Consider the following 42,102-nt stretch of genomic DNA (forward strand, 5'->3'; position numbering starts at 1 on the left):
TCGCTCGCGATGAAGCTGATGTCCGAGGCCGCGGACGAGCAGAAGAAGAAGCTCGACGAGCTCTCCGGCAAAGCGCAGCAGGGCACTCAGGACATCGATGGCCTCGCCGACGCGATCAAGAACTTCGGCAAGGGGCAGCTCGACGTCAACGACGCCGAGCGGCAGTTCCAGCAGGCGATCGACGACGCGTCCGACTCGGTCAAGGAGAACACGAACGCCCTCGATGCAGCGAAGACCAGCTTCGACCTCGGGTCCGAGGCTGGCCGGAACGCGTCGTCCGCGATCGACGGAATCGCGTCGGCGGCGAAGAGCTCGGCCGCGGCGCTGTTCGAGCAGTCCGGCTCGCAGGACGTCGCGACGGGGAAGCTCGCCGAGGGGCGTCAGGCGCTCATCAACGCGCTCGGGGCGTACGGGATCACCGGACAGGCCGCCGAAGACTACGCGAACAAGGTGATGGGCACCCCGCAGTCCTGGGCAACCCTGTTCACGAACAACGCGGGCCAGGCCGGCGCGCAGGCCGACGATCTCAAGAACCGCGTCCTCGCGATCCCGAACGGGAAGACCATCACGATGGTCGCGGAGACCGCCGCCGCGCAGGGCCAGCTCGACGCGTTCATCGCGCGGAACGACGGCCGGGTGATCTCGGTCCGTCAGGTGCTCGTCCAGCAGGCGATCGATGCCGGCGCTGCACCCGGCGTCGCCAAGGCCGCCTATGCCTCCGGTGGCGCTGTCCACGGGCCCGGGACGGGGACCTCCGACTCGATCCACGCTCTGCTCTCGAACGGCGAGCACGTGCTCACCGCGAGCGACGTTGCGCGCCTCGGCGGGCAGGCAGCGGTGTACGGGCTGCGCCAGGCGATCCAGCAGGGCAAGGTCCCCCGGTACGCCAACGGCGGGGCGGTGTCCTACGTGCCCCAGGAACGAGTCGTCGTCCGATCGGTCGTCGACGCCGGCGCGCGCGGCGCTGCGGTGTTCGCGCCGACCTTCCAGTCGTCGGGGAACACCCGACGCGACATGGAGGAGGCCCGCTGGGCCTTCGACCGCTACGAGAGCAAGAGGAACGGTGGACGCTGATGCCTGAACCGTGGGGTCTCCGATACCCGGGCGTCGACGTCAAGTTCACCGACGCCTCTGGCATCTACCTCCGAGTGACGCCGGACATCGCCGACTACGACATCGCCGACGGCGACGTCGACAGCGCTCGAGCGGACGGCACGCAAGTCGGCATGGACTTCCACCACGGCCGCACGATCGGAGTGACGTTCGGCATCCTCGGCAGCAGCGAAGCCGAGATGTGGGACCGGTTCAACCAGCTCGCCTCCTACTGGAACGCCGCCGCGGTGCGATCGGCCCCCGGCGCGCTCGCAGAGCTCGTGTCGCCCCGGGGCCGCTCCGCGTTCGGGCGGCCCCGGAAGATCTCCCCGTCGGACGTCTCGCCCGAGGCGAAGATGATGACGGTCCAGACCACCTTCCGGCAGGTCGACAAGCTCTGGTACGGAGCACCCGACCAGCTGACGGTCCCGTTCGCGATCTCCCAGGGCGGCGGCCTCGTCGCCCCGCTCAAGGAACCGCTGGTCGCCCGCGGGTACACGACCCGCGCGAACACGTTCACCGTCGCCGGCTCCGAGCCGACCCCGTTCGTCGCGACGATCCGCGGCGCGATCCTCAACCCCGGGATCGAGATCGCCGGCGTCGCCAAGTACGCCGCGCAGACCTCGCTCGCCTATGACGAGACGCTCACGATCGACACCCGTCCGGGCCGCATGTCGGTGCTGCGCAACGGCACGAAGATCGCCTCCCTCACCCGCAACTCGGATCTCCTCACCGACGGGGTCCTGTCCCCGGGCCCGGGATCGCTCACCCTCACCGGATCGTCCTCGACCGGCAACCCGACCGCGACGCTCATGTGGCGCTCGGCGACTCTCGCACCCTGACGAAAGGCACTGCTCATGGCCCTCGACGGCGTTCCCTGGTTCATCGGCGGCCAGGCCGAGCACGGCGGCGACGTCGCCCGGCAGCTCGCCTACCTCGCCTGCGGCGGCAGCGAAGGCGTCACCACCTCCGGTGACCTCAAGGTCGTCCCGCTCGACCAGGCAGGCCCGGGCGCGAAGGTGCTCTCCGGCAGCGCGTCGATCCTCAACCGGATCAGCCCGCAGCAGGCGTACACGGTGCGGAACCCGACGGCGGACTCGGACTCGGTGAAGATCGCCGGCACCGGATCCTCCGCGGGCCGCTCCGACCTGGTCGCGTGCCTGGTGGACAACCCCAACGTGGACTCGAACGCGCAGACCCCCACCGACCTCGTCAAGGGCCCGTACACGCGGTTCGTCGTGATCCCGGGCGTCCCCGCCGGCACGAAGCGGCTGCAGGACATCGCCCAGTACGCCGGCACGACCGGGTACGCGCTCGCCCGCATCGACCAGCCCGCGAACAACGCAGTCGTCACGTCCGCGATGATCGTCGACCTCCGCAGCGTCGCCCGGCCTCGCAGCCGCCGCCGCGTCCAGCAGGCCCAGGTGTCCGCAGCGTTCAGCATCGCTTCGTCGTCGGCCGCCCCCGCCCCTGACGACGGCAAGGTCTCTGCGCTCTCGGTCGACGTACCCGACTGGGCCACCGCGGTCAATATCCGCATGACGATCGTCGGTCTGACGAACAACTCAGCGAACGTCGCTGGCGACCTCACCGCCCGCATCGGCGACACCCTCGCGACCGCCTCGACGTACTACCAGGAGCAGGCACCAGGCAGCACCCGCCTGCTCTACATCGTCGAGGACACCCTCGCCGTGCCCGCGTCGATGCGGGGTACGAGCCAGCGTCTCCGCGCGTACGGCAACCGTCGCCCCGCTTCCTCCACCGGCGGCCTGCAGTTCAACCTCACGACGCAGATCTTCTGGGACGTGGAGTTCCTCGAAGCCGCCGCCTGAGCCGAAGGAGACCCGCAGTGACCGAACGGTTCATCATCCAGCGGGCAACAACGAAGGAAGTCCTCTCCTACGACTTCCCCGGCATCAGCCGCGGCCCCGTCGGCAGCCCCCTGTCCGCGGTCGGCTCCCTCACCCTCACCCTCGGCCCGTCCGCGGCGATGCAGGTCGCCGCGGACGGGAACCCGGTGTTCTGGGAGCAGGGCACGATCGTCACGCTCGACGACGAGGGCACGATCCGCTTCCGCGGCATCGTCGACTCGATCACCTACCCCGACCAGTCCGCGCAGATCGTCGTGAAGTCGATGGCCCGGTACCTGTTCGGCAAGCCCTACGAGGGTGCCCCGTACTACGGCGCGCAGGTCGACCCAGCCGACATCGTCCGACTCCTCGTCGCGCACGTGCAGTCATTCCCCGACTCCAACATCGGACTCACCGTCACCGGGAAGACCAGCGTCCGCACCGGCAGCTTCTCCACGCAGAACAAGGCCGACACCCTCGAGGCGTACACGGCCGCGGTGAACGCCTACAACGCCGAGAACGCCAAGCTCAAGACGCTCCGCGACGCGGTCAGCGACGCGCGGTCCGGGTACTCCGCGCTCGTGCGGCAGTCCGAAGCGGCGAACGCCGAACTGTCCGCCGCGAAGAAGGCGAAGGACCAGGCCCGTATCGCGGCTGCTCAGACCGCCGTCAACCAGGTCACGAACGCCAAGGCAGCACAGCAGGGCATCATCACCCAGCGCTCCGACGCCGTCGACGCGCAGGCCGGCGTCGTCGCCCGCAAGAAGGCCGACAAGGACGCCGCGTACGCCGCGAAGGTGGCAGCGTCCAAGGCGGCGAAGGACGACGGCGGCGCGTACACGCTCCTGCCGTGGGAAGCCCCGGACTGCGGCAGCAAGCTCAACGACCTCGCCTCGAGCACCCCGTTCGACTGGTACGAGCGATCCACCTGGGACCGGAACGACCTCCCCCAGACCGAGCTCGTCATCGCCTACCCGCGCCTGGGCCGCCGTCTCTCCGGCGACGGCGACCCATCGTTCGTGCAGGGCGTCAACATCGTCACCGAGCTCGAGCCCGAGTCCAACGAGAACGCCACGAACTCGGTCTTCGGCGTCGGGGCCGGCGAAGGCGTCGGCGCGATCCGCCGCACCATCACCATCCGCAACGGCAAGCTTCGCCAGGTCGCGACCTTCACCTCGAAGGACGTCAAGAGCGCCACCGACATGGACGCCCGGCTCCGCGTCGAACTGGCAGCGCGCACCCCCACGCTCGCCGTCTCACGGATCACCGTCCTCGACCACCCGAACTCGCCCCGCGGTTCCTACAACCGCGGCGACGACATCTTCGTGCAGGGCGACGTGCCCCGGTACGGCCGCTTCGGCCTCTGGCACCGCATCGTCGACCTCGCGGACAACCCCGACGGCACCACAGAGTGCGACCTCGAACTGACCGACTCGTTCACCTACGGGACAGGAGTGCCGCAATGACCGACCTCGACCCGCGCGTCCCCGCGCTCTGGGCCGACTTCGAACGACGCCTTCGCGCGATCGAAGCGACCCAGCAGCTCTCGACCTCCACGGTCGGCGAGACGGACGACGCAGTCACGGTCGACCAGGTCATCGCCGACGCCGCCATCGCGAACGACGCCGTCAGCGACCTGCAGGACGGTATCGCCGACGCGAACGCCGGCGTCTCCCAGCTCGGCGACCTCATCGACGCGAGCATGTCCGAACTCGACGCCCGCCTCGAGCTCGCCGACACGAACCTCGACGTCGCCCGCGCCGCGCTCGCGGACGCGCAGCAGCAGATCTCCGACGCGTTCGACCAGCAGATCGACGGTCTGTCCGCAGACGTCGACACCGCGATCACCCGCGCCGGCGACGCAGCCTCCGCCGCGTCCACGGCGCAGAGCTCCGCAACCTCAGCCGGACAGGCCGCGTCCGCCGCGGACACGAAGGCCGCGAACGCACAGACGGCCGCTAACGCCGCCCAGACCACGGCGAACAACGCCGGGCAGGCCGCGGCCGCCGCGCAGACGACCGCGGACACGGCGAAGGCCAACGCCGCCACCGCTCAGGCGCAGGCCGACACGGCCCGCTCGAACGCCACCGCGGCGCAGGCCCGGGCCGATCTCGCCGCATTCGCCACGTTCTCGAGCGACCGCGACACCGCGCAGGCGAGCACCTGGCTGCGCGCCCTCTATCCGGTGAGTTCCGTCGCGGGGACGATCCCGTCTTACGCGATGATCCTCGCCGCGGCTCCGACCGCGAGCTCGTACGTCGCCGACGGCGCGACCCTCGCGTCGGGCCTCGGGGACCAGTACATCGGGCTGCTCCGCACCATGGTGCAGGTCCCCTCGGCGAAGACGTTCACGGTCAACCTGCAGCACGACGACGGAGCACAGTTCTACGTCGACGGCGTCAGCGTGTACTCGCGCGGCACGTCCTCGGGTTCCGTCATCGCCGTGTCATTCACGCTTTCCGCGGGCTGGCACGTGCTGGACCTGCTGTGGGCGGAACAGGCCGGCGGCGACGGGATCTTCAACGTCTCCCCGACGTTCTCCTCTCAGGTCACCGCGATGTACGCACCCGTCTCCCTGCAGTCCCGAGCCGCGGACGCCGCGCAGGCGCTCACCAACGCCCAGACCGCGCAGACCGCGGCGAATACCGCGAAGAGCGCCGCGGACGCCGCCCAGGCCTCCGCGAACACGGCGAAGTCCGCCGCCGACGCTGCGCAGGCCACCGCCAACAACGCGGGACAGGCGGCCGCCGCGGCACAGACCACAGCTGACCAGGCGAAGACAAACGCCGCGACCGCGCAGAGCGCGGCGGACACCGCGAAGGCAGCGGCCGACACCGCCGCGGCGAAGGCAGTCGCGATCGCCGGCGGCGTCCTCACCAACGGCGGAGCCGAGTTCGACTTCGATTCCTGGGACGCCTCGAGCAAGGGCACCATCGCCGTTCAGACGACGAAGGTTCGCAGCGGCTCGAAGGCATGGCAGGCGACCACCTCCGGCGAGATCCGCCAGGGCATGTTCCCCGTCAAGCCCGGCGACACCTGGCGGTACCGCTGGTGGGCGCAGGCGGTGAACACCGGCACCGGATCGGTGACCGGCGGGCTCCGTCTGCAGAAGTACGACGCCTCCGCATCGTCGCCGGCGTGGTCGGACGCGGGCAGCTCGACGGCCCCGACCTCCAGCGCCTTCACCATGCAGGAGATCACCTACACGGTGCCGGCTTCGGGCGTGACGCATCTGCGCGCCCGGATCGCGTTCGCCAACGCCGCGGGCGTGACGGTCTACTTCGACGACGTCGAGCTGGTGAACATCACCGACGCGACGGCCGCCGCGCAGGCCGCCGCGACCGCCTCGGCGGCAGCCGCGACCGCACAGTCGACGGCCGATACCGCGAAGACGAACGCAGCGACCGCCCAGTCCGCGGCGGACGCTGCGAAGACCGCGGCAGCGGCCGCACAGTCGACGGCAGACACGGCCAAGGCGAACGCGGCGACGGCGCAGACCGCGGCCGATAACGCGAACTCGCAGGCGCTGTCCGCCGCTGGCATCGCGAACGGCAAGGGCCGTGTGATCTACCAGGCGTCGGCCCCCACCGGGGCGAACGCGAACGCGCAGAACCTCTGGATCCGGACCACGGACAACACCCCGTGGACCTACGACGCCACGAACGCGAAGTGGGTGCAGGTCACCGACCAGACTGCGAAGGACGCGGCCACCGCAGCCGCGACCGCACAGCAGGCCGCGACCGCAGCGTCGAACGCGGCCGCGGCCGCGCAGGCGACCGCTGACGGGCGGCCGCAGATCCTGTTCTCCTCGTCGGCCGGGCCGTCCGGGACCGCGCCGACGGGAACCATCTGGTTCCTGTGGGACTCGGCGAAGAACGTCGCGGGGCAGTGGCTGCAGTCGGGCACCCTCGCATCGCCGGTGTGGACACCGCAGCAGATCAAGTCCGAGGTGATCGCAAACCTCGACGTCGCGAAGCTCACCGCGGGCTCCGCGGCGATTGCGACTCTCGTCGCGCAGAAGATCGCGGCGTCGACGGCGAACTTCCAGACCGCGAACGTGTCGAACCTGTTCGTCACGTCCGGCGCGACGCTCTCGCAGGCGGTCATCGACTTCCTCTTCACGAACGTCGTGCAGGCGAAGAAGATCACCGCCGGCATGATCGACGTCGACAGCCTCAACGGCATCACGATCACCGGCGCGATCGTGCAGACCGGCTCATCCGGCAAGCGAGCGGTGCTCGGCGGGAACCTGGTCCGCTTCTTCGCGGACAACGAGGCGCAGGCAGGGCAGATCGAAGGCCTGGCGAATGGTGCGAACGGCGGCATGCTCCGCATCGCGCCCGACTCCTCGTCATCGAGCGCGCTCCTCGTCGGTTCACAGTCCCTCCCACAGGGCGGCACCGTCGCGGCGACCGTGGACTCGGCCTACGTCAACACGCTCTACGTCAACTCGATCCTCAACTACGCCGACGGGCAGCTCTACAACGCACCCCGCACGGTGGCGCAGTGGAGCGATCTCGACGGTGGCGCTGTCTGGAAGTCGGGCAGTCAGGACCTCCTGACTTCGACCGTGACCGTGCCGGCTGGTCGGACAGCAACGCTGCGTGCCTTCGTGCAGTTCATCGGGTACCTGAGCGGCGGCTCGTACGCCGGGACGCTGAACATCAACGTCGACGGCACCAACATCGCGTCGATCCGCGTGCACAACCAAGGCAAGTTCACGCAGATGCTGTGGCACGTCGCCCACCCGGGGTACGCGCTGGCGTCTGGCTCTCACACGATCAAGCTCACCCGAACCACCGACGGCGCTTCCGCTTCCCACGAGGCATGGAACGGGCGCGGCGCGATCTCCGTCGTCTGGTGACCGAAAGGGAAGGACCCGCAAGTGGCCCCTTGGATTGCAACGCAAGGCTGGGAGGCACCACTCGGTGCCGCAGCGACCATCGATGTGCTCCTCGAGCACCCGGGCGGCGGCGAGTACCTCGTCGAGGGCGTGACTGACGTCGGCGGGCTGCTCGCGACGGCTGCCGCCGTAGAGGCGGAACGAGGCGACGGCTCGACGTGGGTCGACGCCTGGCTCCACGGGTCACGCAGCTGGTCGGACGTCGACCCCAACGTGATCGTCGTCCCGCCCGGCCCCGACCCGGATCCCATACGAGACCCGGGCAGCCCGGATGTAGCCGACCTCAGCGAGGTTCCCTCGTGAGCGGCAACGGCCAGCTGACCCCGTCCGAGCTCGCGCTCATCCCCGCGAACGACGACATCTCGACCGCGGGGAAGCAGTACGTCGCGATCGAGGTGCTGCCGTACCTCCTCGCCGCCGCCGCCGAGTTCCGGCAGCGGACCGGGCAGAAGGTCTACGTCGCCGAGGGGTATCGGACGCTCGAGACGCAGGTCGCCTACTTCCTCGACCGGTACTTCGTCGGCAAGACCGGCATCTTCTGGCGCGGTCAGCGGTGGCTCAAGAAGGCCGGCAAGGCGGCCGCCGCTGTCCCCGGCACGTCGATCCACGGCGACGGCAAGGCGATCGACATCTGGTCCGGCATCGACACCTCGTTCACGTCGACGAATCACCGCATCTGGGTGGAGGTCGCGACGAGGTACGGGTGGAAGAACACCGGCACCGCGTTCGGGGAGCCGTGGCACCAGGAGTGGTCCCGGGCCCGCGTCACCCGCCTCGTCGCAGCGCTCGTCAACGTCACCAACCCGCCGACCGGTCCCGCCGGCGCGGCGCTCGTCATCACCCCCACCAGCCCCGAGCACCAGGAACAGGAAGAGCCCATGACCGTCCTCGTCACAAGCCCCCAGGGGCAGTCTCTCGTCGTACCCGGCATCGGCCACGTGGCGATGTCCCCGAGCGACGTCGCGACCATCAAGGGCCTTGGCGGTCCGCAGATCCAGACCATCTCGGTCAGTGCCGCACTGCACAACCGGATCCAGCTCGCCTCGGCACTCCGCAACGACGGGCGGGTGCTGTTCCTCGTCCGCGGCGACAACGGCGGCGGGTACGCGCTGCTCGAGGACCGGCAGTTCACCATCGTCGGCTCGATGGACACCGTCAACGCCCTCACCCGCGCCGGCGTCGCGACCGTCACCATCAACGGCGCAGAGTTCGCCGCCATCATCCGCGACTTCGGAGCCTCCCGCTCCGTCGTCGTCGCCAACGCAAAGGACCTCCGATGAACCTGCTCTCCTCCCGATACGCCTCCGCGCTGCTGCCGCTGCTCGTCAGCGTCTTCGGCATCCTGCAGGCCGCCCAGGCCGCCGGCACCGGGACGCTCCTCGGCTGGCAGACGATCACCCAGATCGTGCTCGCCATCGTCGGCACCGGCGTCATCTACTGGCTGCCGCTGGTCGACAAGCGCTGGCAGGGTGCAGCGAAGACCGGAGCTGCCCTGATGTTCGCCGTGCTCTCCGCGGTCGTCGCGGTCGCGCCGGACGGGCACTTCACGAAGGCGAACGCGATCCTCGTCCTCACCGCGATCGTGAAGGCCGCCGCCACCGAGCTCGGCGTGCAGATCCGCACCGACGCAACGAAGGTCATCGACGCCCGCGAGACCGCCGCCGACCAGGTTCCCGTCGTCACCGCGGTTCCCGTGCACGACACCGCTAGCCTCCTGGCTGCGCTCACCCCGCCGGCCCCGGCGACCTCGAGCACTCCCGGCGAGCCGTCCACGTTCGAAGAGGCCCAGGCGCAGGCAGAAGCGGCAGCCGACGAGCCGTCCGACGCGAAGCACCTCGCGACGTCCTGACCGACCTGACCCATGGAAGGGGTACCTGTGCCTGAGCCGCAGGGGCCTGAGCCCACCGGGTGGGAACTCATGCGCGGACTCGAACGAGTCCAACAGTCCATCGACTCGCTCGGTGGGAAGGTCGTCACGCAGGCCGCCTACGACTCCGACAAGCGGGCCATGGAGGAGCGCATGAAGGTGATGCGGGACGAGATCGACGACTTCCACACGAAGTCATCCGACCGCGACCGCGCCGAGGCCGCACAGCGGGAGGAGAACACCCGGTTCCGGAAGAACATGAACCTCTCGATCGCCCTCGCCGTCGCGTCGCCGATCATCGCGGCCGTCGTCGGCTTCCTGCAGTTCAAGGGAGGTGCCTGATGACGCGCGCACGCATCGTGAGCCGCTTCTTCCGGGCGCTCTTCGCGAACGCCTGGCAGTCGGTCATCACCTGGGTCGTGGTCCTCACCGCGATCGGGGCCGTCATCGCGCTCGTCGCGTCGCAGTTCGCGACCATCGACGCGCTCCGAACCCGGAACTTCCAGCTCGGGCAGAACACGTCCGAGGCCGCGGCCCGGTACGACCGCCTGTTCGACGAGTACTCCAAGCTGTACGACGAGTCGGAGCAGCAGGGCGTCAAGCCGTCCACCACGAACCCCGACGACGTCCCCACGAAGGCGACGTCCGGACCGACGGGTGCCACGGGCGCGGCCGGTCAGAACGGATCCGACGGCGACGACGGGACGCCCGGTGCCGACGGTCGGGACGGGCGCGACGGGAAGGACGGCGCGCAGGGCGCTCCCGGGGCCACAGGAGCCACGGGAGCGACCGGCGCAGCCGGAGAGACCGGAGCGTCCGGAACGGCAGGCACAGACGGCGCGACTGGCCCGCAGGGCCCGCAGGGACCCACGGGTGCTGCCGGAGCGAACGGCACCGACGGCAAGGACGGTCGAGGCGTCGCGTCGATCGACTGCGTCGCGACCGATGCCGGCACCGTCTTCCGGTTCACCTACACCGACGGCACCACCGCCGACGTCCCCGGCACCTGTACGCCGGCACCGACGGACACGCCCTCCGGCTGACCCGCGGCGAGCGCCGCCTGAACGACGAGACCCCCTCGAGCATCCGTGCCCGAGGGGGTCTTTCGTCGTTGGGCTCAGACGAGGGAGAGGGCTACGCCTGCGGTGAGGTCGCTCTTCGAGTAGGACTGCTCGCCGCGGTTGTCGTTGCCGATCCGGACGGAGTAGATCTTGCTGCCGTCGGGGACTGCTGCGACGGTGAAGTCGAGTTGGCAGACGGACTGGAAGAACGCGGTGCCTGATGGGCCGTTGGCGAGGGTCGGGGCGCGCAGCTTGCCGAGGGCGACCTTCTTGCCGTTCTCGTCGAGGACGACGACCTGGCTGCCCTCGGCGATGTCGCTGAACCCGCTCTTCGGGATGCAGGGGTTGCCGATGGTCGGGGCGTCGTGCTGCAGAGGAAGTGTGGCGTTCAGGTCCATCGGCACTTGGATGGTCCCCGTCGCCCTGAACGAGGTCTCCGTCGGAGTGGGCTTGGCGCTGGACGACGCTGCAGCGCAACCGGTCAGCGACAGCGCAGCGAGGCCGGCAGCGGCGAGGACGAGGAGCTTCACGACGTCGAGCGTAGGGCGCGTCGCGGATCGTGACCAGCCCTCATCCGCGGGGCGCTCGCCGGCGGAGCTCACGAGGCTCAGTGTGCGACGTCGGCAGCCACACCTTGTGCGCGAACCCCATGTGGACGAGCTGCACCAGGACGCGGCCGTCGCCGACGGCGTCCACGAACCCCGGGACGCGTTGGTGGCCGGTACGAGTGAAGTCAACCTTCGCCCAGGCGGGTGCGTGATCGACCGTGCGGTGCTCGTCTGGGGCTGGAATGCCGAGCGGTTGGTCCTCTGGCGGGTCCGGATGCGTGGGCGGTGACCAGGTGTACTCGGGCATCGGTCAGTACTGGTCCCCGGGAGCGACGAGCGTGCCGTCCGGCATCTCCGCCCAGCCGCAGACCGTGCGCGGCATGTCGCGGAACTCCGGGCGACGCTCTCGTGGCCACGGCGACGCCGGGTCGATGCCGATCGCGCAGGGCTCGCAGAACCCGGACGGCGTCGGGTCGGCGAGCAGGACCTCTCCGTCCTCGCCGACACCGAGCGCCACGCGTCCGGTACCGCGCTCGCGGCCGCAGGTGGGGCAGGGGTTCGCGTCCATGGCCAGGACCGTAGACGAAGCTACTGACGTCGACACAGCACGACGCCCCCAGGTTCTGCACCTGAGGGCGTCGTGCGCTCGGAGTGAGTTCAGCGAGCCGAAGAGGCGAGCTGCTGTGCGCGCTGATGCGACACGTCAAGCACCAGTCCGATCTCTCGGTAGGTGAGTCCGTCTTGCTTCAGTGCGGCGGCAGATCGAGCCGACTCGAGGGCTGCCTGCGCTTGGATTCGCGCGGCCTCCGCTCGGAGAGCTCGGGCCTGCTTGACGTGATCGTCTGCGTTGTGAGGCACGACGATTTCGACGTTCAGATCGAACGATGCCTCGTCGACATCCTTGACCATTGCGACCATGTCGCGAGCCGTCTCTTCGACGGAGGTGAGTCTAGTTGCTTGCGTGAAACCGATTCCGGGGACGTCGATCGCCCAGAACTTGCCCTCTCTATGAACGTGCACGTCGTACGTGCTGCGCGTTGCCATGTGGTTCTCCATCGGGGTGTCTGTTTTGTTGTGCTTCTACGGTGGTGGAGCCGTCGATGTGTGTTGTTCTCAGTGGCGTATGAAGCGGAGGCACGGCTCTTGATCTCGCTGAGGAGGTCGGTCCGCTTCATGAGAAGTAGTCTAGTGCGGTCTAGACACCAGTGTCAAGACCGCACTAGACAACAGAGCGAACGGACGCGCGCGCCACACCAGACGCTCTGACGGGCTGTCGGGCCTGTGGACGAAAGGGCAGAGTAAAACGGTGAGTAAGCGGTGAATACGGCGAGCGCCGTGGAACTTCTCCCCCGGCTTGGCGTACCCCCGGTGGGACTCGAACCCACAACTCGGCGATTTTAAGTCGCATGCCTCTACCGGTTGGGCCACGGGGGCGCAGCCGCAACAGCCTACCGACGCGACGACGGCCGCCGCCCCACCGGGGCGACGGCCGTCGTGTCGTGCGTGCGTGCGTGCGGTGCGACGCCTACTTGGCGTCGGCAGCGGCCTCGACCGGCTGCGCGTCCTTCGAGACGTCCTCGGCGGGCGTCGCGTACGCGGGGCCGGCCGCGTCGGCGGGCTTGCCCTCCTCCGGGGCCGGCGCCGCGGCGGCCAGAGCCGACGCCTCGACCGCGGGCTTCGGACGCGAGGCCCAGGCCTCGAACGAAGCACGAGGGGTCTCGCGGTCGTCGAGCGACGCGATGTCGCGGCCGAGGAAGAAGCCACCCACCCAGTCGCCGATGACGCGCCACTTGCGCTCCCACGACGGCATCGCCAGGCCGTGGTAGCCGCGGTGGGCGCCCCAGGCGAGGAAGCCCTTCATCGCGAACTTGCCGGACTGGAAGACACCGATGCCGAGACCGAGGCCCGCGACGGCGCCGAGGTTCTCGTGCTTGTAGTCGTTCGTCGCCTCGCCACGGAGCACGGCGACGAGGTTCTTCGCGAGCTGCTTGGCCTGACGGACCGCGTGCTGGGCGTTCGGGACGCAGAAGCCGCCCACGCCGCCGCCGGTGAGGTCCGGCACGGCCGCGACGTCGCCGCAGGCCCACGCGTCGGCGACGACACCCTCGTCGTCCACGACCCGCAGGTCGGGCTGGACGCGGATGCGGCCGCGCTGCTCGAGCGGGAAGTCGGTGCCCTTGACCATCGGGTTCGCCATGACGCCGGCGGTCCAGATGATGAGGTCGGACTCGATGGTCTCGATCGAGTCGTCCTTCGCCTTGAGCTGGCAGACGCCGCCCTCGGCCGAGGCGAGCTGCGTCTCGAGGTGCACGGTGGCGCCGCGGGACGCGAGGTTCTCGAGCACCCAGTGCGAGGTCTCGAGCGACACCTCGGGCATGATGCGGCCCATCGCCTCGACGAGGTGGAAGTGCGTGTCGTCGAAGGACAGCTCGGGGTAGCTCTTGAGCAGGTCGGACGCGAAGGAGCGGAGCTCGGCGAACACCTCGATGCCGGCGAAGCCACCACCGACGACGACGACCGTGAGCAGGCGGTCACGCTCGGGACCGGCCGGCATGGTCGCTGCCTTGTGGAAGTTCACGAGGATCTTGTCGCGGATCGCCGCGGCTTCCTCGATGGTCTTCAGCCCGATGGCCTCGTCCGCGACGCCCGGGATCGGGAACGTGCGGGAGACGGCACCGGCGGTCATGACGATCTGGTCGTAGGACTCCTCCCACGCCTCGCCCTCGGCCGGGGTGATCGTCGCGGTCTTGGTGGCGTGGTCGACCTTCGTGACCTTCGCCGTGACGACGCGGGTCTTCTTGAGGTGACGACGGTGCGAGACGACCGCGTGACGCGGCTCGATCGAGCCGGCGGCCACCTCGGGCAGGAACGGCTGGTACGTCATGTAGGGCAGCGGGTCCACCATGGTGACCTCGGCTTCGCCCTGACGAAGGTGCTTCTCGAGCTTCCAGGCGGTGTAGAAACCGGCGTAACCGCCGCCGACGACGAGGATCTTGGGCACGGGGGATGATCTCCTTGGAGTGGGGTGGTTGCCGGGAGGCTGGTCAGAGTTCGCCGCCACCCGCCCCGACTCCGGCGTCTGCCATGCCATCATACGCCCGGCACTCGCACCGGGAGGGCGACCACTCGATGCGCTCGAGCGCGAGGTCGCCGATGGGGTTGACGCCGGGTCCGGCAGCGAGGGCGTGGCCGACGAGCGCGTGCAGGCACTTCACGCGGGTGGGCATGCCACCGGCGCTGATGCCGTCGATCTCGTCGACGTGCTCGATCGACTCACGGTCGGCCAGGTAGGACTCGTGCGCGGCACGGTACTGCGCCGCCACGGTCTCGTCCTCGAGCAGGGCCGCCAGTTCCGGCATGACCTGGTTCGCCTCGAGGGTGCTCACGGCGGCGGTGGCCGCCGGGTGGCACAGGTAGTAGAGCGTCGGGAACGGGGTGCCGTTGCCCAGCCGCGGCTTCGTGGACACGACGGTGGGGTTGCCGCAGACGCAGCGTGCCGCGATCCCGATGACGTCGCGCGCCGGTCGGCCGAGCTGCGCCGACACGACCAGGACGTCGTGCTCGGAGGGCGGGTCGAAGGGAGGGGTCGTCACGGGCACGTGAGCCTACCCGAGTCCCGGCGCTCGGCCTACTTCGTGTCGCTGGTGGCCGCGCCCGTGGGGTCGCCGGTGCCCGAGACGTCCGGTGCGACGAGCTGGTCGGTGGTCTTCTTCGTCAGCCCGGACTCGAGCACCGAGGACAGCATCGCCTGCACCCAGTCGACCTTCGGCGTCTGCACGGTCGAGCTCACCGGGCTGCCCGAGTCGGTGCGGGCCTTCGTGTCCCCGGAGCCCTCGCCGGACCCCATCACGAGGTAGCTCTCCTCGCCCGGGTAGACGTAGAGCAGCCGGTCGCGGGCCTGCGCCTCGATGTACGCCGGGTCGTCCCAGCGGGCCACGTCCTGCTTCTTCTGCGCGACGTCGGCCTTCTGCGCGGCGACCTCGCGCTGCTGCTGGGCGATCTGCTCCTGCTGCTGCACGAGCGTCCGGAGCGAGGGTGCGAGCACCACGACGAACAGCACGATGATCGCGAGCATGAGCAGGCTGAAGCCGGAGAACCGGATGGTCCGGTACCACGGCTGTTCGTGGCCGCCGGTCGCCGGCATGGCCACGGGAACGCGGCGGACGCGGGGCTTCTGGCTGGGCACGTCACGACGATAACCCGACGGGGCGGGTCGAGCGGGGACCGGCACGCGGGCGTGGGGTCGCCTCCCAGCCGGCCTGGAGGCGCGGTGCCGGCCCGCCCCGACGGTCCCGTCCCGGCGTGTGGTCACTTCCGTCGGCCGCGCTCGCCATCGTCCTGTCACCCAGTCACTCCGTGGCCCGTGCTCCCGCCCATGCTCCCCGCCGCGCCGTCGCGCCCGTCACCCCCGTCGCGGCGAACGGGCACAACACGCCGCCGGTGGTCCGTCGAGCGGGCGAAACCGGTCGCCGCGCGGGGCCGAGCCTGCCAGATGTGGCCCGCTCGACGGGCGGGGGGGGTGGAGCCGGGGGAACGACGAGACGCCGCCCTCCCGGAGGAGGACGGCGTCTCGGTGGTGCAGCGGGTTACAGCGCGGCCGCGCGCGGGAACGCCGTGCGGCCGGCGTAGACCGCGGCGTCGCCGAGCTCTTCCTCGATGCGGAGGAGCTGGTTGTACTTCGCGACACGGTCCGAACGGGCCGGGGCGCCGGTCTTGATCTGCCCACCGTCGACGGCGACCGCGATGTCCGCGATCGTGGTGTCCTCGGTCTCGCCCGAGCGGTGCGACAGGATCGCGGTCATGCCGTGGCGGTGCGCCAGGGAGACGGCGTCGAGGGTCTCGGTCAGCGTGCCGATCTGGTTCACCTTGACCAGGATCGAGTTGCCGGCCTGCTCGTCGATGCCGCGCTGGAGGCGCTTCGGGTTCGTGACGTACAGGTCGTCGCCGACGAGCTGGAGCTTCGAGCCGAGCTCGGCGGTCAGGTGCTTCCAGCCCTCCCAGTCGTCCTCGGCCAGGGCGTCCTCGATGGTGACGAGCGGGTAGTTCGCGACGAGGTCCGAGAAGTACCCGGTGAACTCCTCGCTCGAGAGCTGCTTGCCCTCGAACGCGTACTTGCCGTCGTGGAAGAACTCGGTCGCGGCGACGTCGAGGCCGAGCGCGATGTCCTTGCCCGGGGTGAAGCCGGCCTTCTCGATCGCGGCGAGCAGGAAGTCGAGGGCGGCGCGGTTCGAGGCGAGCTCGGGGGCGAAGCCGCCCTCGTCGCCGAGGCCCGTCGCGAGGCCCTGCTTCTTCAGCTCACCCTTGAGGGCGTGGTACGTCTCGACACCCCAGCGGAGCGCCTCGGAGAAGCTCTCGGCGCCGTAGGGCACGAGGAAGAACTCCTGGATGTCGACGTTGGTGTCCGCGTGGGCACCACCGTTGACGACGTTCATCAGCGGGACCGGCAGCGTGTGCGCGTTCGGGCCACCGAGGTAGCGGAACAGCGGCAGGTCGGCCGAGTCGGCGGCGGCGCGGGCGACGGCGAGCGAGGCACCGAGGATCGCGTTCGCACCGAGGCGCGACTTGTTCTCGGTCCCGTCGAGCTCGATGAGCGCGGCGTCGACGAGGCGCTGGTCGGTGGCGTCGAAGCCCTCGAGCACCGGGCCGATCTCGTCGAGGACGGCGTCGACGGCCTTCAGGACGCCCTTGCCGCCGTAGCGGTTCGCGTCGCCGTCACGGAGCTCGTACGCCTCGAACGCACCGGTGGATGCACCGGACGGGACGAGCGCGCGCGAGACCACGCCGTCGTCGAGGAGGACCTCGACCTCGACCGTCGGGTTGCCTCGGGAATCGAGGACTTCGCGTGCTCCTACGGCATCGATCACGGCCACGGGGTACTCCCTACACGTTGGTTGGTGGTTGCGGACCCGATCCTAGCGAGGCCGCGTGGACGCCACGTTCCGCGTGACGCCCGCTGTGGACGGCTCAGGTGAGCGGACGGAACTCCACACCCTCGAGCGTCTCGGTGTCGGCGCGGACCGAGGCGAAGGCGTCGAAGCCCTGCGCGGCGAGCCCGGCCAGCAGGTTCTTGGTGTTCTTCGTCCGGCGCTCCAGCCGGACCCGCCGGTGCGACTCGAGCGCCTCGGCCTTGAGCGCGGCGAGTCGGACCGGGTCGACGTCCTTGTCGTGAACGAGCACGACGGCGTCGGACTCGGCGGACTCCGGGAGCGTCACGAGGTCGACGAGCCGCTCGAAGCCGAGCGAGAAGCCCACCGCCGGGACGTCCTGGCCGAGGAACCGGCCGATCATGCCGTCGTACCGGCCGCCGCCGCCGAGGCTGTAGCCGAAGTCCGGGTGCGCGACCTCGAAGATCGTGCCCGTGTAGTAGCCCATGCCGCGCACGAGCGTCGGGTCGAAGCGCAGGTCGACCCCCGGCAGGGCCTCCCGCAGGCGCAGGAGGTCGGCGAACGCGTCCGGCTCCAGCCAGGCAGCACCCCGGACCGTGTCCCAGTCGGCGGACTCGAGCGCACGGATCGTGTCCTCGAGCCCGGGCAGCTCCGCCCCCACGACCTCGCGCAGTTCGGCGGCGACGCCGTCGGCCCCGATCTTGTCGAGCTTGTCGATCGTGATGAGGGCCCGATCTGCCGTCGCGGGCTCGGCGATGCCCCACGACGCGAGGAGCCCGAGCAGGATCCGGCGATCGTTGATCCGGATCGTCGTCCCCACGATCCCGAGGGCGTCGAGCGCCGCCGTGGTCGCACGGATCAGTTCGATCTCGGCGAGCTGCCCGGGCTCACCGAGCACGTCGATGTCGCACTGCACGAACTGGCGGTAGCGGCCCTTCTGCGGGCGCTCGGCACGCCAGACGGGCGCGATCTGCACCGAGCGGAAGACCGTGGGCAGCTCCGAACGGTGCGAGGCGTAGAAGCGGGCGAGCGGGACCGTGAGGTCGAACCGCAGCCCGAGGTCGGCGAGGTCGAGCGGCGCCTCGGCCCGCTGAAGGTCCTCGGTGGACAGCCCGCGCTTCATGACCGCGAACGCGAGCTTCTCGTTGTCGCCGCCGAGACCGGAGTGCAGGCGTGCGGCGTCCTCGACCACGGGCGTCTCGATCTCGTCGAACCCGTGTCGCGCGTACACGCCCCGGATCACGCCGAGGACGTGCTCCCGACGGGCCTTCTCCGCGGGGAGGAAGTCACGCATGCCACGGGGAGCCGTCACGGTCGTCGCCATGCCCGCAATCCTGCCAGAGTCCGACGCCGCGCTTGCACGAGCACCGACCTACTGATACTCTGCATGCAGAACCTCGGCTCGGTGGTCTCCTGATCCGATCACCGGGCCGTTCGCGGGGCCGATGTGCTGCAACAGGCCCCGCGGTTCGAGCGGGTGTCCCTGTCGGCGCGTTCCCTGGCGCGCCGTGGCCCGCTCGCGGGCGTCCTCCTTTTTCGGGTTGGGAGGACGCCCGCTTCTCCGTTCCCGGACGCGTCGCTCTCCGGCGCGTCGTTCCCGTGCACACCGTTCCCGAGTACGTCGTTCCCGAGCACGTCGTTCCCGGACGCGTCGTTCTCGGGCACATCGTTGCCGGACCCGAAGCCCCCGGACTCGTCAGACGCTCGCGTGACGCACGATCGCGAGCGTCACCCTGGCCCGCACGTGCCCGTCACTCCCCCTCGCGCCCGACCTCCTCGAGCCGCGCCACCGCAGCACGCAGTCCCGCCACCGGGTCCACCCCCGCAGCCCGGGCCGCCGCGACCTGCGCGAGCATCTCGATCCCCCACCGCTCGTCCGCGCCGGGGCGAGCAACAGCACCGGCACCCGAGCCAGCTCCGACCCGCTCGACCACCGCCCCCGCGTCCCCACGCTCGTCCAACCGCTCGAGCAGCTTCACGGCCCGCTCGAGCGGCGGCATCGCCCGTGGCACCCCGTCGAACACACTCCGTCGCCCGGCCTTCTCCGCCGCCTTCGCCGCACGCCAGACGCGGACGACCTCGTCCTCGGTGTCGGCGTGCTCGTCCCCGAAGACGTGCAGGTGCCGGCGGACCATCTTGTCCCGGACCCCGGCAGCCACGTCCTCGAGGTCGAAGCCCCCGGCGGCGGCCGACAGCCCGGCGTGCAACACCACCTGGTACAGCACGTCGCCGAGTTCCTCCCGGAGCTCGTCCCGGTCGTCGGCGTCGATCGCGTCGACCAGCTCGTACGACTCCTCGACGACGTACCGCGCGAGCGAGGCGTGTGTCTGCGCCCGGTTCCAGACGCACCCGCCCTCCGGAGCGAGCAGTCGGTCGACGACGGTGACGAGGTCCTCCACGGCGGTCATGGCGCCATGCTCGCACGCAGGCCGGTCCGGTAGCCTGGAGGCGGTGTGTCGGGAAGTCTGGTCGACGGTCGTCGACCCGTACCCCGAACCCGGAGATCCATGCTGGCACTCGTCCGCTCCCCCCGCTTCAGCGCGATCGCGCTCCTGACCGCCGCCGTCCTCGGCCTCGTCGTCGCGAACACCGCGCTCGGTCCGGGCCTCGAACGCCTGCTCGACGCCCACTCGCCGTGGGGTGCGGTCGGCCTCGACCTGTCGGTGTCGCACTGGATCAGCGACGGCCTGCTCGCCGTGTTCTTCCTGCTCGTGGCGATCGAGCTGAAGCACGAACTGCTCGAGGGTGAGCTCTCGAACCCGAAGACGGCGGTGATCCCGGCGATCGCAGCGGTCGGCGGCGTGGTCGTCCCGGCCCTGGTGTACGTGGCGGTGACCACGGGCACGCCGTACCAGCACGGCTGGCCGATCCCGACCGCGACCGACATCGCGTTCGCCCTCGGTGTCCTCGCGATGTTCGGACGTCGTCTCCCCTCGACCGTCCGGGTGTTCCTGCTCGCGCTGGCGGTCCTCGACGACCTCATCGCGATCGTCATCATCGCCGTGGTGTTCGCACACGGCACCGACTTCGCCGCCCTCGGGGGCGCGGTCGTCGCGCTCCTCGTGTTCGCCCTGCTCGGCCGGCTGCTCCGCCCGGGACGCACTGGTCAGGCGTGGATCATCGTCGCGATGGTCGTGGTCGGCCTCGTCACGTGGTGGCTCGTGTACCACTCCGGCGTGCACGCGACGATCGCCGGCGTCGCCCTCGGCCTGGTGCTCCCGCGTCGGCCGGGCCACGTGCTGCACGAGCGCGTCGAGCCGTGGTCGAACGCGATCGTGCTGCCGCTCTTCGCGTTCGCCTCGGCTGCGGTCGTGGTGCCGAGCGTCGGCCTCGGCGAGCTCTCCCCCACGTTCTGGGCGGTCGTCCTGGCCCTGCCGGTGGGCAAGCTGATCGGCATCACCGTCTTCGGCGCCATCGCGACGCGGGTCTTCCGCGCGCCCGGCCGCTCGACGCTGTCGTTCGGCTCGATCGTCACCGTCGGGGTGCTCGGGGGCATCGGCTTCACGGTCTCGCTGCTCATGAACGAACTGGCCTTCGCGCGGAGCGAGGAGGTCCTGGACGAGGGCGTGCTCGCCGTCCTCGTCGGCTCGGGCATCGCCATGGTCGCGTCCGCGATCGTCGTCAGCCTGCGCGCGCGGCGGTACCGCGCGCGGCGCGCACTGTCCGAGGCGGAGGCGACCGAGTAGCGGTCACGACCCACGGGTGATGACCCGCTGACGGACGGAAGGCACGGTGCCAGCTGGCACCCCTCCCTCGCAGGCTCGGTCGGCGCGCCCCGCGCAACGCTTCGCGTCGCCGCTGAGCGGGGCGCGCCAGGCCGTCCAGGAGTCGCCGCTCAGGCGGCCGGTGCCTCGGCCGGCGTCTTCGACGCCCCGTAGACCGCGGTGAGGATGCTCTCCACCCACTGGATGAGGCCGTCGTCGGGCAGGGATTCGCCGTGCGGCTTCGGGAGCGGGATGCTCGACGCGTTCTGCTGCGGGAACCAGCGCGCACCCGGGAACATCCGCTTGAGCCGGACCTGCGCCGAGTCGGCGAGCTCCTTGCCGGCGACCCGGAGGTTCGAGCCCATCACGACCACGTCGGACAGCCCGACCTGCTGCGCCATGCGGCGGAGCCGGGAGACCTCGACCAGGGTGAGCACGGCCTGCGGCGGCTGACCGTAGCGGTCGGTGAGCTCGTCGAGCACCATGTCGATCGCCTCGGGCTGCGCCGTCGGGGCCGAGGCCGCTGAGAGCTTCTGGTACGCCTCGAGCCGGAGCCGCTCGGACTCGACGTAGTCCTCGGGGATGTGCGCGTCGACCGGGATCTCGAGCCGGAGCTCGGTCTGCCCCTCGGCGACGTCCCCGCGGAACTGCGACACCGCCTCGCCGATCATCCGCAGGTAGAGGTCGAACCCGACGCCCGCGATGTGGCCGGACTGCTCGCCACCGAGCAGGTTGCCCGCACCGCGGATCTCGAGGTCCTTCATGGCGACCTGCATGCCCGCGCCGAGCTCGTTGTTCGCGGCGATGGTCTCGAGGCGGTCCTGCGCGGTCTCGGACAGCGGCTTGTCGGCGTCGTAGAGGAAGTACGCGTAGCCGCGCTCCCGCCCACGACCGACGCGACCGCGCAGCTGGTGCAGCTGGGACAGGCCGTACTTGTCCGCCTTGTCGATGATGAGCGTGTTCGCGTTCGCGATGTCCAGGCCGGTCTCGACGATCGTGGTCGACACGAGGACGTCGAACTTCCGCTCCCAGAAGTCGACCATGACCTGCTCGAGGGCGCCCTCGGACATCTGCCCGTGGGCGACCTGGATGCGGGCGTCGGGGACGATCTCGGCGAGGTGCGACGCCACGGACTGGATGTCCTTGACGCGGTTGTGCACGTAGAACACCTGGCCCTCGCGCAGCAGCTCGCGCCGGATCGCCGCGGCGACCTGCAGGTCGGACTGGGGTCCGACGAAGGTCAGGATCGGGTGGCGGTCCTCCGGCGGGGTGGCCAGGGTGGACATCTCGCGGATGCCCGTGACCGCCATCTCGAGCGAGCGCGGGATCGGCGTCGCGGACATCGCCAGGACGTCGACGTTGGTCTTGAGCTTCTTGAGCTGGTCCTTGTGCTCGACGCCGAAGCGCTGCTCCTCATCGATGATGACGAGGCCGACGTCCTTGAACTGGATGCTCTGCGACAGGATCCGGTGCGTGCCGATGACGATGTCGACGGTGCCGTCGGCGAGACCCGCGATGGTCTCCTTCGACTCCTTCTCGGACTGGAAGCGGCTCAGTGCGCGGAGGTGCACCGGGAACCCGGCGAAGCGCTCCTGGAACGTCTCCATGTGCTGGCGGACGAGCAGGGTCGTCGGGACGAGCACGGCGACCTGCTTGCCGTCCTGCACGGCCTTGAACGCGGCGCGGATCGCGACCTCGGTCTTGCCGTAGCCGACGTCGCCGGACAGCAGGCGGTCCATCGGGATCGGGCGCTCCATGTCGCGCTTGATCTCGTCGATGGTCGTCAGCTGGTCGGCGGTCTCGGCGAACGGGAACGCCTCTTCCAGCTCGCGCTGCCACGGGGTGTCGGGGCCGAACGCGTGCCCCTTCGACGCCATGCGCGCGGAGTACAGCTTGACCAGGTCGACGGCGATGTCGCGGACGGCCTTGCGTGCCTTCGACTTCGCGGCCGCCCAGTCCGAGCCGCCCATCTTCGACAGCGTCGGGCTCTCGCCGCCGACGTACCGCGAGAGCTGGTCGAGCTGGTCGGTGGGGACGAACAGCTTGTCGCCCGGGTAGCCGCGCTTCGACGGCGCGTACTCGAGCACGAGGTACTCGCGCTGCGTCTTCACGGCGTTGCGGCCGCCGCTCGAGACCTCGCGACTGACGAGCTCCACGAACTTGCCGATGCCGTGCGTGGCGTGCACGACGACGTCGCCGGCCTTGAGCTGCAGCGGGTCGACGACGTTCTTGCGGCGGGCCGCGAGCTTCTTGACGGTGCGGGCGCCCTGCTGGACGCTGCGGCCGTAGAACTCGGCTTCGCTGAGGAGCGCGATCCGGGGGTCCGGCGTGGCGAAGCCGGCCTCGACCGAGGCGGTCGTGACGACGGCGACGCCCGGCTCCGGCGGGGCGGTGAGCTCACCGGCGCGGGCGGCGACCCCGGCGTCCGCCAGGACCTGCACGGCGCGCTCGACGAGGCCCTTGCCCTGCGCCGTGACGACGACCGCCCAGCCGTCGTCGACCAGGTGCTTGACGTGCTCGACGGCGCCGTCCGCGCTCCCGGCGAAGCTCGGGATGGCCTCGGCGCGCACGCGGATGTACTCCCCCGCCTCGGCCGCTGCCTCGGCGTCGGTGAGCACGCGGTCGCGGTCGCCCTCGTCGAGCCCGGAGTCGAAGGGCGTGATCGTCCACCAGGTGCGCTGCCCGCGGCCGTTCTTGAGCTGCTGCACGGTGAGGAAGTTCCCCGCGTCGAGGTCGATCGGCGCCTGCGCCCCGGCGACCGCGGCGCTCCACGCCGCCTGCAGGAACTCGGTGTTCGTCTCGGCCAGGCTGTGCGCGCGCCCGGCGACCCGCTCCGGGGAGAGCACGGCCACGGTCGCGGCGTCCGGCAGGTAGCTCGTGACGGGGACGAGGTCCTGCACGAGCGCCGGTGCGAGCGACTCCATGCCCTCGACCGGGATGCCCTCCGCGATCTTCGCGAGCATCTGGGACAGGTTCGGGAACTCGTGCAGCATCTCGCGCGCCCGCTGCCGCACGTCGTCGCTCAGCAGGAGCTCACGGGAGGCGGTGAGGTCGACGGCGCCGAGGTCGTCGTCGGTCGTGCGCTGGTCGGCCACGGAGAAGGCCTTGATCGCCTCGATCTCGTCGCCGAAGAAGTCGACGCGCACCGGGTGGTCGGCGCCCGGGGGGAAGACGTCGAGGATGCCGCCGCGCACGGCGAACTCACCCCGACGGGTGACCAGGTCGACGCGGGCGTACGCCAGGTCGACGAGCTGCGACGCGATCTGCCCGAGGTCGTTGCCGCGGGAGCCGCTGCGGAGCGCGACGGGTGCGAGCGACGTGAGGTTGCCCGCGATGGGCTGCAGCGCCGCGCGGACGCTCGCGACGACCACGGTCGTGCGGCGCTCGGCCGGCGCCGCGTCCTGCCACGCGGCGAGCTTCCGGAGCGTGGCGATGCGCGTGCCGACGGTCTGCGCGCTCGGGCTGAGCCGCTCGTGCGGCAGGGTCTCCCACGCGGGGAACTCGAGGACCTCGGCGTCGGGCACGGTGCACGTGAAGGCGCCGCGGACCGCCTCGGCCTCGCGCCCGGTCGCCGTGATCACGAAGAGGCACTGGGGGCCGTCCCGCTCGGCCAGGAGCGCCGCGAGCAGCGGCACGCGGAGGCCGTCGACGACGGAGAAGTCGGCGTCACGCCCGGCGGCGCGGAGGACGCGATCGAACGCGGAGGCGCGCGAGAGCGCAGGGATGATGCCCGAGATCGTCACTCAGACGATGGTACCGGCGCCCTCCGACAGGCGTCGGGGCGTGCGCGATCGGCGAACACGGACCGAGTCCGACGCTCGTCGCGAGGGCCCGCCGGTTCAGGCCCGACGGCGGCGGGCCGCGACGCCGGCCAACCCGAGCAGCAGCAGGAGCCCGGCGACCGCGAGGGCGGGGACCACCGGTGCGCTGCCGGTCCAGGCCAGGGCACGCGCGTGGTCCGGCCCGTCGGTCGGTGCCGTCCGCGTCGGTGCCGTCCGCATCGGGCCCGAGCCGGGAGGCGCGGCGCCGGCCGGTCCCGCCCCCGCCGTCGTCGACGTGGTCGGCTCCACGGCCGCGGACCCGGAGGGGGACGCGGAGGGACGGCTCGTCGCGTCGACGGGCGGCGCGGTCGTCGGCTCGTCGTCCGGCGTGGTGGTGGTCGGGGTGTCGGTGGGGACGGACGTCGGGGCCGCGGTCGGCGCGGGGACCACCCGTCCCGAGGACGCCGCCGTCACGATCCGCTGCCGGTTGTAGTCGGCGACGACGAGCGAGCGGTCCGCTCCGACGGCGACGCCGGTCGGGTTGACGAGCGGCGACCCGTCCGGCGCGGTCGAGACGGCGACCCGCCAGGACCCCTGCACCCTCGCCCACACACGGCCCTCGCCGTTGTCCACGACGAACACGTCGCCGTGGTCGACGGCGACGCCGCGCAGGGTGCTGCCCGGCTCGCCCGGGAACCCGAGCGACACCGCGGACCCGGTCGTGCGGTCGACCTGCCAGACGTCGTCGACACCGGCGTCCGCCACCGTGAGCACCGTGCCGTCGTCCGAGAGGGCGACGCCGGACGGGTCCCGCCACGGGCCGTCCACCGTCGTCCACGCGTCCGAGCCGAGCGGCGCCGTCCACAGGGCACCACTGCCGGGCACCGCGGCGAACACGGTCGCGCCGTCGACGGCGAGGCCGCTGACCTGCCCTCGGACCGGTGGGGCAGCCTGTCGTGTGACGGCCCCCGTTCCCGGGTCCACCGTCGCCAGGGCGGGTCGACCGGCCTCCGCGACCAGCACCCGGCCGTCCGCGGTCGTCGCCAGGGCGGACGGGTTCCACATGTCGCGCGGCCCGGTGCCGAAGGGGGCGACGACGCTCCACACACCGTCGGCCGATCGACGGAGGACGCCGTTCCCGGCGAAGTCCGCGACCAGGACGGAGCCGTCGGCGTCCACGTGGACGTCGTTCGGCGCAGCGAAGGTCGACGCGACGGGCGGTGCGGAGGAGTCCGCGCGGAGCGGCGTCCAGCGCTCGACGACGCTCGCGCCCGGGTCCGCCAGCGCGGCGCCGGCCCCGGCGAGGACCACGGCGACCGCGGCGGCACCGGCTGCGAGGAGGATGCCCGGACCGCGACGGGGGGAACCGCGGCGGCCGGGAGCGTCTCCGCTGGTGCTCGGTCGTGCGGTCGCGTCACCCTCGGGCTCGCGGACGGTTCGGTGCATGGTGGACCCCCTCGTGGAGGACCTTCCCCCGGCGCCGACCGTACTGATCGGCGGGGGACGGCGTGGTCCCCCAGTTCGGGGACCGAAGCGCAGCGGTCAGTCCTTGCCGGGTTCGAGGTCCTCGGGCTGTTCCGGGAGCCGCGTCGGGTCGTCCGGGGGTTGCACCGCTCTTCGCGTCAGGACCCGGGCCGTGAACACGAAGGTCAGGCCGACCACGGCGACGACCACGATCGTGATGGTCTGCGCGAGCCCGTTCGCCGCCAGCAGGACCGGGGTCACGACGGGGCGTGGACGCGCTGCTGCGCGGCGAGGAGCCCGAGCTCGGCGATCGCCTCGACCGCGTCGGCGCCGTCGGCGAGCAGGTTCGGCAGCGTCTTCTTCTCGGTCGGCGAGAAGTCGCGGAGCACGTAGTCGGCGGGGTCCTGGCGTCCCGGGGGTCGGCCGATGCCGATCCGCACCCGGGTGAACTCGTTCGTGCCGGTCGCCTTGATGATGTCGCGGAGGCCGTTGTGCCCGCCGTGCCCGCCGCTGCCCTTGAGCCGGACGGTGTCGAACGGCAGGTCGAGCTCGTCGTGCACGACGACGAGGTCGGCCGGGGTGGCGCTGTAGAACCCGAGCACGCTCGAGACCGGGCCACCGGAGGTGTTCATGAACGACCCGGGCTTCGCGAGGACCAGCTTCGGGCCGCCGGGCACCAGGCGCCCCTCGGCGACCTGGTTCGGGGTCTTGTGCTTCTTGAACGTCGCACCCATGCGGGCGGCGAGTTCGTCGAGGACCATCTGGCCGACGTTGTGACGGTTCCCCGCGTAGCCGGGCCCGGGGTTCCCGAGCCCGACCACGACGAGGGTCGTTCCTGTCATCAGCGTCGGCCAGACGTCCTGCGCGGAGTGACTACTCGGAGTCGGCGTCGGTCGACTCGGCGGCCTCGCCCTCGGCACCGGCCTCGGCGCCCGCCTCGGCGGACTCCTCGTCGGCGGCGATGTCGTCGGCGGTCGCACGCGGGGTGACGATCTGGACGACGAGCGCCTCGGCGTCGGTCTCGAGCTCGGCACCGGCCGGCAGCTCGAGCTGCGAGGCCAGGACCTGCGCGCCGTCCTCGAGGCCCTCGACGTCGACCGTCACGTGCTCGGGGATCGCGGTCGCCTCGACGAGGAGGGAGACCGAGGCGAGGTCCTGGACGTGGATGGTGCCGGAGAAGGACTCACCCGTGACGACGACGGGCACGTCGACCGTGACCTTCTCGCCACGACGCACGACGACGAGGTCGATGTGCTCGATGATCTGGCGCACCGGGTCGCGCTGGACGTCCTTGACGAGGGCGAGCTGCGCCGCACCCTCGATGTCGAGGTCGACGACCGCGTTGGCGGTACGGACGAGCAGCATCGTCTCGTGGCCCGGGAGGGTGATGTGCTGCGGCTCGGTGCCGTGGCCGTAGACGACCGCGGGGATCTTGTCGGCAGCGCGGAGCTTGCGCGCAGCGCCCTTGCCGAACTTGGTGCGGTTCTCCGCTGCGAGCTTGGTGTAGTCGGCCATGGTGCCTCCTGGTGTCGGGGTCGACGCCGGGGTGCCGGCATCGGGGGTCTGTGGTGTTGCAACTCGAACGCGTGCACGCGTGAGGAACGCTCCCAGGACTGGGCCGGGTCTCCCTACCGCGTCGATCACGGCCGCGCGTACGCGGCCCTCGCCGAAGTCGGTTTGCGAGTCTAGCAGGAGCAGCCGGGCGTGTCGCACCAGCACCGGGCTGCGGTCCGCGGGTGCCCACCACCGGACGGGAGGATCGTGGCGGCGCCGCCACGATCCTCCCGTCCGGTGCTCCCCATCCCGCGGACGCGGGCCGGTCCCCCCAGGACCACCTGCCCGCGTCCGCACGGCGAAGCGCGTCAGTCGACGCCCTCGGGTGCCGGCGGCGCGAGCCGCTCGATCGTCGCGGCGACGCGGTCCGCGAGCGCGGCCTGGTCGCCGTCCGCCGACCCGAGCACGGCGGCGTCGGTCGCCGTCACGTGCAGGAGCCGGTTCCACTGCGCGTCGTACAGCGCGGCGCGGTACCCGGACGAGGTCTGGCAGGCGACGTCGTGCTCGGCGAGCGCGATCTCGTCGTCGCTCGCGACCGTCCGCGCCTCGAGCGCGAAGGCCTGCCGCATCGCCGTCGTCGGCATGCCGTGCGGGTCATCGGGGAGCTCCTGCGTCGCCGTCGGCGCGAGGCACTCCCGCCAGCGCGTCGCCGCCGCTCGGACCTCGGGTGTCCGGCGCGCGTCCTCGGCCGCGAGGTACGTCAGGCGCTTCGCGGTCTGCGAGGCACTCTGTGCCGCACCGTTGCCCGTGCCGAGCGTCCGGCGAGCTGCTCGGTAGCAGCGGTCGACCTCCGCCCCGTCAGCCGCGGTGTACGCGGCGTTCCGCTCAGGGTCCTGCCCCCACGCCAGGATGCCAGAGGCGTTCGCACCGTCCGTCGACGGCGCGTGGTAGCCACGGCGAGCGGCATCATCAGCGCTCAGTGGTCGTGACCAGGCGAGCGCCGGCGACGGGTTGCCACGCTCGGGCGTCTCGTCGACGACGGACTGGGCTCGCAGACCGTCGAGCGTCGCCCAGGGCATCGGGGAGTCGATGCCCTGGTCGACCAGGCACGGCTGCACGAGCAGGTCGACGGCGTACGTCTCCTCGGAGGACCCGGGTTGGACGTAGCCGTCGAGCGGCATCGACCAGTTGTCCGGGTCCCGCTCGGCGGTGGGTCGGATCGTCTGGTCGGCCGGCTCGGGCAGCTGGTGCAGGACGGCCGCGCCGAGCCCGGCGACGACGAGGAGCAGGGTGCCGGTCTTGGCGGCACGCTGGGTCGGACGCATGGTTTCCCCCTAGGCGCGGACGAGGCCGCGTTCGTGTGCGGTGATGACGACCTGGATCCGGTTCCGGAGCCCGAGCTTCGTCAGCACCGCGCGGACGTGCGTCTTGACCGTGGCCTCGCTGAGGAACACGGCGGACGCGATCTCCTGGTTGCTCAGGCCCTTGGCGACGAGCAGGAACACCTCGCGTTCGCGGGCGCTCAGGGCGTCGAGGACCGCGTCCGGACGGGGTGTCTCGACGAGGGTCCCGTCGGCGCGGAGCAGGTCGAGCGCCTCGGCCTCGGTCGGCGCCGGGCTCCCCTCGTGCACGTCCCGGATCGTCGCGAGCACGACCTCCGGCAGCGCGTCCTTCGTCAGGAACGCTGCGGCTCCGGCGCGCAGCGCGGCGAGCACCGCTTCGTCACGGCGGATCGTCGTGAGGGCGACCACCCGCGGGCGTTCCCCGCCGCGCTCGGCCAGCCGGGCCGTCGCCTCGATGCCGTTCAGCACCGGCATCCGGAGGTCCAGGAGGAGGACGTCGGGGTCCTCGGCAGCACAGAGGTCGAGGGCCGCCTGGCCGTCGCCCGCGGTGCCGACGCAGGCCATGTCGTCCTGCGCGTCGACGAGCATCCGCATGCCGGACGCGAACAGTCGCTGGTCGTCGACGACCGCGACGCGGATCGCGCTCACCGGCCGGCCTCGGTCGGGAGCCAGCCCGTCACGACGAACTCGTCGGGGTCGTCGCCGTCCCCCGCGCGGAGCCAGCCGCCGGCGAGACGGGCGCGCTCGCGCATGCCGTCGACCCCCGATCCCGAGCCGTCGAGGGCGACGAGCGGAGCGTCACCGCGTGAGGTCACGACGACGCCGAGGCCCGGCCCGCGCCAGTCCAGGACGACCCGCGCCTCGGCCGTGCGCCCCTGGTGCTTGAGGACGTTCGTCAGGCTCTCCTGCACGATCCGGTGCACGGCGGCACCCGTCGCGGTCCCGAGCCGGACGGGGTCCCCGTGCTGTTCGAGCGTCGCCCGCATGCCGAGTTCGCGCATGTCCTCGACCAGGTCCGGCACGTCGTCGAGCCCGTTCGCCGCGGCCGGACCGGTGCCCTGGATCCGCTCGACGAGCGACCGGACGTCCCCGAGGGCGCTCCGGCTGACGTCGGCGATGTCGCGGAGGGCCGTCGCCGTCGGGCCGTCCGACTCCGCGACCGCCGCGGCACCCTGGGCCTGCGACACCACGACCGCGAGCGAGTGGGCCAGGGAGTCGTGCACGTCCCGGGCGATCCGGGCGCGGTCCTGCTCGGCGCGCAGTTCGGCCGTCGTGACCGCGGTCTCGCGCTCCGCGACGGCGACGCGGGTGCGGGCGAGCCCGATCCGCCAGGCGGCACCGATCGCGACGCCCACCGCCCAGGCGATGCCGCTCGCACCCGCGACGGCGAGCGACAGCAGGACGAGACTGCCGCGCGTCTCCTCGCCCGAGGCGGTCCAGTTCGACCAGACGTCCGGGTCGGCCACGGTCGGCACGGCCATCGCCCACGCCGCCGCGACGCTCGCGACACCGAGGACCGGGACCGCGAGCCACCGCAGCAGCCCGGACCGGCCGGCACCGACGACCCCGACGACGATCGCGATCGCCAGGTACTCCGGCCACGTCGTGTCCCGCGGGCGGGCGAGCAGGTGGAGCGCCTGCAGCAGCGGAACGACCACCACGAGACCGAGGGCCGTCGCGGGCATCCAGGACGCCAGGCCGATCGCGACGGCGAGCGCGCTGACGACGAGCACGTGCCCGGTCAGGTCGGCGCGTCCGGCCTCGGCGACGATCCAGAGCACGAGGTACACGGCGCCCGCGGCCGGTGCCAGGAGGTGCCGTGCCCGGCGGCGGAGGAAGGAGGTCATGTCGGCGAGCGTAGGGCGGGCGTCCACGCGGGAGCGAGCGGGAGCGGTGGCTTTCATCCGAGGGGATGAGTGGTCGCTCCCGGCCGCCGCCGGGGTTCAGCGTCCGACGTCGCGGCGGTGTCGCTGTGCGGCGCGCAGGAGCTCGCGGGCGCGGTCGCTCGCCGCCTCGGCGTCGTCGCGGGCACGGGTGGCGCGCTCGACCTCGGCCGTGGCGTCGGCGAGCTGCCGCTCGAGGTCGGCGCGGTGGTCCTCCGCGCGCTCCAGGTCCGTCTCGGCGGCGTCGAGCGCGGCGTCCGCGTCGCGGGACTCCGTGCGGGCGAGGGACTCCGCCTCGCGGGCCGCCCGGCGTTCCGCCGCCGGGTCGACGCGTGGTTCGGGCTCCGGCTCGGACTTCGGCTTCGACTCGGTCTTCGGCTGCGACGGCTTCGCCGGCCTGGAGGCGCGGCTCGGCTTCCGCGCGCTCCTCGCGCTCGCGATCGGGACCGGTTCCGCACCGCTGCCGGACCAGGCCTCCGGGACCGCGTCGGGGTCGGCGAGCGCGCCGTCCAGGTCGACGGCGTCGAACCCGGCGCTCTCGAGGGGACGGACGAGCAACCCCGACCGGACCGCGGCGCCCGCGTGCGGATCGGCCATCGCGGCCTCGACGGTTGCCCGGACCTGCTCGAGGACCGCCGGGGTCACGGGGTGCCCGGCGTCGGCGGCCCGGTCGGCTCCGGTCTCGGCGAGTGCGGCGACGACCGCGGACCGCTGGCGTCGGAGCTGTCGGATCGCGTCCGGGTCGGCGTCCGCCTGGGCCTGCCGGATCGTCGGTCCGAGGGCGACCGCCTCGTCGAGGGCGCCCTCGTGCGCGAGCAGGTCGACCACCCAGGCGGCCGGGGCGGGCTTCCGGAGCCCGCCGATCCGGGTCGCGAGCGCACGGTCGTCCCCGCGGACCGCACGCTGCCGGGCGGTGCGCTCCCGCACGAAGTCCGCGGGCGCGACGAGGAGCAGTTCCCTCGCCACGTCCGCGAACTCCACGCCCCCAGCATGCCCGGGCAGGGCGGGCGCGCTACCAGTCGTGGACGGTGCCGTCGGCCAGTCGGTTGAACGGCAGGTACGCCTGCTCGTACGGGTACTTGCCGGCCTCGTCGACGTCGAGCGTCACGCCGAGGCCCGGCTCGTCGCCCGGGTGCAGGTAGCCGTCCGTGAAGGTGAACGTCTGCCGGAACACCTGGTTCGTCTGCGGCCCGTGCTGCATGTACTCCTGGATGCCGAAGTTGTGGATCGCCATCCCGAGGTGCATCTGCGCCGCGAGCCCGACGGGCGAGATGTCCGTCGGGCCGTGGAACCCGGACTTGATCTGGTACATCGCGGCGTAGTCCATCGTCTTCCGGAGCGGGGAGATGCCGCCCATGTGCGTCACCGCACCGCGGACGTAGTCGATGAGCTGGTCGCGGATGATGTCCTTGAAGTCCCAGATCGTGTTGAACACCTCGCCGATCGCGAGCGGCGTCGTGGTGTGCTGGCGGACGAGCTTCAGCGCCTCCTGGTTCTCGGCGGGGGTGCAGTCCTCGAGCCAGAACAGGTCGTAGGGCTCGAGGGACTTGCCGAGCTTCGCGGCCTGCAGCGGGGTCATCCGGTGGTGGCCGTCGTGGAGCAGCGGCAGCTCGGGGCCGAACTCGTTCCGGACGGCCTCGAACACGGTCGGCACGTGGCGCAGGTACGCCCGGGTGTCCCAGTCCTCCATCGCGGGGAAGGCCCCGCGCTGCGCCGGCTCGAAGTCGTACCGGACGCCGGCGTTGCCCTCGGTGGTCTTGTTCGACGCGATGCCGTAGATGCTCTCGAGTCCGGGGACCCCCGTCTGGACGCGGATCGACCGGTAGCCCTCCTCCTGGTGCTCGCGGATGGAGTCGAACAGCTCCGGGAGCTCCTTGCCCGAAGCGTGCCCGTACGCCATGAGCCCGGTCCGCGAAGCACCGCCGAGCAGCTGGTAGACGGGCATCCCCGCGACCTTGCCCTTGATGTCCCAGAGTGCCATGTCGACGGCGGCGATCGCGGCCATCGTCACCGGGCCGCGGCGCCAGTAGGACGAGCGGTAGAGGAACTGCCAGGCGTCCTCGATGCGGCTCGCGTCCCGTCCGACGAGCAGCGGGACGACGTGCTCGGTCAGGTACGCGGCGACGGCGAGCTCACGGCCGTTCAGCGTCGCGTCCCCGAGCCCCGTGACACCGTCGGCGGTGGTGAGCTTCAGCGTGACGAAGTTGCGGTTCGGACTCGTGACGACGACCTCGGCCCGGTCGATGAGCTGCCCGCGGTCGACCGAGGCCCAGGTGTCCGGGCGGCCGGCGGTCGGGTCGGTCGCCGCTCCCCCGTCGCCGGCGCCGGGCACGGGCGCGGCCGGGTTCGTGGTGCTCGTGCTCATCGGAGGACTCCTTCGTCGACGGTGCCGCGAGCAGGTGCCGCGGCGGTGCGGATGCGGTCGGCCGCCGCGGTGACGGCGTCGACCACGGGGGTGGTGTCGAGGTCGGGCGCGACCACGGCGAGGACGTCGTGCACGTCCGAGTCTGGCCCGGGCGCCCCGGGGTCGTCCACGAGCTCCGGTTGCTCGGTGCAGTGCAGCCACCAGGCCGCGAGGGCGGTCGCGGCGCCGGGTCCGGCGCCGGCGGCCGGGTCGCGGTCGAGTCGTCGGCGCAGGACGTCGACCACCCGGACCGGCAGCTTCGCCGCGCTCCCGGCGACGATCTGCCGCAGGGTGTGGCGGATCCGCGGGTTCGCGAAGCGTTCGACGAGGGCGGCCCGGGCGTCGTCGACCTCGGCGGCGGGCAGCGGGAGCTCGGCGGCGGCCTCGTCCCAGAGCTGCTCGACCGCGGCGCGGCAGCGGGGGTCGGCCATCGCCTCGGCCACGGTCTCGTGCCCGAGCAGGAGTCCGAGGGACGCCAGGAGCGAGTGGGAGCCGTTGAGGAGCCAGAGCTTCCGCTGCTCGAACGGGGTGACGTCGGGCACGAGGCGCACCCCGGCGGTCTCCCACGCGGGGCGGTCGATCCCGTTGAACGCGTCCTCGAGCACCCACTCGACGAAGGGCTCGGTGACGACGGGGACACGGTCGCCGGGCAGGGCGCCCGGCAGGTCGGCGAGCCCGGCCACGTCGTCGTCGGTCGTCGCCGGGGTGATCCGGTCGACCATCGACGACGGGAAGGTCACGTGGTCGTCGATCCAGGCTCGGAGGTCGGGGTCCGCCGTCGCGGCGTGCACGGCGTCCCGGAGGACGTCGCCGTTGTGAGTCAGGTTGTCGAGCGACACCAGGGCGATCCGTCCGCCGTCCGCCGCCCGCCGGGCGGCGAGCCCGTCGACCAACCGGGCGGGGACGTCGGAACCGTCGCGGTATCCGGCCTCGGTGACCGTCAGCGTGACGATGCTCGTCGTCGGGGACGCGAACGCGCGCCTCCAGGCCGTGTCGTCGCTGCCGGGGTGGGCGGCCACGATCGTGTCGACCACCTCGGCGACGTCGCCGTCCGCTGCCCGCGTGACCAGGGTGTACCGACAGTCCTGCGCGGCGAGCGCTTCGGCGGCCGCGGGCGAGCGTCCCGTGAAGGCGGTGATCCCCCACGGTTCGCCGATGGCGTGCTGCGTGTACCAGGCGAGGTGTGCGCGGGCGAACGCCCCCACCCCCAGGTGCACGATGCCGGGTCGACGGTCGGTCATGCCGCCACCGGGACCAGGGAGCGGAGGTAGGCGAGGTTGTCCGCGGTGCGCTCGGCGAGCGGGAGGTCGGTCGAGAAGTCCTCGATCGTGACCCAGCCGTCGTAGCCGACCTGGTGGAGCGCGTCGAGGTACTCGGACACGGACGCCTGCCCGTCACGCAGCGGCGCCCACTCGTGCTGCCAGACCCGGCTGCCGTCGGCGCGGGTGTCGCCGGTGTCGACCCACCGGGCGTTCTTGACGTGCGCGTGGGCGAGGTACGGGCCGAGGAGCTCGAAGGCCGCGAGGTGGTCCTCATGTCCCTCGATGACCAGGTTGCCGAGGTCGTGGATGACGCCGACGTGTGCGGGGTCGAGGCCGTCGACGAGCCGCAGGGCCGCCGACGCCGACGGGGTGATCGTCATGTGGTGCAGCTCGACCAGCGCCTTCACGCCGAGCTCCGCAGCGCGACCGGCCGTCCACTCGAGGTCGGCCCGGGTGCGGTCGAACATCTGCCCGTACGTCTCGTGCGTGCGTTCGCGCTCGCGCCGGTACCAGGGCATCGTGACGCGGACCTGACGGGCACCGAGTTCGGCCGTCACGCGGAGCATCGTCTCGACGCCCGCACGGTCGGACACGGGCTGGTACCCGCCGATGCCCGAGTACTCGAGCCCGGCGGCGTCGGTGGTCCGGGCGATCTCGCCGACCTGCTCGGTGATGCCGCTGTACTGCCAGGTCGACCGGTTGCCGGCCCAGAAGCCGGACGAGCCGTCCTCGGTGCGGTCGTCGACGATGCGCCATTCGATGCCGTCCCAGCCCTGGCCCGCCAGGTTCCGTGCGGCTTCGTCCGGCGTCCAGTCGGGGGTGGAGGCGGTGAACACGGAGAACTTCATCGGACTGCTCCTTCACTGGCGGCGGTGGTGGCGGTGGCGGCGGTGCGGGACGGCGCTCCGACGACCGGCACGACGTCGTCGTACTTCCCGTCGATGACGTCGTCGATCCGGACGGGCTGCCCGAGCGTCGCGCTGACGTACAGCCCGCGGACGGTCGCGAGCGAGACGAGTGCGGCGTCGACCGTGACGCCGGGGTCCCGGCCCTCGCGGATCGCGGCGACGATGTCGGTGTACTGCCGGGCGTGCCCGGCGGCGAAGTGGTCCGGCTCGACCGGCCCGCCGACGACGTGCTCGGGCGGGACGACCCGGTCCTTCTGGTCGGCGGCGTCGGCCACCGCGGTGGTGTTCGCCGTCGTCGCCGCGGAATCGAGCGTCGCGGTGTCGGGGGCGACGTGGAAGTACGCGAGCCGGTCGTCGTCGACGATCGCGGAACCGTGCGTGCCGTACACGGCCCAGCGCGCGGAGAGGCCCGGGTAGGCGGCCGTCGTGCAGTGGACCACGCCGAGCGCCCCGCCGCGGAACCGGACGGTGGCGACGGCGGTGTCCTCGACCTCGATGCGGTCGTGCGCGAGCAGCCCGACCTGGGCGGAGATCTCCTCCGGACGACCGAGGGCCCACACGAGCAGGTCGACGGTGTGCACGCCCTGGTTCATCACCGCGCCGCCGCCGTCGAGCGCCCAGGTGCCCCGCCAGTCGCCCGAGTCGTAGTACCCCTGCGACCGGTACCACGCCACGCTCGCGACCCCCGAGGTCACGGTCCCGAAGTCGCCGCCGTGTGCCGCACCGGCGACGGCGACCGACGCCGGGTCGAACCGGTGCTGGCTGATGACGCTCGTGACGAGTCCGCGCTCGCGAGCGTCCGCGGCGAGCGCCGCGATCTGCCGGGCTCGCGGCATGGTCGTGTCGAGGGGCTTCTCGATGACGACGTGCTTGCCCGCGGCGAGGGCCGCCTCGGCCAGCTGCACGTGCATGCCCGACGGCGAGCAGATCGCGACGACGTCGATGTCGGTCTGCTCGATGGCCTCCTCGATCGTGGACGTCGTGATCGGACGGGTGGCTCCCGTCGACTCGAGTTCGTCGGCGGCGCTCGTGGCCGCGGCGGGGACGGCGTCGACGAGCGCCACGACCTGCAGGTCCGGGTGCTGGACGGCGACGCGGGCGTGGTGGCGACCGATGACGCCGGCACCGACGACTGCCAGCTTGAGTGGTGTGGTCATCGCAGGGTGACTCCGATCTGGTCGGTGAGGGTGCGGAAGGCGCGACCGGCGCGACCGAAGGCCGCGGGGCCGGAGAACCCGCCGAGGTGGGTGAAGTCGCTGAGGTGCGGTTCGAGCGACGCGTAGCCGGCGTACCCGGCGTCGCGGAGTGCGGTCAGGGTGTCGAGCAGTTCGCCGTCGCCCTCACCCGCGGGGACCACGGACGCGTCCGCGGCGAGCGCGTCCTTGACCTGCAGGTAGTCGACGTACGGGGCGAGCTGCGCCCACCCGTCGGTGAACGGGCGGACCCCGCACTGCACGTAGTTCGCGTTGTCCCAGGCGAGCCGCAGCGCGGGTGACCCGACGCTCTCGACGACGTCGAGCACACGGTCGGGCACGTCGCCGTAGATGTCCTTCTCGTTCTCGTGCAGGAGCGTGACGCCCTCGCGCTCGGCGAGGTCGGCGAGCGCCCGCATCCGGACGAGGACGTCGTCGCGGATGTCCTCCGGTGCACGGTCCGGGAAGTAGAACGAGAAGATCCGGATGTTCGTCGTACCGAGGGCGTGCGCGGCGGCGATCGCCCGGCCGAGCCGGCCCACCTCGTGCTCGACGGGTTCGTCGACGGCGACCTTGCCGATCGGTGAGGCGATGGCGGAGACGGTCTGACCGCGCTCCTGGAACAGGCGGTGCAGGCCGGCGAGCTGGTCCTCGTCGAGGTCGACGACGTTCACCCCCCAGGCGCTCCGCACCTCGATCGCGGAGGCGCCGAGCGCCTGCAGCACGGCGACCTGGATCGCCGGGTCGGCGTCGATCTCGTCGCCGAAGCCGGAGAGCTCCCACGTTGGCTGGTCGGTCATTGCATTCCCTTCGTGAGACCGGACGGGAGGCGCGGGGCGGGCTGGCACCGCGCCTCCTGTCCGACGTCTGGTTGCGTTCGCTACTTGACGGAGCCGGCGGTCAGGCCACCGACCAGGTAGCGCTGGAAGATCAGGTAGAGCGCGACGACCGGCACGGCGCACACGATCGAGGCGGCCATCATCTGGCCGTAGATCGGGACGGCGCCGCCCTCCTGCGTGGTGCCGAGCACCTGCAGGACGACCGCGACGGTGCGGGTGTTCGGGGTCGTCATGATCGTGCTGAAGAGCACGTCGTTCCACCCGAGCAGGAAGGCGAAGATCGCCGACACGACGATGCCGGGCCAGGACAGCGGCAGGACGACGCTCCGCAGGATGCGTCCGCTCGAGGCACCGTCGATGCGCGCCGCCTCCTCGAGTTCCTTCGGCAGCCCGCGGAGGTAGGTCACCATGACCCACGTCGAGAACGGCAGCGCGAACGTCAGGTACGTGACGAAGAGGCCCCAACGGGTGCCGATGACCTGCACACCGGTCGCGCTCGCGATGTTCGCGAAGACGACGAACACCGGCAGGAGCAGGAGGGTCCCCGGGATGGACTGCAGGGCGAGGAGCCCGCGCAGGATCGTGAGCCGGCCGAGGAACCGGAACCGGACCAGGACGTAGGCGGTCGACACGGCGAGCGCGGCGCTCGCGACGGCCACGGCCCCGGCGGTCAGGAGCGAGTTCACCAGCCCCTGGCCGAGGGCGACGGTGTTCCAGATCTCGACGTAGTTCGCCAGCGTGAACTCGGACGGGAAGTACTCGCCGCGTGCGACCGCGACGTCCGAGTTGACCGAGCCGAACAGGATGTAGAGCACCGGCGCGGCGATGAACGCGATGATCACGGCGATCACGACGACCAGGAGCCACCGGGGCAGGAGCCGGGTGACGTCGGTGTCGTACGGGCGCTTGGTGCGCCTCCTGGCGCCCCCGGTGGTGATGCTCTCGGTGAGCGTCGCGGTGGGCCGGGTGCGGGTGGTGCTGAAGGCGCTCATGCGCGGGCTCCGTCGAGGTCGGCGGCGGCGGCCGGGGTCGCTGCTGCGAGGGTCAGCCGGTCGCTGCGGCGCTGCTTGCGACTGGGGCCGGCGTCGTCACCGGTGTCGAGCTTGACGGCCCGCAGGTACACGAACAGCGGGATGGCGACGATCACGAGCGAGCAGATCGCCATCGCCGCGGAGAGCCCGAAGCGGAACGACTGGAAGCTCGCGATGTACGTCAGGACGGGCATTACCTCGACGCTCGAGGGCAGCGGGATGCCGAACAGCACGAACGGCAGCGTGAAGTTGTTGATGTTGTGCAGGATCGAGATGATCACCGCCAGACTGAGCGGTCCGCGGAGGTACGGGAAGATGATGTACCGCAGCTTCGCCCACCACGTGACGCCGTCGAGCGCCGCGGCCTCGTGCACCTCGTTGTCGACTGCCTGCAGGCCCGCGAGCGAGAGCAGGTAGACGAAGGGCCAGCTCGTCCAGATCATCACGCCGGCCAGGGCCCAGTAGGACGCCGAGCCGTTCAGCCAGAGGACGTCCGTGCCGAGCACCGTGTTCACCACGCCCTGCGGCTGGAGCATCGTGCGGAAGAACGTGCCGACGACGAAGGCCGGGAGCACGTACGGGATGAGGTAGATCGAGCGGACGAGTCCGCTCCCGGGGAACCGGTTCTGCGTGGAGACCGCCGCGGCGACACCGATCGGGACGGTGACGGCGGTGACGAGCACGGACAGCGACACCGAGATCCAGACCGAGTGCAGGAGCGGCGAGTCCGTGAACGCCTCGACGAAGTTGGCGAGGCCGACGAACGGGGCGCTGAACCACTCGCGGAGGGTGTACTGGTCGAGGTCGAGCATCGCGATGTACACGCCCACCAGGAGCGGCACGACGATGACGACGAGCATGAGGACACCGCCTGGCAGGAGCATCCACAGGGGGCGCTCGCGCTTGTAGAGGGGTGTCTTGCCGTGTGGCCGGACCTGCGTCATCACAGGCCTCCGTTCTTCTGCCGGTCCAGGGTTGCCTGGGCGTCCCGTTGTGCGGCGTCGAGCCGCTTCCGGAGCTGGTCGTCGGTCACCTCGCCGCTCTTCAGCGACGGGATGGACTGCACGACGACGTCGACGAGCGAGAGCTGGATGTCGGACCACGCGCCGGTGAAGGCGGTGGGCTTCGAGAGCTTGCCGGCCTGGACGATCGGAGCGAGGTCGGGGTTCTCCTGCGCGATGGTCTGCGCGGCCTGCGTGTTGGTCGGCAGCTGCCCGAACAGCTCGAAGTAGCGCTCCTGGGCCGCCGGTGACGAGACCTGCTTGACGAAGTCGAAGGACAGGTCCTGCTTCTTGCCGTAGTCGGCGACGACGAGGTTGTCGCCGGACAGGATGCTCGCCGCCTCGATCCCGTCGGCCGGACGCTCGGTCGCACCAGGGGGCACCGTCGGCAGGAGCGCGTACTCGTACTTGCCGTCGACCGCCGAGCCCTTGAGGGTGTTCAGCGACGTCGTGGTCGTCATCGGGAAGAACGCGGCCTTGCCGTCCGCGAACTGGGCGAGGGCCTGGGCGTTGTTCCAGCCGATCGCGGCCTTGTCGACGACGCCGTCCTTCGTCACCCAGTCGAAGTAGGTGCGGTAGGCGTTCTCGACCGCGTCCGCGGAGATCTCCGCCTTCGAGCCGTCGACGATCGTGTTGCCGGCGTTCTGCGCCATGCCCCAGACGAACTTCCACGGGTCGAACCCGTCGGCGTAGGCGATCGCCATGCCGAAGTGGCCGTCACCGGTGGTCGCCTTCGCGTCCGCGGTGAGCTCGTCCCAGGTGGTCGGCAGGTCGGTGATGCCCGCCTGGGCGAGGAGGTCCTTGTTGACCGCCATCACGAACGGCCGGCTGGCGAACGGGATGCCGATCTGCTTCGACGCACTCGGCCCGGAGATGCCGAGCGAGGCGGCGTCGAACTGGTCCTTGCCGCCGACCGCCCGCCACTCCTTGCTGCCCATCTCGACGAAGGCGCCGGTGGCGTACGCGGTGGGGGTGAACGTCGTGCCGATCGCGTAGACGTCGGGGCCCTGTCCGGAGATGACGCTCGTCTGGATGGCGGTCAGCTCCTCCTGCGCGGAGGAGTACGTCTCCCACTGGATCCGGGCGCCCGTGGTGCGCTCGAACTCGGCAGCGGTCTCCTGCTGCCACTGCTTGCGCTCCTTGGGGTAGGTGGTGTCCGCGCCCATCATCACGCGGAGGGTGTTCGGGTCGTCGCCGCTGCCGTTCACGATCGCGCAGCCCTGGAGCGTGAGGGCGGCGACTGCGACGACGGCGGCACCGACGAGGGCGCGGGTCCTGCGTCTTCCTGTGCTCATGCGGGGGTTTCCTCCTCGAAGCCTCCACCGGGCTGAGCCCGGCCGACCGGCGGCGCTGCCGGCTGTGCGCCCCACTGTCCCGCTCCGTGGCAACATGCGGCAACCGGTTGCCACTTGTTGCCACGGCGGCTTAGCGTCACCACCGTGAGCAGCGCAGACACCGACACCGCTCGGCGGGTGACGATCCGGGACATCGCCGACGCGACCGGTGTGGCCCCGTCGACGGTGTCCCGTGCGCTGTCCCTGCCCGACCGGGTGAACCGCGCCACGCAGCAGCGGATCCAGGACGCGGCGCGGGAGCTCGGCTACGTCCCGAACCAGCAGGCACGGGCCCTGACGTCCGGTCGCACCCGGGCCGTCGCCGTGCTCGTCTCGGACATCACGAACCCCTTCTACTTCGACGTCATCCGTGGCACGCAGCACCAGCTCGCCGCCGCAGGGTGGACGCAGCTGCTCGTCGACACCGAGGAGTCGGCCGAGGCGGAGCTCGCAGCCCTGAGCGCGATCGCGACGAAGGCCGACGGCGCGGTGCTCACCGCGTCCCGCCTGTCCGACGCGCAGATCGCCCGGTTCGCGGAGCGGACACCGCTCGTCGTCGTGAACCGCCGACCGGCGGGGGTCCCCTCGGTGCTCATCGACACCCCCGGCGGGGTCGAGCAGGCCGTGCAGCACCTCGTGTCGCTCGGCCACCGGGACGTGCTCTACGTCGCCGGTCCGGACAGCTCGTGGTCGAACGAACGCCGCTGGCGCGCGCTCGTCCGCGTGGGGAAGCGCCTGGGTGTCCGGGTCGCGCGGATCGGCCCGCACGCACCGTTCGTCGACTCCGGTGCCGCCGCTGCCGACGCCGCCGTCCACGCGGGCGCGACGGCCTGCATCGCGTTCAACGACCTCATCGCCATCGGCATGCTCACCCGGCTGCGGGAGCGCGGCGTCCGCGTCCCGGAGGACATGTCCGTCGTCGGGTGCGACGACATCTTCGGTGCCGACTTCTGCAACCCACCGCTCACCACGATGACGTCGCCGATCGAGCGTGCCGGACAGGTCGCCATCCGGATGCTGCTCGGTCGGCTCGGCGCGTCCCCGTCCGACGATCCGCTCGGCGACCCGGTCGGCGACCACCCGGCGAGCGCCGTCGCCCTGCCCACCCACCTGACCGTGCGGGAGTCCACCGGCCCCGCACCGGCCACCGCCCGCCGCCCGTCCTGAAGGAGTCGACGATGACCCGGACCAGCACCGCCACCCCACTCGCCCCGCACCCCGACCGGCTGTTCGCCGCCGACCCCGCCGCACGGACCGTCGCCCGGACCGTGTACC

General features: G+C 71.5%; 38 protein-coding genes and 1 tRNA gene. 12 read left to right on the top strand and 27 right to left on the bottom strand.

Annotated elements, in window-relative coordinates; genetic code table 11:
- The 10 genes from HUN59_RS14850 to HUN59_RS14895 form a co-directional block, all read left to right on the top strand.
- On the top strand, positions 1-1,074 hold a 1,074-nt coding region (locus HUN59_RS14850), incomplete at its 5' end, for a hypothetical protein (protein ID WP_217483563.1).
- Positions 1,074-1,934, top strand: a complete 861-nt coding sequence (locus HUN59_RS14855) for a hypothetical protein (protein ID WP_174777129.1) — start codon at positions 1,074-1,076, stop codon at positions 1,932-1,934. The genes HUN59_RS14850 and HUN59_RS14855, both read left to right, overlap by 1 nt.
- Positions 1,935-1,949: 15 nt before the next feature.
- Entirely contained in the window at positions 1,950-2,924 is a 975-nt protein-coding gene (locus HUN59_RS14860) for a hypothetical protein (protein WP_174778795.1), read from the top strand.
- A gap of 17 nt (positions 2,925-2,941) precedes the next feature.
- Positions 2,942-4,408 carry a hypothetical protein gene (locus tag HUN59_RS14865; protein WP_174778796.1) on the top strand — a complete coding sequence of 489 codons (1,467 nt, stop codon included), beginning with the start codon at positions 2,942-2,944 and terminating at the stop codon, positions 4,406-4,408.
- Positions 4,405-7,806: a hypothetical protein gene (locus HUN59_RS14870; RefSeq protein WP_174778797.1), complete on the top strand. Its 3,402-nt coding sequence runs from the start codon at positions 4,405-4,407 to the stop codon at positions 7,804-7,806. The genes HUN59_RS14865 and HUN59_RS14870 overlap by 4 nt, the downstream gene beginning before the upstream one ends.
- Before the next feature lie 21 nt (positions 7,807-7,827).
- The gene (locus HUN59_RS14875) at positions 7,828-8,148 is read left to right on the top strand and encodes a hypothetical protein (protein WP_217483564.1); all 321 of its coding nucleotides are present in this window, start codon (positions 7,828-7,830) and stop codon (positions 8,146-8,148) included.
- A complete protein-coding gene (locus HUN59_RS14880) occupies positions 8,145-9,125 on the top strand; it encodes a M15 family metallopeptidase (protein WP_174778799.1) in 981 nt (326 codons plus the stop codon). The genes HUN59_RS14875 and HUN59_RS14880 overlap by 4 nt, the downstream gene beginning before the upstream one ends.
- The gene (locus HUN59_RS14885; RefSeq protein ID WP_174778800.1) at positions 9,122-9,694 is read left to right on the top strand and encodes a hypothetical protein; all 573 of its coding nucleotides are present in this window, start codon (positions 9,122-9,124) and stop codon (positions 9,692-9,694) included. Before HUN59_RS14880 ends, HUN59_RS14885 begins: the two co-directional genes overlap by 4 nt.
- A 27-nt stretch (positions 9,695-9,721) precedes the next feature.
- Positions 9,722-10,054 carry a hypothetical protein gene (locus HUN59_RS14890; protein WP_174778801.1) on the top strand — a complete coding sequence of 111 codons (333 nt, stop codon included), beginning with the start codon at positions 9,722-9,724 and terminating at the stop codon, positions 10,052-10,054.
- Positions 10,054-10,755, top strand: coding sequence for a collagen-like protein (locus tag HUN59_RS14895; protein WP_174778802.1), 702 nt, complete (start codon positions 10,054-10,056; stop codon positions 10,753-10,755). The genes HUN59_RS14890 and HUN59_RS14895 overlap by 1 nt, the downstream gene beginning before the upstream one ends.
- 74 nt (positions 10,756-10,829) lie before the next feature.
- Here HUN59_RS14895 and HUN59_RS14900 read toward each other — a convergent pair whose 3' ends face one another.
- From HUN59_RS14900 to HUN59_RS14945, 10 genes are all read right to left on the bottom strand, one after another.
- Entirely contained in the window at positions 10,830-11,303 is a 474-nt protein-coding gene (locus HUN59_RS14900; RefSeq protein WP_174778803.1) for a hypothetical protein, read from the bottom strand.
- A 328-nt stretch (positions 11,304-11,631) separates the two neighbouring features.
- Complete coding sequence (locus HUN59_RS14905; RefSeq protein WP_174778804.1) at positions 11,632-11,889, bottom strand: hypothetical protein; 258 nt, start codon at positions 11,887-11,889, stop codon at positions 11,632-11,634.
- 89 nt (positions 11,890-11,978) lie between these two features.
- Complete coding sequence (locus tag HUN59_RS14910) at positions 11,979-12,377, bottom strand: hypothetical protein (RefSeq protein ID WP_174778805.1); 399 nt, start codon at positions 12,375-12,377, stop codon at positions 11,979-11,981.
- A gap of 304 nt (positions 12,378-12,681) precedes the next feature.
- Positions 12,682-12,755, bottom strand: a tRNA-Leu gene (locus HUN59_RS14915).
- Positions 12,756-12,846: 91 nt separating this feature from the next.
- Positions 12,847-14,322, bottom strand: a complete 1,476-nt coding sequence (locus HUN59_RS14920; RefSeq protein ID WP_174778806.1) for an NAD(P)/FAD-dependent oxidoreductase — start codon at positions 14,320-14,322, stop codon at positions 12,847-12,849.
- Between the two features lie 43 nt (positions 14,323-14,365).
- Positions 14,366-14,914 carry a DUF501 domain-containing protein gene (locus HUN59_RS14925; protein ID WP_058743368.1) on the bottom strand — a complete coding sequence of 183 codons (549 nt, stop codon included), beginning with the start codon at positions 14,912-14,914 and terminating at the stop codon, positions 14,366-14,368.
- Between the two features lie 35 nt (positions 14,915-14,949).
- Positions 14,950-15,507: an FtsB family cell division protein gene (locus HUN59_RS14930; RefSeq protein WP_141860494.1), complete on the bottom strand. Its 558-nt coding sequence runs from the start codon at positions 15,505-15,507 to the stop codon at positions 14,950-14,952.
- Positions 15,508-15,907: 400 nt separating this feature from the next.
- Entirely contained in the window at positions 15,908-17,191 is a 1,284-nt protein-coding gene (gene eno, locus HUN59_RS14935; protein WP_174778807.1) for a phosphopyruvate hydratase, read from the bottom strand.
- Positions 17,192-17,285: 94 nt separating this feature from the next.
- Positions 17,286-18,530: a histidine--tRNA ligase gene (gene hisS / locus HUN59_RS14940; protein WP_174778808.1), complete on the bottom strand. Its 1,245-nt coding sequence runs from the start codon at positions 18,528-18,530 to the stop codon at positions 17,286-17,288.
- A 427-nt stretch (positions 18,531-18,957) separates the two neighbouring features.
- Positions 18,958-19,614 (bottom strand): MazG family protein, encoded by a 657-nt coding sequence (locus HUN59_RS14945; RefSeq protein WP_144802559.1) that lies wholly within the window; start codon positions 19,612-19,614, stop codon positions 18,958-18,960.
- Between the two features lie 99 nt (positions 19,615-19,713).
- Here HUN59_RS14945 and nhaA point away from each other — a divergent pair, with 99 nt between their 5' ends.
- Entirely contained in the window at positions 19,714-20,892 is a 1,179-nt protein-coding gene (nhaA, locus tag HUN59_RS14950) for a Na+/H+ antiporter NhaA (protein ID WP_174778809.1), read from the top strand.
- A gap of 149 nt (positions 20,893-21,041) precedes the next feature.
- On the opposite strand, the gene mfd is transcribed toward nhaA, so the two are convergent.
- The 17 genes from mfd to HUN59_RS15035 form a co-directional block, all read right to left on the bottom strand.
- A complete protein-coding gene (gene mfd / locus HUN59_RS14955) occupies positions 21,042-24,653 on the bottom strand; it encodes a transcription-repair coupling factor (RefSeq protein WP_058742293.1) in 3,612 nt (1,203 codons plus the stop codon).
- 96 nt (positions 24,654-24,749) lie between these two features.
- Positions 24,750-26,117 (bottom strand): hypothetical protein, encoded by a 1,368-nt coding sequence (locus HUN59_RS14960; RefSeq protein WP_174778810.1) that lies wholly within the window; start codon positions 26,115-26,117, stop codon positions 24,750-24,752.
- A gap of 96 nt (positions 26,118-26,213) precedes the next feature.
- Complete coding sequence (locus HUN59_RS14965) at positions 26,214-26,396, bottom strand: hypothetical protein (RefSeq protein ID WP_144802565.1); 183 nt, start codon at positions 26,394-26,396, stop codon at positions 26,214-26,216.
- Positions 26,393-26,977, bottom strand: coding sequence for an aminoacyl-tRNA hydrolase (gene pth / locus HUN59_RS14970; protein ID WP_058742290.1), 585 nt, complete (start codon positions 26,975-26,977; stop codon positions 26,393-26,395). Before pth ends, HUN59_RS14965 begins: the two co-directional genes overlap by 4 nt.
- A 31-nt stretch (positions 26,978-27,008) precedes the next feature.
- Positions 27,009-27,650 carry a 50S ribosomal protein L25/general stress protein Ctc gene (locus HUN59_RS14975; protein ID WP_058742289.1) on the bottom strand — a complete coding sequence of 214 codons (642 nt, stop codon included), beginning with the start codon at positions 27,648-27,650 and terminating at the stop codon, positions 27,009-27,011.
- A gap of 347 nt (positions 27,651-27,997) precedes the next feature.
- Entirely contained in the window at positions 27,998-28,954 is a 957-nt protein-coding gene (locus HUN59_RS14980; RefSeq protein ID WP_174778811.1) for a hypothetical protein, read from the bottom strand.
- 9 nt (positions 28,955-28,963) lie between these two features.
- Entirely contained in the window at positions 28,964-29,620 is a 657-nt protein-coding gene (locus HUN59_RS14985) for a response regulator transcription factor (RefSeq protein ID WP_174778812.1), read from the bottom strand.
- On the bottom strand, positions 29,617-30,819 hold the full coding sequence (locus HUN59_RS14990; protein ID WP_174778813.1) for a sensor histidine kinase: 1,203 nt from the start codon (positions 30,817-30,819) through the stop codon (positions 29,617-29,619). The genes HUN59_RS14985 and HUN59_RS14990 overlap by 4 nt, the downstream gene beginning before the upstream one ends.
- 96 nt (positions 30,820-30,915) lie before the next feature.
- Positions 30,916-31,836 (bottom strand): hypothetical protein, encoded by a 921-nt coding sequence (locus tag HUN59_RS14995; RefSeq protein WP_174778814.1) that lies wholly within the window; start codon positions 31,834-31,836, stop codon positions 30,916-30,918.
- Positions 31,837-31,867: 31 nt separating this feature from the next.
- Entirely contained in the window at positions 31,868-33,220 is a 1,353-nt protein-coding gene (gene manD, locus HUN59_RS15000; RefSeq protein WP_254629900.1) for a D-mannonate dehydratase ManD, read from the bottom strand.
- Positions 33,217-34,500: a mannitol dehydrogenase family protein gene (locus tag HUN59_RS15005; RefSeq protein ID WP_174778815.1), complete on the bottom strand. Its 1,284-nt coding sequence runs from the start codon at positions 34,498-34,500 to the stop codon at positions 33,217-33,219. Before HUN59_RS15005 ends, manD begins: the two co-directional genes overlap by 4 nt.
- Entirely contained in the window at positions 34,497-35,369 is an 873-nt protein-coding gene (locus HUN59_RS15010; RefSeq protein WP_174778816.1) for a sugar phosphate isomerase/epimerase family protein, read from the bottom strand. Before HUN59_RS15010 ends, HUN59_RS15005 begins: the two co-directional genes overlap by 4 nt.
- Positions 35,366-36,586: a Gfo/Idh/MocA family protein gene (locus HUN59_RS15015; RefSeq protein ID WP_174778817.1), complete on the bottom strand. Its 1,221-nt coding sequence runs from the start codon at positions 36,584-36,586 to the stop codon at positions 35,366-35,368. The genes HUN59_RS15010 and HUN59_RS15015 overlap by 4 nt, the downstream gene beginning before the upstream one ends.
- On the bottom strand, positions 36,583-37,422 hold the full coding sequence (locus HUN59_RS15020; protein WP_174778818.1) for a sugar phosphate isomerase/epimerase family protein: 840 nt from the start codon (positions 37,420-37,422) through the stop codon (positions 36,583-36,585). Before HUN59_RS15020 ends, HUN59_RS15015 begins: the two co-directional genes overlap by 4 nt.
- 80 nt (positions 37,423-37,502) lie before the next feature.
- Positions 37,503-38,453 (bottom strand): carbohydrate ABC transporter permease, encoded by a 951-nt coding sequence (locus tag HUN59_RS15025; RefSeq protein WP_174778819.1) that lies wholly within the window; start codon positions 38,451-38,453, stop codon positions 37,503-37,505.
- Positions 38,450-39,436 (bottom strand): carbohydrate ABC transporter permease, encoded by a 987-nt coding sequence (locus tag HUN59_RS15030; RefSeq protein ID WP_174778820.1) that lies wholly within the window; start codon positions 39,434-39,436, stop codon positions 38,450-38,452. The genes HUN59_RS15025 and HUN59_RS15030 overlap by 4 nt, the downstream gene beginning before the upstream one ends.
- Positions 39,436-40,788, bottom strand: a complete 1,353-nt coding sequence (locus tag HUN59_RS15035) for an ABC transporter substrate-binding protein (protein ID WP_174778821.1) — start codon at positions 40,786-40,788, stop codon at positions 39,436-39,438. The genes HUN59_RS15030 and HUN59_RS15035 overlap by 1 nt, the downstream gene beginning before the upstream one ends.
- 144 nt (positions 40,789-40,932) lie before the next feature.
- Between HUN59_RS15035 and HUN59_RS15040 the strand changes: the two genes are divergently transcribed.
- The gene (locus HUN59_RS15040) at positions 40,933-41,994 is read left to right on the top strand and encodes a LacI family DNA-binding transcriptional regulator (RefSeq protein WP_144802601.1); all 1,062 of its coding nucleotides are present in this window, start codon (positions 40,933-40,935) and stop codon (positions 41,992-41,994) included.
- Positions 41,995-42,102 lie beyond the last annotated feature (108 nt).

It is taken from the genome of Curtobacterium sp. Csp2 (genome assembly GCF_013347165.1).

Coding starts and splice junctions, on each gene's coding strand:
- HUN59_RS14855 (WP_174777129.1), top strand. CDS start 1,074: ATGCCTGAACCGTGGGGTCTCCGATACCCGGGCGTCGACGTCAAGTTC.
- HUN59_RS14860 (WP_174778795.1), top strand. CDS start 1,950: ATGGCCCTCGACGGCGTTCCCTGGTTCATCGGCGGCCAGGCCGAGCAC.
- HUN59_RS14870 (WP_174778797.1), top strand. CDS start 4,405: ATGACCGACCTCGACCCGCGCGTCCCCGCGCTCTGGGCCGACTTCGAA.
- HUN59_RS14885 (WP_174778800.1), top strand. CDS start 9,122: ATGAACCTGCTCTCCTCCCGATACGCCTCCGCGCTGCTGCCGCTGCTC.
- HUN59_RS14895 (WP_174778802.1), top strand. CDS start 10,054: ATGACGCGCGCACGCATCGTGAGCCGCTTCTTCCGGGCGCTCTTCGCG.
- HUN59_RS14905 (WP_174778804.1), bottom strand. CDS start 11,889: ATGGACGCGAACCCCTGCCCCACCTGCGGCCGCGAGCGCGGTACCGGA.
- HUN59_RS14910 (WP_174778805.1), bottom strand. CDS start 12,377: ATGGAGAACCACATGGCAACGCGCAGCACGTACGACGTGCACGTTCAT.
- hisS (WP_174778808.1), bottom strand. CDS start 18,530: ATGGCGACGACCGTGACGGCTCCCCGTGGCATGCGTGACTTCCTCCCC.
- HUN59_RS14945 (WP_144802559.1), bottom strand. CDS start 19,614: ATGACCGCCGTGGAGGACCTCGTCACCGTCGTCGACCGACTGCTCGCT.
- nhaA (WP_174778809.1), top strand. CDS start 19,714: ATGCTGGCACTCGTCCGCTCCCCCCGCTTCAGCGCGATCGCGCTCCTG.
- HUN59_RS14960 (WP_174778810.1), bottom strand. CDS start 26,117: ATGCACCGAACCGTCCGCGAGCCCGAGGGTGACGCGACCGCACGACCG.
- pth (WP_058742290.1), bottom strand. CDS start 26,977: ATGACAGGAACGACCCTCGTCGTGGTCGGGCTCGGGAACCCCGGGCCC.
- HUN59_RS14975 (WP_058742289.1), bottom strand. CDS start 27,650: ATGGCCGACTACACCAAGCTCGCAGCGGAGAACCGCACCAAGTTCGGC.
- HUN59_RS14980 (WP_174778811.1), bottom strand. CDS start 28,954: ATGCGTCCGACCCAGCGTGCCGCCAAGACCGGCACCCTGCTCCTCGTC.
- HUN59_RS14990 (WP_174778813.1), bottom strand. CDS start 30,819: ATGACCTCCTTCCTCCGCCGCCGGGCACGGCACCTCCTGGCACCGGCC.
- manD (WP_254629900.1), bottom strand. CDS start 33,220: ATGAGCACGAGCACCACGAACCCGGCCGCGCCCGTGCCCGGCGCCGGC.
- HUN59_RS15005 (WP_174778815.1), bottom strand. CDS start 34,500: ATGACCGACCGTCGACCCGGCATCGTGCACCTGGGGGTGGGGGCGTTC.
- HUN59_RS15010 (WP_174778816.1), bottom strand. CDS start 35,369: ATGAAGTTCTCCGTGTTCACCGCCTCCACCCCCGACTGGACGCCGGAC.
- HUN59_RS15015 (WP_174778817.1), bottom strand. CDS start 36,586: ATGACCACACCACTCAAGCTGGCAGTCGTCGGTGCCGGCGTCATCGGT.
- HUN59_RS15020 (WP_174778818.1), bottom strand. CDS start 37,422: ATGACCGACCAGCCAACGTGGGAGCTCTCCGGCTTCGGCGACGAGATC.
- HUN59_RS15025 (WP_174778819.1), bottom strand. CDS start 38,453: ATGAGCGCCTTCAGCACCACCCGCACCCGGCCCACCGCGACGCTCACC.
- HUN59_RS15030 (WP_174778820.1), bottom strand. CDS start 39,436: ATGACGCAGGTCCGGCCACACGGCAAGACACCCCTCTACAAGCGCGAG.
- HUN59_RS15035 (WP_174778821.1), bottom strand. CDS start 40,788: ATGAGCACAGGAAGACGCAGGACCCGCGCCCTCGTCGGTGCCGCCGTC.